The organism is Sphingobium jiangsuense, assembly GCF_014196495.1.
Taxonomy (GTDB): domain Bacteria; phylum Pseudomonadota; class Alphaproteobacteria; order Sphingomonadales; family Sphingomonadaceae; genus Sphingobium; species Sphingobium jiangsuense.
This window is the reverse complement of the sequence record NZ_JACIDT010000001.1, coordinates 334,937-388,772: the sequence shown is the minus strand read 5'-3', so window position 1 is coordinate 388,772 and position 53,836 is coordinate 334,937. Positions and strand designations below refer to the sequence as shown.

The 53,836-nt window shown below is 68.7% G+C and carries 55 protein-coding genes (1 of these 55 only partly in view); 24 read left to right on the top strand and 31 right to left on the bottom strand.

Features of this window, described 5'->3' with window-relative positions; all coding sequences use genetic code 11:
- From GGR43_RS01870 to GGR43_RS01845, 6 genes are all read right to left on the bottom strand, one after another.
- Window positions 1–302: the 5' portion of an ATP12 family chaperone protein gene (locus GGR43_RS01870; RefSeq protein WP_188070226.1), read on the bottom strand. 403 nt of this gene lie to the left of the window's left edge; 302 of the gene's 705 nt are visible here — the first part of the coding sequence; it begins with the start codon at window positions 300–302; its stop codon lies off the left edge, out of view.
- Window positions 299–622: a hypothetical protein gene (locus tag GGR43_RS23465; protein ID WP_246343289.1), complete on the bottom strand. Its 324-nt coding sequence runs from the start codon at window positions 620–622 to the stop codon at window positions 299–301. The genes GGR43_RS01870 and GGR43_RS23465 overlap by 4 nt, the downstream gene beginning before the upstream one ends.
- Entirely contained in the window at window positions 619–1,284 is a 666-nt protein-coding gene (locus tag GGR43_RS01860; RefSeq protein WP_188070225.1) for an HAD-IA family hydrolase, read from the bottom strand. The genes GGR43_RS23465 and GGR43_RS01860 overlap by 4 nt, the downstream gene beginning before the upstream one ends.
- Entirely contained in the window at window positions 1,281–2,636 is a 1,356-nt protein-coding gene (locus GGR43_RS01855; RefSeq protein ID WP_188070224.1) for an RluA family pseudouridine synthase, read from the bottom strand. Before GGR43_RS01855 ends, GGR43_RS01860 begins: the two co-directional genes overlap by 4 nt.
- Window positions 2,633–3,010, bottom strand: coding sequence for a fluoride efflux transporter CrcB (gene crcB, locus GGR43_RS01850; protein WP_188070223.1), 378 nt, complete (start codon window positions 3,008–3,010; stop codon window positions 2,633–2,635). The genes GGR43_RS01855 and crcB overlap by 4 nt, the downstream gene beginning before the upstream one ends.
- A 71-nt stretch (window positions 3,011–3,081) precedes the next feature.
- The gene (locus GGR43_RS01845; RefSeq protein WP_188070222.1) at window positions 3,082–3,840 is read right to left on the bottom strand and encodes a hypothetical protein; all 759 of its coding nucleotides are present in this window, start codon (window positions 3,838–3,840) and stop codon (window positions 3,082–3,084) included.
- A 338-nt stretch (window positions 3,841–4,178) separates the two neighbouring features.
- On the opposite strand from GGR43_RS01845, the gene rarD reads away from it, so the two are divergent.
- A complete protein-coding gene (gene rarD / locus GGR43_RS01840) occupies window positions 4,179–5,087 on the top strand; it encodes an EamA family transporter RarD (RefSeq protein ID WP_188070221.1) in 909 nt (302 codons plus the stop codon).
- Window positions 5,088–5,111: 24 nt separating this feature from the next.
- Here the strand turns inward: rarD and GGR43_RS01835 are convergent, their stop codons facing one another.
- Window positions 5,112–5,738: a TlpA family protein disulfide reductase gene (locus GGR43_RS01835; protein ID WP_246343267.1), complete on the bottom strand. Its 627-nt coding sequence runs from the start codon at window positions 5,736–5,738 to the stop codon at window positions 5,112–5,114.
- A gap of 19 nt (window positions 5,739–5,757) precedes the next feature.
- On the opposite strand from GGR43_RS01835, the gene argH reads away from it, so the two are divergent.
- The 5 genes from argH to GGR43_RS01810 are packed head-to-tail and all read left to right on the top strand — an operon-like array spanning window position 5,758 to window position 10,437.
- Window positions 5,758–7,152: an argininosuccinate lyase gene (gene argH, locus GGR43_RS01830; RefSeq protein WP_188070356.1), complete on the top strand. Its 1,395-nt coding sequence runs from the start codon at window positions 5,758–5,760 to the stop codon at window positions 7,150–7,152.
- Window positions 7,152–7,400, top strand: coding sequence for a hypothetical protein (locus tag GGR43_RS01825; RefSeq protein WP_188070355.1), 249 nt, complete (start codon window positions 7,152–7,154; stop codon window positions 7,398–7,400). The genes argH and GGR43_RS01825 overlap by 1 nt, the downstream gene beginning before the upstream one ends.
- 33 nt (window positions 7,401–7,433) lie before the next feature.
- Window positions 7,434–8,696: a diaminopimelate decarboxylase gene (lysA, locus tag GGR43_RS01820; RefSeq protein WP_188070219.1), complete on the top strand. Its 1,263-nt coding sequence runs from the start codon at window positions 7,434–7,436 to the stop codon at window positions 8,694–8,696.
- 5 nt (window positions 8,697–8,701) lie between these two features.
- Window positions 8,702–9,484 (top strand): precorrin-2 dehydrogenase/sirohydrochlorin ferrochelatase family protein, encoded by a 783-nt coding sequence (locus GGR43_RS01815; RefSeq protein WP_188070218.1) that lies wholly within the window; start codon window positions 8,702–8,704, stop codon window positions 9,482–9,484.
- A complete protein-coding gene (locus tag GGR43_RS01810; protein WP_188070217.1) occupies window positions 9,481–10,437 on the top strand; it encodes a zinc transporter ZntB in 957 nt (318 codons plus the stop codon). Before GGR43_RS01815 ends, GGR43_RS01810 begins: the two co-directional genes overlap by 4 nt.
- 126 nt (window positions 10,438–10,563) lie before the next feature.
- Here the strand turns inward: GGR43_RS01810 and GGR43_RS01805 are convergent, their stop codons facing one another.
- Complete coding sequence (locus tag GGR43_RS01805) at window positions 10,564–10,788, bottom strand: hypothetical protein (protein ID WP_188070367.1); 225 nt, start codon at window positions 10,786–10,788, stop codon at window positions 10,564–10,566.
- Between GGR43_RS01805 and GGR43_RS01800 the strand changes: the two genes are divergently transcribed.
- The gene (locus tag GGR43_RS01800) at window positions 10,730–11,494 is read left to right on the top strand and encodes a DUF1134 domain-containing protein (RefSeq protein ID WP_188070216.1); all 765 of its coding nucleotides are present in this window, start codon (window positions 10,730–10,732) and stop codon (window positions 11,492–11,494) included. The genes GGR43_RS01805 and GGR43_RS01800 overlap by 59 nt on opposite strands.
- Before the next feature lie 322 nt (window positions 11,495–11,816).
- Entirely contained in the window at window positions 11,817–12,539 is a 723-nt protein-coding gene (locus tag GGR43_RS01795) for a hypothetical protein (protein WP_188070215.1), read from the top strand.
- A 164-nt stretch (window positions 12,540–12,703) separates the two neighbouring features.
- Here the strand turns inward: GGR43_RS01795 and dinB are convergent, their stop codons facing one another.
- Genes dinB through GGR43_RS01780 form a run of 3 tightly spaced genes read right to left on the bottom strand, consistent with a single transcriptional unit; the run spans window position 12,704 to window position 14,965 of the window.
- Window positions 12,704–13,837 carry a DNA polymerase IV gene (gene dinB, locus GGR43_RS01790; protein ID WP_188070214.1) on the bottom strand — a complete coding sequence of 378 codons (1,134 nt, stop codon included), beginning with the start codon at window positions 13,835–13,837 and terminating at the stop codon, window positions 12,704–12,706.
- 55 nt (window positions 13,838–13,892) lie between these two features.
- Entirely contained in the window at window positions 13,893–14,450 is a 558-nt protein-coding gene (locus tag GGR43_RS01785; RefSeq protein WP_188070213.1) for a YceD family protein, read from the bottom strand.
- The gene (locus tag GGR43_RS01780) at window positions 14,447–14,965 is read right to left on the bottom strand and encodes a ubiquinol-cytochrome C chaperone family protein (RefSeq protein WP_188070212.1); all 519 of its coding nucleotides are present in this window, start codon (window positions 14,963–14,965) and stop codon (window positions 14,447–14,449) included. Before GGR43_RS01780 ends, GGR43_RS01785 begins: the two co-directional genes overlap by 4 nt.
- A gap of 195 nt (window positions 14,966–15,160) precedes the next feature.
- On the opposite strand from GGR43_RS01780, the gene GGR43_RS01775 reads away from it, so the two are divergent.
- Window positions 15,161–15,643: an outer membrane protein assembly factor BamE gene (locus GGR43_RS01775; protein ID WP_188070211.1), complete on the top strand. Its 483-nt coding sequence runs from the start codon at window positions 15,161–15,163 to the stop codon at window positions 15,641–15,643.
- 35 nt (window positions 15,644–15,678) lie between these two features.
- Here GGR43_RS01775 and GGR43_RS01770 read toward each other — a convergent pair whose 3' ends face one another.
- From GGR43_RS01770 to GGR43_RS01755, 4 genes are all read right to left on the bottom strand, one after another.
- Window positions 15,679–16,053, bottom strand: a complete 375-nt coding sequence (locus GGR43_RS01770; RefSeq protein WP_188070210.1) for a DUF4186 domain-containing protein — start codon at window positions 16,051–16,053, stop codon at window positions 15,679–15,681.
- 52 nt (window positions 16,054–16,105) lie between these two features.
- A complete protein-coding gene (locus GGR43_RS01765) occupies window positions 16,106–16,828 on the bottom strand; it encodes a DsbA family protein (protein WP_425502144.1) in 723 nt (240 codons plus the stop codon).
- Window positions 16,829–16,896: 68 nt separating this feature from the next.
- Window positions 16,897–18,246: a M48 family metalloprotease gene (locus tag GGR43_RS01760; RefSeq protein WP_188070354.1), complete on the bottom strand. Its 1,350-nt coding sequence runs from the start codon at window positions 18,244–18,246 to the stop codon at window positions 16,897–16,899.
- 163 nt (window positions 18,247–18,409) lie between these two features.
- Window positions 18,410–21,226, bottom strand: a complete 2,817-nt coding sequence (locus GGR43_RS01755; protein ID WP_246343265.1) for an Rne/Rng family ribonuclease — start codon at window positions 21,224–21,226, stop codon at window positions 18,410–18,412.
- 499 nt (window positions 21,227–21,725) lie between these two features.
- Between GGR43_RS01755 and GGR43_RS01750 the strand changes: the two genes are divergently transcribed.
- From GGR43_RS01750 to GGR43_RS01735, 4 genes are all read left to right on the top strand, one after another.
- Window positions 21,726–22,601, top strand: a complete 876-nt coding sequence (locus GGR43_RS01750) for an N-acetylmuramoyl-L-alanine amidase family protein (protein ID WP_188070208.1) — start codon at window positions 21,726–21,728, stop codon at window positions 22,599–22,601.
- Window positions 22,602–22,679: 78 nt separating this feature from the next.
- The gene (locus GGR43_RS01745) at window positions 22,680–25,244 is read left to right on the top strand and encodes a penicillin-binding protein 1A (RefSeq protein ID WP_188070352.1); all 2,565 of its coding nucleotides are present in this window, start codon (window positions 22,680–22,682) and stop codon (window positions 25,242–25,244) included.
- A gap of 73 nt (window positions 25,245–25,317) precedes the next feature.
- A complete protein-coding gene (prfB, locus tag GGR43_RS01740) occupies window positions 25,318–26,445 on the top strand; it encodes a peptide chain release factor 2 (protein ID WP_188070207.1) in 1,128 nt (375 codons plus the stop codon).
- Window positions 26,445–27,197 carry a class I SAM-dependent methyltransferase gene (locus tag GGR43_RS01735; protein WP_188070206.1) on the top strand — a complete coding sequence of 251 codons (753 nt, stop codon included), beginning with the start codon at window positions 26,445–26,447 and terminating at the stop codon, window positions 27,195–27,197. The genes prfB and GGR43_RS01735 overlap by 1 nt, the downstream gene beginning before the upstream one ends.
- Before the next feature lie 69 nt (window positions 27,198–27,266).
- Here GGR43_RS01735 and GGR43_RS01730 read toward each other — a convergent pair whose 3' ends face one another.
- The 7 genes from GGR43_RS01730 to GGR43_RS01700 are packed head-to-tail and all read right to left on the bottom strand — an operon-like array spanning window position 27,267 to window position 34,319.
- Entirely contained in the window at window positions 27,267–28,244 is a 978-nt protein-coding gene (locus GGR43_RS01730; RefSeq protein WP_188070205.1) for a type II secretion system F family protein, read from the bottom strand.
- 4 nt (window positions 28,245–28,248) lie between these two features.
- On the bottom strand, window positions 28,249–29,241 hold the full coding sequence (locus GGR43_RS01725) for a type II secretion system F family protein (protein WP_188070204.1): 993 nt from the start codon (window positions 29,239–29,241) through the stop codon (window positions 28,249–28,251).
- A gap of 24 nt (window positions 29,242–29,265) precedes the next feature.
- Window positions 29,266–30,552, bottom strand: a complete 1,287-nt coding sequence (locus tag GGR43_RS01720; protein ID WP_188070203.1) for a CpaE/TadZ family protein — start codon at window positions 30,550–30,552, stop codon at window positions 29,266–29,268.
- 2 nt (window positions 30,553–30,554) lie between these two features.
- Complete coding sequence (locus GGR43_RS01715; protein WP_188070202.1) at window positions 30,555–31,247, bottom strand: CpaD family pilus assembly lipoprotein; 693 nt, start codon at window positions 31,245–31,247, stop codon at window positions 30,555–30,557.
- A 17-nt stretch (window positions 31,248–31,264) separates the two neighbouring features.
- The gene (locus GGR43_RS01710; protein WP_188070201.1) at window positions 31,265–32,818 is read right to left on the bottom strand and encodes a type II and III secretion system protein family protein; all 1,554 of its coding nucleotides are present in this window, start codon (window positions 32,816–32,818) and stop codon (window positions 31,265–31,267) included.
- 1 nt (window position 32,819) lies between these two features.
- Window positions 32,820–33,794, bottom strand: a complete 975-nt coding sequence (cpaB, locus tag GGR43_RS01705; RefSeq protein WP_188070200.1) for a Flp pilus assembly protein CpaB — start codon at window positions 33,792–33,794, stop codon at window positions 32,820–32,822.
- A 51-nt stretch (window positions 33,795–33,845) separates the two neighbouring features.
- Window positions 33,846–34,319 carry an A24 family peptidase gene (locus tag GGR43_RS01700; protein ID WP_188070199.1) on the bottom strand — a complete coding sequence of 158 codons (474 nt, stop codon included), beginning with the start codon at window positions 34,317–34,319 and terminating at the stop codon, window positions 33,846–33,848.
- A gap of 52 nt (window positions 34,320–34,371) precedes the next feature.
- On the opposite strand from GGR43_RS01700, the gene GGR43_RS01695 reads away from it, so the two are divergent.
- From GGR43_RS01695 to mobA, 4 genes are all read left to right on the top strand, one after another.
- The gene (locus GGR43_RS01695; protein ID WP_188070198.1) at window positions 34,372–35,340 is read left to right on the top strand and encodes an alpha/beta fold hydrolase; all 969 of its coding nucleotides are present in this window, start codon (window positions 34,372–34,374) and stop codon (window positions 35,338–35,340) included.
- On the top strand, window positions 35,340–36,455 hold the full coding sequence (locus tag GGR43_RS01690; RefSeq protein WP_188070197.1) for an NAD(P)/FAD-dependent oxidoreductase: 1,116 nt from the start codon (window positions 35,340–35,342) through the stop codon (window positions 36,453–36,455). The genes GGR43_RS01695 and GGR43_RS01690 overlap by 1 nt, the downstream gene beginning before the upstream one ends.
- 69 nt (window positions 36,456–36,524) lie before the next feature.
- On the top strand, window positions 36,525–36,695 hold the full coding sequence (locus GGR43_RS01685; RefSeq protein WP_188070196.1) for a YegP family protein: 171 nt from the start codon (window positions 36,525–36,527) through the stop codon (window positions 36,693–36,695).
- Between the two features lie 36 nt (window positions 36,696–36,731).
- Window positions 36,732–37,268 (top strand): molybdenum cofactor guanylyltransferase, encoded by a 537-nt coding sequence (gene mobA, locus GGR43_RS01680; RefSeq protein ID WP_188070195.1) that lies wholly within the window; start codon window positions 36,732–36,734, stop codon window positions 37,266–37,268.
- A gap of 152 nt (window positions 37,269–37,420) precedes the next feature.
- On the opposite strand, the gene GGR43_RS01675 is transcribed toward mobA, so the two are convergent.
- The 6 genes from GGR43_RS01675 to GGR43_RS01650 form a co-directional block, all read right to left on the bottom strand.
- Window positions 37,421–37,663 (bottom strand): hypothetical protein, encoded by a 243-nt coding sequence (locus GGR43_RS01675; protein WP_188070194.1) that lies wholly within the window; start codon window positions 37,661–37,663, stop codon window positions 37,421–37,423.
- A 97-nt stretch (window positions 37,664–37,760) separates the two neighbouring features.
- Window positions 37,761–39,044: an N-succinylarginine dihydrolase gene (locus GGR43_RS01670; RefSeq protein ID WP_188070193.1), complete on the bottom strand. Its 1,284-nt coding sequence runs from the start codon at window positions 39,042–39,044 to the stop codon at window positions 37,761–37,763.
- Window positions 39,045–39,050: 6 nt separating this feature from the next.
- On the bottom strand, window positions 39,051–40,067 hold the full coding sequence (locus GGR43_RS01665; RefSeq protein ID WP_188070192.1) for an arginine N-succinyltransferase: 1,017 nt from the start codon (window positions 40,065–40,067) through the stop codon (window positions 39,051–39,053).
- The gene (locus GGR43_RS01660) at window positions 40,064–41,314 is read right to left on the bottom strand and encodes a hydrolase (RefSeq protein ID WP_246343264.1); all 1,251 of its coding nucleotides are present in this window, start codon (window positions 41,312–41,314) and stop codon (window positions 40,064–40,066) included. The genes GGR43_RS01665 and GGR43_RS01660 overlap by 4 nt, the downstream gene beginning before the upstream one ends.
- 51 nt (window positions 41,315–41,365) lie before the next feature.
- Complete coding sequence (locus tag GGR43_RS01655) at window positions 41,366–42,382, bottom strand: DUF481 domain-containing protein (protein ID WP_188070191.1); 1,017 nt, start codon at window positions 42,380–42,382, stop codon at window positions 41,366–41,368.
- A 55-nt stretch (window positions 42,383–42,437) separates the two neighbouring features.
- Entirely contained in the window at window positions 42,438–42,908 is a 471-nt protein-coding gene (locus GGR43_RS01650; protein ID WP_188070190.1) for an RNA pyrophosphohydrolase, read from the bottom strand.
- Window positions 42,909–43,141: 233 nt separating this feature from the next.
- Here GGR43_RS01650 and GGR43_RS01645 point away from each other — a divergent pair, with 233 nt between their 5' ends.
- On the top strand, window positions 43,142–44,119 hold the full coding sequence (locus GGR43_RS01645) for a 50S ribosomal protein L11 methyltransferase (protein WP_188070189.1): 978 nt from the start codon (window positions 43,142–43,144) through the stop codon (window positions 44,117–44,119).
- Between the two features lie 29 nt (window positions 44,120–44,148).
- Window positions 44,149–45,231: a DNA replication/repair protein RecF gene (gene recF / locus GGR43_RS01640; protein ID WP_188070188.1), complete on the top strand. Its 1,083-nt coding sequence runs from the start codon at window positions 44,149–44,151 to the stop codon at window positions 45,229–45,231.
- A gap of 177 nt (window positions 45,232–45,408) precedes the next feature.
- Here recF and GGR43_RS01635 read toward each other — a convergent pair whose 3' ends face one another.
- Window positions 45,409–45,699, bottom strand: coding sequence for a DUF3297 family protein (locus GGR43_RS01635; RefSeq protein ID WP_188070187.1), 291 nt, complete (start codon window positions 45,697–45,699; stop codon window positions 45,409–45,411).
- A 53-nt stretch (window positions 45,700–45,752) separates the two neighbouring features.
- Window positions 45,753–46,580, bottom strand: coding sequence for a diacylglycerol kinase family protein (locus GGR43_RS01630; RefSeq protein WP_188070186.1), 828 nt, complete (start codon window positions 46,578–46,580; stop codon window positions 45,753–45,755).
- A gap of 83 nt (window positions 46,581–46,663) precedes the next feature.
- Here GGR43_RS01630 and GGR43_RS01625 point away from each other — a divergent pair, with 83 nt between their 5' ends.
- From GGR43_RS01625 to GGR43_RS01610, 4 genes are all read left to right on the top strand, one after another.
- Complete coding sequence (locus GGR43_RS01625; RefSeq protein ID WP_188070185.1) at window positions 46,664–47,488, top strand: nucleotidyltransferase family protein; 825 nt, start codon at window positions 46,664–46,666, stop codon at window positions 47,486–47,488.
- A complete protein-coding gene (locus GGR43_RS01620) occupies window positions 47,485–48,381 on the top strand; it encodes a DMT family transporter (RefSeq protein ID WP_188070184.1) in 897 nt (298 codons plus the stop codon). The genes GGR43_RS01625 and GGR43_RS01620 overlap by 4 nt, the downstream gene beginning before the upstream one ends.
- 86 nt (window positions 48,382–48,467) lie before the next feature.
- On the top strand, window positions 48,468–50,852 hold the full coding sequence (locus GGR43_RS01615) for an FtsK/SpoIIIE family DNA translocase (RefSeq protein ID WP_188070183.1): 2,385 nt from the start codon (window positions 48,468–48,470) through the stop codon (window positions 50,850–50,852).
- Between the two features lie 232 nt (window positions 50,853–51,084).
- Window positions 51,085–52,182, top strand: a complete 1,098-nt coding sequence (locus tag GGR43_RS01610; RefSeq protein WP_188070182.1) for an FUSC family protein — start codon at window positions 51,085–51,087, stop codon at window positions 52,180–52,182.
- A 10-nt stretch (window positions 52,183–52,192) separates the two neighbouring features.
- Here the strand turns inward: GGR43_RS01610 and GGR43_RS01605 are convergent, their stop codons facing one another.
- On the bottom strand, window positions 52,193–52,852 hold the full coding sequence (locus GGR43_RS01605; protein ID WP_188070181.1) for a peptidylprolyl isomerase: 660 nt from the start codon (window positions 52,850–52,852) through the stop codon (window positions 52,193–52,195).
- A gap of 259 nt (window positions 52,853–53,111) precedes the next feature.
- On the opposite strand from GGR43_RS01605, the gene GGR43_RS01600 reads away from it, so the two are divergent.
- Window positions 53,112–53,312, top strand: coding sequence for a hypothetical protein (locus tag GGR43_RS01600; protein ID WP_188070180.1), 201 nt, complete (start codon window positions 53,112–53,114; stop codon window positions 53,310–53,312).
- Window positions 53,313–53,836 lie beyond the last annotated feature (524 nt).

The following is a 53,836-nucleotide window of genomic DNA, read 5'->3' as shown; positions in this document are numbered from 1 at the left end:
CCATCAGCGCGATAGCAGAGCAGATCGCTTTCGCTATAGACGGAGACGGTCGCCGCGAAGGCGGCGGGATCGGGCGCGATCTGGTCTATCGCCGCATTGGCGAGGCCGGTCAGCGCCATCGAGGCCGGGTCGATCTCCTCGCCCTGTTCCGCCCATTCGCGCGCGACCGCCTCGGCCAGCGCGGCATTGGGCAGTGCGAGGACGGCGCGCGCCGGGGTGCGCACCGGCCGTCCGTCGAGCAGGATGCCGAAGCCGCCCTCGTCCCGCTGCCCGACCGTGGCCTCGGCGTAAAAGCGCTTCACGGGCGCGGCGTCCGCCAGATGCTCGCCAGCAGGCGCGGCACGACGATCGTCTGGACAAGGCCGATGGCGGCGATGATCGCGCCCAGCGTCTTGGCCTTCTGCCCGCTGACGAAATCGAACTGGCCGAGGATGATCAGATAGGCGACGGCCAATATCGCGATGCCCGACAGGCGAAAGAGCGACAGGGCGAAGAAGCGCTGCTTCGCGGCCTTGGCGCGGGCGGCCTTTTCGGCCTCCGGGTCCATCGGCGCGAGGGTTTCGGCGCCTGTTTCGGGGCCTGCTTCGGGGCCTGTTTCGGGGGGAGTATGCGGTTCGGTCATGATGCCGCGATATGGCGCGCCAGATCGTCCATGTCCATCGCGACCGCATGGGCGCCCGCCGCAATCAGCTCTTCGGGCCGGTGATAGCCCCAGGGCACGCCGATGCCGCGCAGGCCCGCATTGACCGCCATTTCCATGTCGTAGCTGGTGTCGCCTATCATCACCGTGGTTTCCGGCGCCGCGCCCGCATCGGCCATCGCCTGCAACGCCATCGACGGATGGGGCTTGCTCGGATGGCGGTCGGCGGTCTGGAGCGTGACGAAGCGGCCGGTCAGCCCATGGGTGGCGAGGCAGAGCTGAAGCCCGCGATCCGACTTGCCGGTGGCGACGCCCAGCATCCAGCCGTCGGCGTCCAGCGCGGCGATGAGGTCCGCTATCCCTTCATAAAGCGGTTCGGCGACGCATGCCTCCTGCCGCATCGCACGGAAGGCGGCCTTGTACCGCTCGGCCATATGCTCGTGATAATCGGCATCCGTGCCGGGGAGCAGCCGCGCCATCGCATGGGGCAGCGACAGGCCGACGATCGCGAGGATGGCGGCGCGATCCGGCGGGGCGAGCTTCGCGCCCTCGAACGCGCGGCGCATCGCCTCGACGATCGAATGCTGGCTGTCGACCAGCGTGCCGTCGCAATCGAACAGCGCGAGGCGGTTCCACCCGCTCATTTGCGGCCGGGCTTCCCCTTGCCGCCCCCACCGCCGGAGCGCGGCTTCCTTGCGGGTCCGGCATCGCCGCGGCCCCGGCTGCGCCGCTCGCCGCGCCGTTCCTTGCGCAGCGTCTTGGCGTGCTGGCGCGCGGCCTTCTTCTCATCCTCGCGGGTGGGGCCGGTGTCGATCTCCTCGTCGAGCGGCAGGTCGCCCGCATGGAGGTCGAAGCCCAGATCGGCGAGGCTCTCGGCGAAATGGCGGGGCAGGTCGGCGCGCACGTCCACCCGCCCGCCATCGGGATGGTCGATGCGGATGCGGCGGGCGTGCAGGTGCATCTTGCGGCTGATCGTGCCGGAAAGGAACGCGTCCTTGCCACCATATTTGCCGTCGCCGACGATCGGATGGCCGATGGCGGCCAGATGCACGCGGATCTGGTGGGTGCGCCCGGTATGGGGTTGCAGCTCCAGCCAGCAGGCGCGGTTGCCCGCCCGCTCGATCACGCGATAGCGGGTGCGGGAGGGCAGGCCCTCTTCCTCGTCGACATGCATCTTCTCGCCGCCGGTGCCCGGCTGCTTGGCGAGCGGCAGGTCGATCACTCCGTCCTCGATGCTCGGCACGCCCATCACCAGCGCCCAATAGACCTTGCGCGCGGTGCGGCTGGAAAAGCTCTTGGCGAAGAACGCCGCCGCGCGCGCGGTGCGGGCGAGCAGCAACGCGCCGGACGTGTCCTTGTCGAGCCGGTGGACCAGCTTCGGGCGGTCGTCGCGCTCGAACATCAGCGCGTCGAGCAGGCCGTCGACATGATTGTCGGTCTTGGTGCCGCCCTGGGTCGCGAGGCCGGGCGGCTTGTTGATGACGATCGCCTGATCGTCCTTGTGGAGGACGAGGCTCTGCGCGAACTCCATCTCCTCGTCGGACAGCTCGCGCCGGGCCGGGCGGGCGGCGCGGGCGGGCGCGGCCTCGTCGGGCTGGTTCGGGGGCACGCGGATCGACTGGCCTTCCGCGATCCGGTCGCCCGGCGTCGCCCGCGCACCGTCGACGCGCAACTGGCCGGTGCGCGCCCAGCGCGACACGGTGGCGAAGCTGACGTCCGGCATGTGCCGCTTGAACCAGCGGTCGAGGCGGATGCCGTCATCGTCGGCGCGCACGGTGACGGTAAGCGCGGCGGTGGCGGGCGGCGTGACCTTCGTTTTGGCTGGCGTTTTGGCTGGCGTTTTGGCGGGCGGCGCTTTCGCCGCCGGACCGGTCGAAGGCGCGCTGGCGGCCTTCTTCGCCCGGTCCTGGCGAGGGGCGGCGCGCTTGCGGTCCACCGGCGCGCCGGGCGCGCGCTTGCGCTGGCCGGAGGCCGGGCGGGGCGGACGGCGGTTCATGCGGCGACGCTCCGCATCAGCATCAGCCCGGCCAGCAGTGCCGCGACCGCCGCCGCCACCGAAAGCACGGCATAGAAGGCGGCCAGCAGCGCCTGCCCTCGCTCCATCATCAGCACGATCTCAAGGCTGTAGGCGGAAAAGGTGGTGAACCCGCCCAGCACGCCGACGCCGATCAGCAGGCGAAGCTGCTCCCCGCCGCCGCCGAAGCGCGCCAGCCATCCGGCGAGCGCGCCCATCAGGAAGCCGCCGATGATGTTGACGCCCAGCGTGCCATAGGGAAAGGCGGTGCCGAACATATGGCCGCAGAGCCGCCCGAACTGGTACCGGGCCAGCGTGCCGATCGCTCCACCGAGCATGACGAGAAGGCTGTTCATGGGCAAGCCCTAGGCCGCAATACGGGCAAGGGCAAGCCCGGCGCTGCGGAAGCGCGCCGTTTTGCTGCCCGTCAGCCGTCCCGGCCGGTCGCGATCAGGTCCACCAAGCTGCCGCCGCCCGGCGCGTCCTGCACGCGCAGCTGATAGGCGGCGCCGTTCCTGCCCTTCGCGCCGTCCAGCACCTGCGCGCCATTATGCTCGACATGCTCGACCGAATAGCCGCCGCGCTTCGCCATGGTGGCGTAGAAATCCATCACCTCGCCCACCGGTGCGCCGGTGGTGAAGCTGGCCGCGCGGAAGGCGCAGGGGGCGGGGTCGTCGGCGCCCGCCGCCTCCGTCACATGCGCGCCGGGGTAGACGGGCAGCACCGGGGGCAGGCGCCCGGCCCAGTCCATGTCGTGGCTTTCCCGCCCGCTGTCGCAGCGCTCCCCCCGGCTAGCCAGCGTCTGCCGCGCCAGACCGGCGAGCGTCGCGGGCACGGTGCCGGTCGAAGCGATGCTCTTCGTGGCCGCCGGGGCGGATATCAGCCTGCCGCCCGCGAGGCGCAGCGCTTCCTCCTTCGCCTGCGCGGGGGAAAGCAGGGGCAGCGCGCCGTTGAGCGGCCGGTCGGGCGGGCGCACCGCATCGCGATTCATCTCGCCGGTCAAATCGGGGTCGGATGCCAGCGGCGTCTCCAGCGCCTCGCGCAGCGCCGGGTCGGCGGCGTTGCGGGTGAGCGGGGCATCGAGCGTGGCGAGCGGAGCATCCTTGTCCGCATCCCCGCCGCAGGACGCCAGCATCATGGCGAGCAGGCCGGGCAGGAGAGAGCGGTGGAAGGAGGCTGTGGGCATGGCGTTTCCCGGCAGGCGTTGGCGGATGCGATACTGCTATCAATGCCAGCATTGCTATCAGAGCCGTCCCTGACAGGGGAGCGTAAATTTGGCGTTTATATCGGTAGCGGACCTGTGGCTTGCTGAATGGGGTAGGACTTCTACCTGACCTGAGATCCGCCCTGACCCAACGGAGATCAGGAGAAGGTCCGCGCTCCCCAATATCGTCATGCCAGCCTGCGTTGGGGGACAGGCTTGGGGCCCGTGCCGGCATGACGCCGCTCTGTTCATCGCATCGCGGGGTACGCGGCGGGCATTAGGGGTTGCATCGGCCTCTCCCTTTCCCCAAGGGCGCGGATATGAGCGACCATGACGCCGAGAGCCACCGGGGCTATGTGCTGGCCATCTTCTGCTATTTCATCTGGGGCATATTGCCGGTCTATTTCAAGGCGATCCCCGATATCTCCCCGGTGGAGATCGTCGCGCAGCGCGTCTGCTGGTCGCTGTTGTTCCTGCTGCTCCTCGCGCTCGCGCGGCGGGAACTGGCCGATATAGCGGGGCAGATGGGCAACCGGCTGCTGCTCCTCGCGCTCGCCGGATCCTCGCTGCTGATCGGTATCAACTGGCTGGTCTATGTCGCGGCCATCGCCCATGGCCATATCCTCGCCGCCAGCCTCGGCTATTTCCTCAACCCGCTGGTCAATGTCGCGCTGGGCGTGGTCGTGCTCAAGGAAAGGCTGCGGCCCCGGCAGATGGCGGCGATCGGCTTTGCGCTGGCGGGCGTCGTCATCCTCGCCTTTTCCGCGCTCGATACGCTGTGGATCAGCGTGATGCTGGCGGTGTCCTTCGGCTTCTACGGGCTGATCCGCAAGATGGCGCCGGTCGCCTCGCTGCCGGGGCTGACGATCGAGACGGTGCTGCTGCTGCCGTTCGCGCTGGCCTATCTGCTGTGGCTGGCCGCGCATGGGGGGATGGATTTCGGCCGCGCCACCCAGTCGACCGTGCTGGTGATGCTGGTGGGCGTGGTGTCCTCGGTGCCGCTGCTGCTGTTCGCGCAGGCGGCGCGGCGGCTGTCGATGGCGACGCTGGGGGTGCTGCAATATCTGGCGCCCTCGATCCAGTTCCTCATCGGCTGGCTGATCTATGACGAGCCGCTGGGCATGGCGAAGCTGCTCAGCTTCCTGCTGATCTGGATCGGCCTTGCGATCTTCACCCACGACGCGCTGAAGCATCTGCGCGGACAGGCCGCCGCGCGCGCGATCGAATAGGGAAGCCGCGCCCCGGCCCGCGCCTCAGCCCGCTATCGCCTCCTCGATCAGCGCGCGCGCCTCTTCCCCCTCCCAGTCGAGCGCGCCGGTCACCCGCGCCACTTCCCTGCCCTGCGCGTCATAGAGCACGCTGGTGGGCAGCAGGCCGGTCGCATAATGGAAGGCGAAGCGGTTTTCCGGGTCCAGCCACGGGCGGATATGCCGGAACCCCTTGGCCGCGAAGAAGGGCAGCACCTTGTCCGCGCCGGTCATGTCCTGCGAGATGGTGAGCACCTGCAACCCGGCCTTCGCATGGGCGCCCGCGATCCTGTCGAGCTGCGGCATCTCCGCGACGCAGGGCGCGCACCAGGTCGCCCAGAGGTTGACGAGGATCGGCTTGCCCTCGAACGCCTCCAGCGTCACGTCCTTGCCCTTGTCGTCGCGGAATGTGAAATCCGGCAGCGCCGTCCCCGCCTTGCCACGGTCGATGACATAGGCCGGAGTGGGGGCGGGCGCCTTGCCGCCGGGCGCGGACGGGGCGACCTCGCCGGGTGTAACTTCGCCCGATGTTGCCGCATTATCTTGCCCGGACGGCGCGGATTGCTTATCGCAGGCGGCCAGAGCGACCCCCAGCAGGAGCAGAGAGATTAGCGACCGGGACGAACAGGACATGACGGCAGGCTCCAACAGCATGTGGGGCGGGCGCTTCGCGGAAGGCCCGGCCTCTGTGATGCGGGAGATAAACGCGTCCATCCCCTTCGACAAGCGGCTGTGGAAGCAGGATATCGCCGGGTCGAAGGCGCATGTCGCGATGCTCGCCGCGCGGGGGATCGTCAGCGGCGAGGACGCGCAGGCGATCACCGAGGGGCTCAATCGCGTCGCCGCCGAATATGAGGCGAACGGCGTTCCGGTGAACATGGACCTTGAGGATATCCACATGGTCACCGAGTCGCGGCTGGCTGAGCTGATCGGACCGGCGGCGGGCCGCCTGCACACCGCGCGCAGCCGCAACGATCAGGTCGCGACCGATTTCAAGCTCTGGGTGCGCGACGCGATCGACGAGGTGCAGGCGGGCCTCGCCGCATTGCAGGCGGCGCTGGTCGCCCGCGCCGAGAGCCACGCCGACAGCGTGATGCCGGGCTTCACCCATCTCCAGAGCGCGCAGCCGGTGACGCTCGGTCATCATCTGATGGCCTATTATGAGATGCTGAAACGCGACCGTTCGCGCTTCGCCGATGCACGGGCGCGGCTCAACAGGTCGCCGCTGGGCGCGGCGGCGCTCGCCGGGACGGGCTTCCCGACCGATCGCTTCATGACGGCGGCGGCGCTCGGTTTCGACGGGCCGACCGACAACAGCCTCGATTCGGTGTCCGACCGCGACTTCGCGCTCGATTATCTGATGGCGGCGACGCAATGCTCGCTCCACCTCTCGCGCCTCGCGGAGGAATTCATCATCTGGGCGAGCCAGCCTTTCGGTTTCGTCAAGCTGCCCGACGCCTATTCGACCGGCAGCTCGATCATGCCGCAGAAGCGCAACCCCGACGCCGCCGAGCTGGTGCGCGGCCATGCCGGGCGCATCATGGGCTGCATGACGGCGCTCTGCGTCACGATGAAGGGCTTGCCGCTCGCCTATTCCAAGGACATGCAGGACGACAAGCCGCCGGTGTTCGAGGCGCACGACCTGCTCGGCCTTTCCATCGCGGCGATGACCGGCATGGTGGAGACGGTGACCTTCCGCACCGACCGGATGCGCGCGCTCGCCGAAAGCGGCTTCGCCACCGCGACCGACCTCGCCGACTGGCTGGTGCGGGAGGCCGACGTGCCGTTCCGCGAGGCGCATCATATCACCGGTCGCGCGGTGAAGCTGGCCGAGGACAGGGGCGTTCAGCTGGCCGATCTGCCGCTGGAGGAACTTCAGGGCATCGACGCGCGTATCCATCAGGGCATTTATGATGTGCTGACGGTCGATGCGTCGGTGGCGAGCCGGATGAGCCATGGCGGCACCGCGCCCGCGCAGGTGCGCGCGCGCATCGCCCAGGCCCGGACGGAGCTTTCGAAGGCGGAACTGGCGGGAGAGCGGACGTGATGAGGAAGCCCGGCCATGCGCTGCTGCTGGCCTGCGCGGTGCTGGCGCTGTCGGCCTGCGGGTCGCGCAAGGCGCTGAAGGCGAAGCCGGGCATGGATCCGGCGCCGGTCGCCTATGGCGCGGACCGGGCCGCCACCCCGGCGGAGATGATGGAGCACGACATGCAGGCCCGTCCCGACCGCAGCGCCGAGCCGCTCAAACAGTCGCAGGAACGCCCGGACGATCCGTTCGACCTGCCGCCTTCCTGAATTTTGCCTGATTATCGGATATACGACCCGCCCATGGACCATTTCACCTATCGCGACGGCGTGCTGCACGCCGAGAATGTGCCGCTGACGGCGATCGCCGAGGCGGTCGGCACGCCCGTCTACATCTATTCCCGCGCGACGCTGGAGCGTCATGCGCAGGTGTTCCGCGAGGCGTTGTCCGGCCTGCCGCGCAAGCATATCGCCTTCGCGATCAAGGCGAACCCCAATCTCGCGGTGCTGAAGGTGCTGGCCCGCCAGGGCTTCGGCGCGGACGTGGTGTCGGGCGGAGAGATCGCCCGTGCGCTGGCGGCGGGGATGAAGGCGGAGGACATCGTCTTTTCCGGCGTCGGCAAGACGCGGGCCGAACTGCAATATGGCCTCGACATGGGCATCGGCCAGTTCAATCTGGAGCTGGAGGAGGAAGGTGCGGTGCTGGCCGACCTCGCCCATGCGGCAGGCAAGACCGCCTCGGCGGTGCTGCGCGTCAACCCGAATGTCGATGCGGGCACCCATGCGAAGATTTCGACCGGCAAGTCGGAGAACAAGTTCGGCGTGCCGATCAGCGAGGCGAAGGCGATCTTCGCGCGGCTGTCGGGCCGCCCCGGCCTCAACCTGCGCGGCGTCGCGCTGCACATCGGCAGCCAGCTGTTCGACCTCGGCCCGCTGGAGGCGGCCTATGCCCGCATCGGCGAGCTGGTGCGCGAGCTGCGCGGCGAGGGCCATGGCATCGACCGGGTGGACCTCGGCGGCGGGCTCGGCGTGCCCTATGAGCGCGACAAGGTGCCGCCGTCCCCCGCCGACTATGGCAGGATGGTCGAGCGCGTCACGCAGGGCTGGGACGTGACGCTGATGTTCGAGCCGGGCCGGGTGATCGTCGGTAATGCGGGCGTGCTGCTGACCCGCGTGATCTGGGTGAAGCCGGGCGTGACCCATCCTTATGTCATCGTCGATGCGGCGATGAACGACCTCGCCCGCCCGGCCATGTACGACGCCTGGCACGATTTCGAGGCGGTGCGGCCCAGCGGCGAGAAGATCGTCGCCCATATCGCCGGGCCGGTGTGCGAGACCGGGGATACCTTCGCGATGAACCGCACCATCGACGTGGTGCGTTCCGGCGATCTCGGCATCTTCCGCACCGCGGGCGCCTATGGCGCGACGATGGCGAGCACCTATAACAGCCGTCCGCTGGTGCCGGAGGTGATGGTCGACGGCGACCGCTTCGCCGTGGTGGCGGACCGCATCGAGCCGGCCTCGATCATCGCCGCCGAGCGCGTGCCGGATTTTCTTCAGGACTGACCGCGATGCACAGCCTGCCGCTTTTCGTGAACCTCATGGGGCGGCCGGTCATCCTGCTCGGCGATGGCGAGGCCGCGCGCGCCAAGCGCCGCCTGCTCGACCGCGCGGGCGCCGATGTGCGCGGCGAGGAGGGCGCGGATGCCGTGCTCGCCATCGTCGCGCTGGAGGATGAAGACGAGGCGCGGGCCGCCATCGCCCGGTTGAAGGCGCGCGGTGTGCTGGTCAATGCGGTGGACCGCCCGGCGCTGTGCGATTTCACCTTGCCTGCGATAGTGGACCGCGATCCGGTGCTGATCGCCATCGGCACCGGCGGCGCGTCGGCGGGCCTCGCCAAGGCGCTGCGGCAGCGGCTGGAGGCGCTGCTGCCCGCGGTGCTGGGCGGGCTGGCGGCGTCGCTGGGCAAGGCGCGCGGAGCCATGCGCGAACGCTGGCCCGATGCGGCGGCGCGGCGGCGCGCGATCGACGCGGCGCTGGCCGAAGGGGGCGTGCTCGATCCGCTCGGCCGCGGCGATGCGGCCGGAGTGGAGCGCTGGCTGGCCGGGCAGGCAGGCGAGGATGCGCCGGCGCGGCTGGAGGAGGTCGCGCTGCTCTGCGACGACCCCGACGAGCTGACGCTGCGCGCCGCGCGGCTGCTGGGGCAGGCCGACCATATATTCCATGCCGCCGATGTCGCGCCCGCGATCCTCGACCGCGCCCGCGCCGACGCAGCGCGGGAGGTGCGCGACGGCGCGCCGGACTGGGCGGGGCCGGGGCTGGCGCTGTGGCTGCACAAGGGCCGCCGCGCATGAGCCGCCTCTTCGTCCGCGTCGGCGATGTGGTGCGGGAGCGGGACGCGCGCGACTTCGCCGATGTCGCGCAGATCGCCAATTTCGTCTGGCTGCACCTCGATGGCGCGGCCGACGATGTGGATGGCCTGCTCGCGCAGGTCGCGCATATTCCCGCGCCGGTGCTGGCGGCGCTGAAGGCGCAGGAAACCCGCCCGCGCTGCGCCTCCTTCGGCCATGGCGCGCTGGTCAACATGCGCGGCCTCGGCGATCCGTCCGCGATCGACGGCGATCCGCTGGTGTCGATCCGCATCTGGGCGCAGAGCCGGCTGGCGATCAGCCTGTCTTACCGCGGCCTCGGCATTTTCGACCGGCTGGTCGAGCAGATGCTGTCCGGCCGGTTCGCCGACCCCGGCGACCTGATTTCCGCCACCGCGATCGAGATCACCGAGGCGCTGGACCCGGAAATCGCCGATCTGGGCGACGCGCTCGACAGCATCGAATGCAGCGTGCTGGACGAGGGCAAGACCGGCGAGCGCTATCGCGTCGCCGAACTGCGCACCACCGCCATCGCCTATCGCCGCTTCCTCGCGCCGCAGCGGCAGGCGCTCGAACGGCTGATGACCTTGCAGGAAAGCTGGGTGGAGCCGGACGATCGCATGCATTTGCAGGAAGCGGCGGACCGCTGCGCCCGCATGGTCGAGGAACTGGAGGCGGTGCGGGAACGCGCTGCGCTGGTGCACGAGGCGCTGACCGACCTGCGCGCCGAGCATATGAACCGGCAGGCGCTGGTCCTCGCCGTGGTCGCGCTGATCTTCCTGCCGCTGACCTTCGTCACCGGCCTGCTTGGCATGAACGTCGACGGCATCCCCTTCGCGCATCGCCCCTGGGCCTTCTGGGGCGTGGTGCTGTTCTGCCTTGCGACCGGCGGCGCGGTGGCGGTCTGGTTCAAGGCGACGCGCTGGTTGCAGAAATAGCGCGTGCGGTGGGGTGGGTCGGTTGCGGCAATCCTCCCCCAAGGGGAGGAACGTCTGCTCCAATCCCCTCTCCCGTCAGCGTCGTCCCCGCGCCCCGCCGCAAAAAGGATTCGCGCCGCCGTTCGTTCATTGCTGTTTCATCCTGGCACGGGAATAGCTAGGCTGGAGCATTCCGAAGTCGGCCGGAACGGCCGACGGCTCGCGGAATGCGGGAAACAGGGATTTACGGAGCGGTGGACGATTCAATCCAATCGTCCACCGCTCTGTCGGCAAAGTGACTGAGGACAGGTGGATGATCGCGATTTTCGGCAGATGGATCGGCAGGACGGGCGGCATGGCGATCATGGCCATGGCCGCCCTTTCCATGGGCGCGGCGCCGGCGGGCGCGCAGATCAGGACGGTGGACCCGGACACGGCGATCGACGCCGATCTCGCGCCGCAGGGCGGGACGACGAGCGTGCCGGTCGATCCGGTGCCTGCCCCTTCCACCCCCGATCCCTACAGCACGCCCTCGACCGCCTATCCGGCCGCCCCCACCGCGACGACGGCCGCGCCTGCGGCGCCCAATCCCAACACCTCCTACCAGCAGGACGACGTGCTGAGCGCGGCCGAAGGGGTGTTCGGCAAGGGCGCCGAAGGGCTGGCCGGCATCATCGAGAAGATATTGAAGGATCAGGGCGAGCCCAATGCCTATATCGCCGGGCGCGAGGCATCCGGCGCGTTCATCGTCGGCCTGCGCTACGGATCGGGCACGCTCAACCACAAGATCGAGGGGCCGCGCGACGTCTACTGGACCGGCCCGTCGGTCGGCTTCGATGTCGGCGGCAATGCGTCCAAGGTGTTCGTGCTGGTCTATAATCTTTATGACTCGCAGGACCTGTTCAAGCGCTATCCCGCCGTCGAGGGCACGGCCTATATCGTCGGCGGCTTCACCGCGACCTATTTGCGGCGCGGCAATGTGGTGCTGATCCCGATCCGGCTGGGCGTCGGCTGGCGGCTTGGCATCAATGCGGGCTATATGAAATTCACCGAGAAATCGCGGATATTGCCATTCTGATGCAGCCGGGCGTGGGCGGAAAGAGCCTGCGCCCGGCTCATCCGGACCGAGTTTAGGCACGGCGTATCCCGTCTTGGGCAGCGGGCAGGCGCTGCGATTGCGCGCCGGGAAGGCGCGATGATCCGCCTTTTTCCGGGGCGTCCCGCGCCGTCGCCCCGGCCCGTGGCGGGCGCGGAGGCCGCTCCGGCGCGCGGGTTGACAGGCAGGGGCAGGGAATTAGGCTTGCCCGATGGCGCTTTTCCGCCATTTCCCCAACCCAGCGGTCGTGTGTCCACCCTTTTACCGGCGCGCGTCCGCATTGCCGGAGAAGGAACAGGACCTTATGTACCGAGCCTTGCTGACAGCCTTTCTTGTATCCATCAGCGCGCCCGCGCTCGCGCAGGCCTCCGCGCAGGCTGACGCCGCCCCCGCGCTGACGCAGGAGCAGATCGCCGCCTTCAACCAGGCCGTCACCGATTTCAACGCCGCGCAACAGGCGCAGCAGGCCAATGACAACGCCACCGCCGCCACCCGCTATGCCGCCGCCCTTCCGGCGATCCGCGATGTGGTGAAGGCCCAGCCGGGCAATATCGACAATGTGAATTTCCTCGCCAACGCCCTCTACGCCAATGCGGCGGCGAACCTCGCGCTGCAAAAGACGGACGAGGGCGTCGCGCTGCTGGAGGAGAGCATCCCCCATTGGCGCACCGTGGTGCAGGCGAAGCCCGCCGAAAGCGCGAACAAGAAGATATTGGCCAGCGTTGCCACGCAGGTCGCCAATGTGAAGCTGTCGAAGCAGGACAAGGCCGGGGCGGCCTCGCTCTATGCCGAAGCGCTGACGGTCGCGCGCGCGCTCGTCGCGGCGCAGCCCGATGCGGCCAACCGCAACCTCCTCCTTTCCGCGCTGATCGGCGCGAGCCAGACCAGCGAGGATGCGGCGGTGAAGGCGGAAGCCGTCTCGCTGTCGAAGACGATGCTCGCCGACGGCAGCGTCGACGCGGTCAACAAGCCCGCCGCCGAAGTGCTGGGCGGCGCGTCCGCTGCGGCCCAGGCGCCTGCGCGGTAAGGGCTGTCAGGTAGCCCTGCTGACGAAATGGCTGATCGGGGGCGGGAGCAGACGCCTCTCCCCATCCGTCGCCCCGGCGCAGGCTGAAGCCGCTGGCCATGTTGCACAGATGCCAGTCTCCGTTGGCATGACGAGACAGCAACGCGGCCGCCACCGCCAGCCTTCTATAATGCGAGGCTGAGTTGCCGCGCGGCGGCCTCGTTCTTCGCCGGGCGCGCGGGGCGGTCGCTGTCCTCCGCAGCCAGATTGTGGACGCCCAGTCCCAGCAGCCGCACGCCCCTGGGCACCGGGCATTGGCGGGCGAGCAGCGCGCGCCCGTTCGTTTCCAGCACCTCCCGCGCGGCGATGGGGCCGGGCAGGCTGAGCGAGCGGGTGATGATCGCGAAGTCATTATATTTGATCTTGAGCGTGATGGTGCGGCCGGAACTCCCCGCCTTTTCCATCCGCTTCCACAGCCGGTCGATGATCGGGGTCAGCGCGGCGTCCAGCTCCGACGGGTCGCGCAGGTCCGTCTCGAACGTATCCTCGACGCTGATCGACTTGCGGATGCGGTTCTCGTCCACCGGCCGCTCGTCGATGCCGCGCGCCGCGCCATGATAGAAGCGCGCCGCCTTGCCGAAATGGTGCTGGAGAAAGGCGAGGTCGCGTGCGCGCAGATCCGCGCCCGTCTCTATCCCCATTTCCTTCATCCGCCGCGCGGTGACGGGGCCGATGCCGTGAATGCGCGACACCGGCATCTTCGCGATGAACGCCGGGCCTTCCTCCGGTGGGACGACGCACAGGCCGTCGGGCTTGTTCTGGTCCGAAGCCAGCTTCGCCAGCAGCTTGTTGTACGATACCCCGGCCGAGGCGGTGAGGCCGGTTTCCTCGCGGATCATCCGGCGGATTTCCTCGGCGATATAGGTGGCCGACACGATCCCCGGCCGGTTGCGCGTCACGTCGAGATAGGCCTCGTCCAGCGACAGCGGCTGGATGATGTCGGTGAAGCGGCGGAAGATGCCGTGAATCTGTTCCGACACCGCGCGATAGGCGTCGAAGCGCGGCGGCACGAAGATCAGGTCGGGGCAGAGCCGCCGCGCCCTGCTGCCCGGCATGGCCGAGCGCACGCCGAAGGTCCGCGCCTCGTAGCTGGCCGCCGCCACCACCCCGCGCACGCCCGCGCCGCCCACGGCGAGCGGCTTGCCGCGCAGTTCGGGATTGTCGCGCTGCTCGACCGACGCATAGAAGGCATCCATGTCGATATGGATGATCTTGCGCGGGGCGGCGGGCGCGTCGGAATCCAGCGTGTCAGAGTCCATGCGTCCTCTATAGCGCCTGCCCTTCTTGAACAAAAGGGGAACAATTGCCCGGTCGTCAGGACCCCAATTTGCCCTTGAGCGCGGCCAGCGCCGCGAACGGCCCGGCCTGATCCTCGCTCAGCACGCCCGCCTCGCGCAGAAAGCGGTCGGCGTCCGGGCTGCGGGGATAGGGGTTGACCGCCAGCGCCAGCGTCTCGGCGATCGCCTCGCCCATGTCGATGCGCTCGCCGCTATAGCTCAGCGTGTCGCATTCGTCGGCGTCCAGCTCTATCTCCGCATGCGGGTCGGCCTCCGCGCCGCCGCCGCTTTCCTCGGGCAGGAAGCGAATCGTAAATTCCTCGCGCACCTCCTCGGCCACCGGCTCGCCGGTCGCGATGCAGGGCTGGGCGAGGCGGGCGCGGATCGATCCGGTCGCCATCACCGTAGCGCCGTTGCGGTCCATGCTGAAATCCGCCTCCAGCAGGTCGAGCGAGGCGAAGCCGAAGCGGGCGGCCAGCGCCGCGCGCTGCGTCTCGTCGGCCTCGACATGCGCGGGCCAGTCGAGTCGCCCGATCGCGTCCAGCCGGACGATGTGGGAAAATTCGGGGTGGGAAAATTCGCGCGCGGCGGTCATGACGGCAGATGTCCCTCGATCAGCGTTTCGGGCGCGACGGTCCCAAGCGCCCGGTGGAAGGCGCGCAACCGGCTTTCCACATCGGCCAGCGCCGCATCGTCCACCGGCTCGCCGCGATAGAGGTTGCGGGCGAGCGCGCCGCGCAGGTCGCCGTCCTCCCCGGCCAGCGCCTCGCGATAGGCGCACAGACGCCCGCCCAGCGCGCTGACCATGCGGCCGACATGCTTGCCGACCACCACGTCGCCGACGCCGATCTGGCGCAGCTGCCCTTCCATGTCGTCGATGAACAATTCGGTCAGCCAGACGCTTTCCTGTCGCCTGTCCGCCTCCTCCAGCCGCATCAGCACCAGGCTGAGGATGGCGGCGATCATGTCGAACCGCCCGTCGAGCGTATCCGGCACCGCGCCCTCGACATACCAGTGCACCGCCCGTCCGCGCGCGACCACCGCATGATAGAGCGGGGCCATCATGCCCTTGGGATCGGGACGGCGAAACAGGCGATCGAGCAGGGACATTGACGAAATGATGACCTTTCCTTGGGCGCGACCTGGTTGTCGGGCGGCCGCCTGTCTATGCTTGTGCGGGGCCGCACAATCCCATATTGATGGACCCGCGTTCGCAATGCAATGACTTTGGGCAGCGATGATGGCCGCAGGCCGTGGCCCGTCATCGGCGCGCGGCGCGATGAAGATGGTCCGTTGGAGAATAGAATGGGTTTCCCGAACAAGCGCCTTTCCGTCCTTCTTGCGCTGTCGGTGGCAGCGATGGCGATGTCGGGATGTACGCGTATCCGTACCCATCAGGGCTATCTGGTCGACAATCTGCTGGTCGATTCGATCCAGCCGGGCACAGACAACCGCGCCTCGGTCGAAGGCACGCTGGGCCGCCCGACCTTCGTCAGCGAATTCGGCCAGCAGGACTGGTATTATGTCGCGCGCGACATGAAGCAGCTCGCCTTTTCCAACCCGAAGGTCGCCAAGCAGGAAATCGTGCGCGTGCAGTTCGACGGCGCGGGCAATGTGATCTCCATCGACAAGCGCGACGCGAGCGCCATCGCCAGGATATCGCCCAAGGACGGCTCGACGCCGACGCTGGGCCGCCAGCGCACGCTGTTGCAGGAAATCTTCGGCAATATCGGCGCGGTGGGCGCGGCCGGGGCCGGTGGCGCGCCGGGCAGCGGCACGGCGAACTGAGAGCGCGAACCGATCCGGTCGGACCCGCGCGGGTTTCAGCCGCGCGGGTCGGGCGCCCCCTGTTGGCGATCCAGCCACTCCATGATGATGGCGACGATCCGCTCCTGCTCCTCCGGGCCGAGCGGGCGTCCTTCCGCGATGCCGTGCCATTTGCGCAGGCAGGTGCGGCAGCAGGTGGCGGTGGCGTGCTGGGCGATGAACACCGGATGGCCGCGCATCGGCGTCTGCCGCCCGTCCTTTGCCGGATGGGCCGGGGCGAGCCGTTTGGCGATGAAATCGGCGGCGTGGCTGCTGATCCTCTCCGCGCCCTTGTCGCGATAACAGGCGCGCTCCTTCGGCCCCAGCCGGAAACGGCTGCGGAACGGGGAACGGGCGAGGCTCGCCCACAGATCGTCCGGCGGGGAAGCCATGGCGGGGATATAGGATCGCGCCGGCGGCGGTGAAAGGCCGATCGTCGTGCGTTTATGTCGCCGGTTTCGCCTTCGCGCGTTCCTCGGCCACTGCCTTCTTCAGCCCGTCATAGCCGACCGCGCCCCCCAGCACCTGTCCGCCGACGACGAAAGTGGGGGTGCCGCTCGCGCCCAGCGCCTGGGCGAGGCGGACATTCTTCTCGATCTCGGCGGCATAGCGCTTGTCGGCGATCGCGGCCTCGGCGGCCTTGCGGTCGATGCCGACGCTGGCGGCCGCCTTCAGGATCGTCTCGCGCGTCACCTGCCCGGCGGCGTAGAGCGCCTTGTGGAACGGCATATACAGGTTGCGCTCGGCGGCGAGCAGCGAGACATGGGCCGCCGCGTTGCTTTCCTCCGACAGGATCGGCAACTCGCGATAGACGACCTTCACCTTCTTGTCCTCGCCCACCAGCCTGGTGATGTCGGGCAGCGAGGCGCGGCAATAGCCGCAGGCATAGTCGAAGAATTCGACCAGCACGATGTCGCCGTTCTGCGCGCCTTCCCACGCCCCGGCAAAGGGCGTTTCGATCTCGCCGCGCTTGCTGTCGATGACGGCGCCGACGCGTTTGGCCTGCAGCCGCTCCATCGCCTGCGGCAGGATTTCGGGATGCTCCAATATATAGTCGCGCACGATCTCCTCGATCTGGGCGCGGCTGGTGATCGCCGGTTCCGCCGCCTGCGTGGCGAGGGCGGCGCCGGCCGCGACGGTGGTGGCGACGAATAGGCCGAGAAGCATCTGGATTTTCCTGTTCCTGATCGCGGCGCCGAACGGGGCCGCGTCTGTCGTGGGGGAGGGGCGCCTGGTCATCTTTTCTTCTTCTTGCTCAACATGCCGCGCGCGGCCATCGCGATATCCTGCGCGCGCAGATAGTCGCTGGTGCCTTCGGGGATGCCCGCCATCGCGGCCTCGGCGCTGCGCAGCGCCAGTTCCTGCTGTCCTTGCAGCGAATAGCGCTCCGCCGTGGCGAGCGCGGCGCGCGCCTGATCGCCACGCCGTTCATAGACGACGCCGAGCTGATACCAGGCGAAGGGATTGTTCCTGTCCTTGGCGACCGCCGCGCGCAGCACCTGCTCCGCCTCGGCGAAATGGGCGCTGTCCTCGGTCGCGATCAGCGCATGGCCCAGCAGCACCGCGATCAGCGGCTGATTGTTGGTCAGCCGCACCGCCTCGCGCAGCGGCGCGATCGCTTCGGCCGGGCGGCCGTTTTCCAGCAATATCTGTCCGTCCAGTTCCAGGAAATAGGGGTCGTGCGGCTTCATTTGCAGCAGCGCCTGGGCTTCCGCCGTCGCCTTGTCGGGATAGGCGGCCTTGTGCCAGGCATAGGCGCGCGCATAATGGGCCGGGATCGACCGGTCGCTGTCCGGGTAGGTGCGCATCGTCTGCTGCGGGTCGGACACGAAGCCGAACAGCTTCGCCTTGATGCGCTGGAAGCGTTCCTCCAGTTCCGGCGGCGTCTTCGCGTTCCACGCCGGGTCGGGCTCGTAGACATCGCGCAGCACGGCGATGCGCTCGCCCGACAGCGGGTGGGTGCGGCCGTAGCTGTCGTCCTGCGGGATGGCGAGGCGATATTCCTGATTTTGCAGCTTCTTGAAGAATTCGAGGCTGCCCTTGCCGCTGATCCCCGCCTTGCTGAGGTAGCGCGCGCCCGCAAGGTCGGCGCTCGATTCCTGCGTGCGCGAAAAGGCGAGAAACTTGCCCATCGCCGCCTGCTGCCCGGCGGCCATGATGCCCATGCCCGCCTCGCCGCCGCCCGCCGCCATCGCCGCCGCGCCCAGCAGCAGCGAGACGAGGGTGATGCCGGTCGCGGTCTTTATCCCCTCCGACGAGCGGATGATGTGGCCGCCCTCGATATGGCCGAGTTCATGGGCGATCACGCCCTGCATCTGGTTGAGATTGTCGGCGGCGATGAACAGGCCGGAATGGATCCAGACGATCTGCCCGCCCGCGACGAAGGCGTTGATTTCCGGGTCGTTGATCAGCAGCACCTGCGCGTTGCGCGGGTCCAGCCCCGCCGCCTTGATGAGCGGGGCGGAAATGTCGTTGAGGAACGCCTCGGTCTCGGCGTCGCGCAATATCTGCTGGGCCATGGCGGGCCGGGCCAGCAGCGCGGCGGCGAGCACCAGCAGCGTCAGCGCGCGGCGCAGTGCAGCCATGGCCGCGCCCGCGCGCAAGCGGGAGGAGGGAAACGCCCTGCGCATCAGCCCTCCTTGCCCGATCGCGGCTGAACGGCCGATGACGGGCGGAAGCTGTCCTCCGCCTCCCGCGCCGGGCGCGGAAGGCGGGTGAAAGGACGGGACGCGCGACAGGGCGCCCGCGTCACGCTCCGAACGTGCGCTGCCACCATCCCCGGCGCGGCGGCTGGCCGTCGCTTTCCTCGGTTTCGCCTTCGCCGGGGGCATCGGTTTCCACCACCTCGGCGGGGGGCACGACATCCGCATTGGCGGCGGGAAGCGCTTCCCCTTCCGCGTCCACATCTTCCGCAGGGGTGGATGGGGCGGGAGCGGGAGCCGCTTCGACCGGCGCGGCTTCGGCTTCGGCTTCGGTCGCGACTTCGGGCGCGGCCTCGGCTTCGACCTCGGCCTTCTTGCGGCGGGTACGCTTCGGCTTGGCCGGCGCGGCTTCGGCCGGAGCTTCCGCTGCCGCTTCCGCCGGGGTGGCGGCTGCGGCGGCCTCGGCCTCCACATCGGCCTTTTTGCGGCGCGTGCGCTTGGGCTTCGGCTTGGCCGCTTCCTCGGCGGGCGCGGCTTCGGCTTCCGCCGGGGTTTCCACCGGCTCGGCGGTCACCGCTTCCGCTTCGACGGAAGGCGCGGCCTCTTCGGCGGCAGGGGCAGCCGCCGCCTTGCGGGCGCGGGGGCGTCGGCGCGCCTTGGGCGCCGCTTCCTCGGCGGCTTCCTCCATGGCCGGGGCCGCTTCGGCTTCGGCAGCCTCGGCGCTTTCCACGGCCGGAACGGCTTCGGAGACTTCCTCGTCGTCAGCCGGGGCGGCCTCGCCTTCCGTGGCCTCAATGGCCTCGGCAGTCTCGGCCTCTTCGCCATTCTCACCGCGACGGCGACGGCCACCGCGACGGCCGCGACGGCTGCGGCGCTTGCCTTCGCCCGCGCCTTCTTCGCCGGCCTCGCCTACAACGTCACCCGCTTCGGCCTCGCCCTCGGCTTCGGCATCTGCGGCAATGGCCTCGGCGTCCTCGTCCTCGCCATGATCCTCATCCGCCCGGTGCGCGTGGCCCGCGTCCTCGCCATCCTCGCGGCGCCCGCCACGACGGCGACGGCGACGGCGACGGCGACGTCCGCCCTCGCGGTCTTCGCGATCCTCGCCATTGCGGTCCTCGGCGAAGGCTTCGCCTTCCTCCTCGTCGATTTCTTCGGCGGGAAGGGCGGCGTCATCCTCGTCCTCGTCGACGATCGGCGCATATTCGACCACGCGGGTCGGGCGTGGGCCGCTGGCCTCGACCGACATGCGCGCGCCCTCGATCTCGCCGTCGGGCAGGATGGAGATGGTGACGCCGTAGCGCTGCTCGATCTCGTCGATTTCGCGGCGCTTGTTGTTGAGGACGTAGAAGGCCGCTTCCTGGCTGGCGCGCAGCGTGATGACGCTGCCCTTGCCGCGCGCGGCTTCCTCTTCCAGCATGCGCAGCGCGGAAAGGCCCGCCGACGACGCGGTGCGGACGAGGCCGGTGCCCTCGCAATGCGGGCAGACCTTGGTGGAGGCTTCCAGCACGCCGGTGCGCAGGCGCTGGCGGCTCATCTCCATCAGGCCGAAGCCGGAGATGCGACCGACCTGGATGCGCGCGCGGTCGTCCTTCAGCGCTTCCTTCATCGCCTTCTCGACCTTGCGGATGTTGGAGTTGTTCTCCATGTCGATGAAGTCGATGACGACGAGGCCCGCCATGTCGCGCAGGCGCAGCTGGCGTGCGATTTCCCGCGCGGCTTCCAGATTGGTTGCCACCGCCGTCTGCTCGATCCCGTGCTCGCGGGTGGAGCGGCCGGAGTTGATGTCGATCGACACCAAAGCCTCGGTCGGGTTGATGACCAGATAGCCGCCCGATTTCAGCTGCACGACCGGATGATACATGGCCGCGAGCTGATCCTCGACGCCGAAGCGCTGGAACAGCGATACCGCGTCGGAATATTGCTTCACCCGCCGCGCATGGCTGGGCATCAGCAGCTTCATGAAATCCTTGGCGGCGCGATAGCCGTCCTCGCCCTCGACCAGCACCTCCTCGATCTCGCGATTATAGATGTCGCGGATCGCGCGCTTGATGAGGTCGCTGTCGTTATGGATCAGCGCGGGGGCGGAGCTGCTCAGCGTCTTTTCGCGAATCTCGTCCCACAGCCGGGCGAGATAGTCGAAGTCGCGCTTGATCTCGGTGCGGGTGCGCTGAAGGCCCGCGGTGCGGACGATGCAGCCCATGGTCGCGGGCAGCTTCATGTCGGCGATGATCGACTTCAGCCGCTTGCGGTCCGCCGCGTTGGAAATCTTGCGCGAAATGCCGCCGCCATGGCTGGTGTTGGGCATCAGCACGCAATAGCGGCCCGCGAGGCTGAGATAGGTGGTCAGCGCCGCGCCCTTGTTGCCGCGCTCTTCCTTCACGACCTGGATCAGCAGCACCTGGCGGCGCTTGATGACGTCCTGAATCTTGTAGCGGCGGCGCAGCGACATGCGCTTGCGGCGCAGCTCGTCGGCCTGATCGTCATTGGCGCTGGCGCGGCGGCGGCCCTGCTGGGGCTGCTCCTCCTCGCCCTCCGCGCCGATCGCGGGCACGTCCTCGACATTGTCGTCGGACGAAGGCTCGTCGCTCGCATGCTCCTCGGCCGCTTCCTCGCGCAGCGCGGCTTCCTCGGCGGCGTGCTCCGCCTCTTCGCGCAGCAGGGCCTCGCGATCCTCGCGCGGGATCTGGTAATAATCCGGGTGGATTTCGGAAAAGGCGAGGAAGCCGTGGCGGTTGCCGCCATAATCGACGAACGCCGCCTGCAACGAGGGTTCGACCCGCGTCACCTTGGCCAGATAGATATTCCCCTTGAGCTGCTTGTGCTCTTCGGATTCGAAATCAAATTCCTCGATTCGGTTTCCCTTGACGACGGCGACACGGGTTTCCTCCCGGTGGCGCGCATCGATCAGCATACGCATGGTCATTCATTATACTCCGGGCGCGGAAGGGCCGGACACAGGGTCGGCTGTCCGCGCGATTGTCAGGGGGCGCTGTGTTCCGCTGCGCGTGGCGCGCGGGCGGGGGACAGGCCCGGTTAAGACGGATGGGGTCGAAAATGTTGGAAAAGTTCGTGTCTGCTGCAGGGGCATGGCCGGCCATCATGCCGGAACCGCTATGCGCCGACCACGCGACAAGGCCGCCTTCGGGGCCTTGGAGTGATCGGGGAAAATGCCTCATGCAACGTCAACCTGTTGAAACAAGCGAGTTTCCGGCGGGCCGGACCCCTCGCGACGGGGATGCGCCTATCGTGCCTTACCTGTGGGGGGACAAAGAAGCGCCCTTCATGGCTAGCACCTGTGACACGGGGGGGCAACAGGCCGCGCCATTTTTTGTTCGCCCGTTCCGATCACAAGTTCTTCTCTTTACGGAAAATCCGGTTATTCCGGTTGAGGGACTGGGGAGATCGGGGCGGAAAACCGGGATATGCTGTTTTTCATCGCGCTTGCGCCGGCCCTGCTTGCGGCGGGGTTCGTATCGGGGACCGCCGCAGGAGGTGACAGCGCGGCCTATGCGCGGCCGCCGCGCCACACGCACAGCATCACCGTGCCGATTCCGCCCGCCTCCGGCGGCGGGAAGCTGCCGCCGATCGCCGGTCCCGCCGACCGCTCGCGGCCGCTGGTGGTGATCGACCCCGGCCATGGCGGCCATGATCCCGGCGCGATCAACGAGGATCGCAAGCTGCGCGAAAAGGACGTGACGCTCGCGCTGGCGAAGGCGGTGCGCGACAGGGTGGCCGCGCAGGGGCGCGTGCGCGTCGCGCTGACGCGGGAGGACGACAGTTATCTGAGCCTTCAGGAACGCTATGAGCTGGCGCGGCGCATGGGGGCGGACCTGTTCATCTCGCTCCACGCCGACGCCGCCGACAGCGCCGACGCGCAGGGGGCGACCATCTACACCCTGTCGGAAACCGCCTCCGACCGCGAGGCCGCCCGGCTCGCCGCGCGGGAAAACCGGTCCGACATCATCAACGGCATCGCGATCGGCGACCAGAGCGGCTCCGTCTCCTCGATCCTGATCGACCTGTCGCAGCGGCAGGCGATGACGCTTTCCAGCAATTTCGCCGAGCTGCTCTATCGCGAGGCCTCGCCCTATATCCGCTTTCGCGGCCGCTATCACCGCTTCGCCTCGCTGATCGTGCTGAAGGCGCCGGACATCCCCTCGGTGCTGTTCGAGGCGGGCTACATCACCAGCGCCGCCGACGCCGCGCAACTGGCGACGCCCGAAGGCCGCGACAAGGTGGCGCAGGGCATCGCGCAGGCGGTGGGCGTCTATTTCGCGCGGCGCTCCGCCCAGCCCTGAAGGCGGGGCCGGGAGCGGGAGCGGCCCGTCGCGGAAACACTGGCCAAGGGCCTCATATTCTCCTAGAGCGATGCCGTGATGGAGCAGAACGACAACGGATCGCCCCGGCAGGAGCAGTTCACCTATCGCGCAACGCGGCAAGCCGGGGAAGCCGGCAGGCGCTTCGCGCATCTGTGGCGCACTTCGTGGCAGAAGCCATGGGTGCGGCGCGGCGTGCTGGCGCTGGGCGCCCTCGTCGTCGCACTGGGCGCGTTCTGGATCATCTTCGCGCGCGACCTGCCCGACGGGGCGGCGCTCGCCGACTATGAACCGGCGCTGCCCAGCGTCGTGCGCGACGTCAACGGCGAGCCCATATACAGCTATGCCCGCGAGCGGCGCGTGCAGCTGCAATATGACGATTATCCGCCGCTGCTCATCCGCGCCTATCTGGCGGCCGAGGACAAGACCTTCTTCTCGCACCATGGCGTCGACATCACCGGCCTGGCGGGCGCGGTGTTCGATTATGTCAGCAAGATCGGCTCCGGCGCGCGGGCCAAGGGCGGGTCCACCATCACCCAGCAGGTCGCGAAGAACCTGCTGACCGGCGACGCCTATTCGCCCACCCGCAAGATCCGCGAGATGATCGTCGCCTATCGCATGGAAAGTGCGATGACGAAGCAGCAGATACTGGAGCTGTACCTCAACCAGATCTTCCTCGGCCGCAACGCCTATGGCGTGCAGGCGGCGTCCCGCGCCTATTTCGGCAAGGATGTCGGCGAGTTGAAGCTGCACGAGATCGCCTATCTGGCGATCCTGCCCAAGGGGCCGTCCAATTACCGCCCCGAAAGCAAGTCCGGCTATGCCCGCGCGATCGAGCGGCGCAACTGGGCGCTGGGCGCGATGCTGGAAAATGGCTGGATCACGAAGGCGCAGCATGCGCAGGCGGTCGCGCAGCCGCTCGGCACGATCAGCCAGCGCGGCGCGCTGTTCGACCGGGGCGACGTGGCGTCGGGCGGCTATTATATGGAAGAGGTGCGCCGCCGCCTGATCGACATTTTCGGCGAGGAAGAGAAGGACGGGCCGAACAGCGTCTATGCGGGCGGCCTGTGGATCCGCAGCCCCTATGACCCGCGCATCCAGAAATCGGCGGCAGACGCGCTGCGCGCCGGGCTGTTGCGCTATGATGCGGGGCATGGCTGGTCCGGTCCGGTCGGCACGATCGAGATGGACGACAAATGGGCGCAGCGCCTCGCCGGGTCCTCGATCAGCGTGGAATATGAGGACTGGAAGGTCGCGATCGTGCTGTCCCGTTCCGGCGGCGCGGCGCAGATCGGCTTCGCCAACGGCAGCACCGGCACCTTGCCCGCCTCGGCGGCGCAGATGCCCTATCGCAAGATCGGCGGCCCCGCGTTCAACGGCATGAAGCCGGGCGACCTCATCCTCGTCAAGCCGATGGGCGGCGACAATTATGCGCTGCGCAACGTGCCCGCCATTTCCGGCGGCATGGTGGTGGAGGCGGTGCGCACCGCGCGCATCCATGCGATGCAGGGCGGCTTCGACGCGCGCCTTTCCTCTTACAACCGCGCGACACAGGCGCAGCGCCAGCCCGGCTCCACGATCAAGCCTTTCGTCTATGCGGCCGCACTCGACAGCGGGATGACGCCCGCGACGATCATCGTCGACGGGCCGTTCTGCGTGTGGCAGTCGGCGCGGCTGGGGCAGAAATGCTTCCGCAATTTCGGCGGCGGCGGCGCTGGTGCGCAGACGATGCGCTGGGGCGTCGAGCAGTCGCGCAACCTGATGACGGTGCGCGCGGCCTCGCAGACCGGCATGGATCGCGTCGTGCGCACCATCAAGGCGATGGGCATCGGCGATTACCAGCCCTATCTCTCCTTCGCGCTCGGCGCGGGCGAGACCACCGTGGAGAAGATGGTGAACGCCTATGCGGCGCTCGCCAACCATGGCCGCCTGATGGACCCCAAGGTGATGGATTTCGTGCAGGACCGGCACGGCAAGGTGATCTGGCCGAAGAACTGGCGCCCCTGCGACGGCTGCAACGCGGCCGACTGGGACGGCAAGGCGATGCCGCGCTTCGGCGCCGAGGGGCGGCAGGCGATGGACGCGATGACCGCCTATCAGGTCGTCCACATCACCGAGGGCGTGATCCAGCGCGGCACCGCGACGGTGCTGGCGGATTTGAAGCGGCCCCTGTTCGGCAAGACCGGCACCACCAACGGCCCGACCAACGTCTGGTTCGTCGGCGGCTCGCCCGATCTGGTCGCGGGCGTCTATCTCGGTTTCGACACGCCGCGCTCGATGGGCGGCTATGCGCAGGGCGGGCGGATCGCCGCGCCGATCTGGAAGGCGGCGATGGCGCCGATTCTGGAGGACATGCCCAAGACGCCGTTCGTCGCGCCGCCGGGCATCCGCATGGTGCGGGTGGATCGCCGCTCCGGCAAGCGCGTCTATGGCGCCTGGCCAACGACCAACGACGCCAAGCCCGCGATCATCTGGGAAGCGTTCAAGCCGGAGACGGAGCCGCGCCGCACCATCCGCAAGGAAGAGGTCGAGGCGCAGGAAAAGGCCGCCGCCTCGCGCGATCGCAGCGGCCCGGCGACCAGCCGTGACAGCGACTTCTTGCAGCGCGAGGGCGGTATATATTAGGGGCCCTGGGCTTTTGCTTTAACGCCTTTCCGGCAGGGCTAGCCGGGCCGGCGCAGTTTTTTGGAGAATGACCATGCGCGCAGAAGCGCAAGCCTATGTTGATCGTATCGATGCGGCGCTCGGTCTGCTGCGGCGCTTTCTCGACTGGGACCGCGCGCTGCGCCGCCTCGACGAGCTGAATGCCCGCGTCGAGGACCCGACGCTGTGGGACGACCAGAAGAAGGCGCAGGAGGTGATGCGGGAGCGCACGCGCCTCGACGCCGCCATTTCCGCGACCCGCGCGATCGAGAATGAGAAGAACGACACCGTCGAACTGATCGAGATGGCCGACGCAGAGGGCGACAATGCGATGGCCGACGAGGCGTTGGCCTCGCTCGCCGAACTGGCCGACAAGGCGGACGACGCCAAGATCAAGGCGCTGCTCGCGGGTGAGGCGGACGCCTCCGACACCTATCTCGAAATCCATGCGGGCGCGGGCGGCACCGAAAGCCAGGACTGGGCGGAGATGCTCCAGCGCATGTACCAGCGCTGGGCCGAAAAGCGCGGCTACAAGGTGGAGCTAGTCGATTATCAGGCGGGCGAGCAGGCGGGCATCAAGTCCGCGACGCTGCTGATCAAGGGCGAGAACGCCTATGGCTATGCCAAGACCGAGAGCGGCGTGCACCGCCTCGTGCGCATCTCGCCCTATGACAGCTCGGCGCGGCGGCACACCAGCTTTTCCTCGGTCTGGGTCTATCCGGTGATCGACGACAATATCGATATCGAGATCAACCCGGCCGACCTCAAGGTCGATACCTATCGCGCGTCGGGCGCGGGCGGGCAGCACGTCAACACCACCGATTCGGCGGTGCGCATCACCCACGTGCCGACCGGCATCATCGTCGCCTGCCAGAACGACCGCTCGCAGCACAAGAACCGCGCCACCGCGATGAACATGCTGAAGGCGCGCCTCTACGAGAAGGAACTGGCCGAGCGCGAGGCGGCGGCCAGCGGCGAATATCAGGCCAAGACCGAGATCGGCTGGGGCCACCAGATCCGTTCCTATGTGCTGCAACCCTATCAGATGGTGAAGGACCTGCGCACCGGCGTGGTTTCGACCTCGCCCGACGATGTGCTCGACGGGGCGCTCGACCCCTATATGGCCGCCGCGCTCTCGCAGCGCGTGACCGGCGAGAAGGTCGAAGTGGAGGACGTCGACTGATGCCATCGGGGTCGCGTGCCGGGGCGGCGCTCGCGCTGGCCGGGGCGCCCCTGCTGGTGCTGCTCGCCGCCTGCGACATGCTGGGCGGCGGCGAGGAGAAAGGCGGCAGGCGGGACAGCGCCGCCGATTTCCCCAAGGCCGACCGCCCGGTCGCGCCGGTGGTGTCCACCCGCTATGCCAGCGAGGAGGTGCGCGACCGCCTTAATGAAGCCAACGACATCATGGACCGGGCGGGCATAAGGCCGGGCATGACGGTGGCCGATATCGGCGCGGGCGAGGGCTATTACACCGTCCGCCTCGCCGCCCGCGTCGGCGCGGACGGGCGCGTGCTGGCGCAGGACATCATGCCGGAGGTGATCGAGGCGCTGGGGCGGCGCATCAACCGCGAGCATTGGGACAATGTCAGCGTGAAGCTGGGCACGCCCGACAATCCCGGCCTGCCCGCCGCCAGTTTCGACCGCATCCTGATGGTGCACATGTATCATGAGATAGAGGAGCCCTATGCGTTCCTCTGGAACATGCGCCCGGCGCTGAAGGCCGACGGCGAGGTGATCGTCGTCGATTCGATGCGCTCGACCGACCAGCACGGCACCCCGCCCAAATTGCTGATCTGCGAATTCGCGGCGGTGGGCTATCAGCTCATCGATCTGGTGCCGCGCCCGTCGGCGGGCGGCTATCTCGCCCGCTTCCGGGTAAACGGCGCGCGCCCCGCCCCGGCGGATATCCGCCCCTGCGCGGTGGCGCGGGATTAGTGGATGGCGGGCTTACCGTCATGTCAGCCTGCGCTGGCATGAGGGCATAATATCAGGTCATTTCCCCGCTCAGAGCGATTCCTTGATCGAGCAGGCCGCCGGGCCGAGGATCACGATGAACAGCGTCGGCAGGATGAAGAGGATCAGCGGCACCGTCATGATCGCGGGCAGGCGGGCGGCTTTCTCCTCGGCCTTCATCATCCGTTCGTGCCGGAATTCGGCGGAGAGCACCCGCAGCGCCGAGGCCAGCGGCGTGCCGTATTTCTCGGTCTGGATCATCGTGGTGACGACGCCCTTCAACGCCTCCACATCGACACGCCAGGCGAGGTTCTCGAACGCCTGCCGCCGCTCGGTGAGGAAGGACAGCTCGATCGAGGTGAGCTGGAATTCGTCGCCCAGTTCCGGATAGGCGCGGCCCAGTTCCTTCGCGACGCGGGCGAAGGCGGCATCGACGGTCAGGCCCGCCTCGGCGCAGATCACCAGCAGGTCGAGCGCGTCGGGTATGCCCTTGCGGATCGCCGCCGAGCGTTTCGATATCTTGTTCGACAGATAGATGTCGGGCGCCTTGTAGCTGGCGAGCAGCGCCACTGCGAAGGCGCCGAAGCGCTTCACGTCGGTCCAGTCGGGGAAAATGTCGACGACATAGATCAGCAGCGCCGCCGTCAGCCCGCCGACGATCGGCAGGATCAGCCGGCCGAAGATCACCGCGACGGCCAGGTCCTTCGACCGGATGCCCGCCTGCGCCAGCTTCTTCTGCGCGACCTTGACCTGATCGTCCTGCAACACCTTCAGCTTTTGCAGCAGCGACCGCATGAAATCGGTGCTCTCGCGCTGGTGGACCAGACGGGCGCGCCGCTTCGTGTTGGAGACGGTGATGCCGGCCTTCAGCTGCTCGCGCCGTTCGTTGAGCGCCTTGACGCGCCGGCTCATCGGGTTGCGCACGGTCGCCGCGGCATAGATGGCGACGAGCACGGCGAAGGTGGCCAGCGCGGCCATCAGCGTGGCGAGATCGGCGGCGCTCAGGCCGAACAGGGTTGCACCGTTCATCGCGTCAAACCTCGAAATTGATCATCTGGGACATGATGAACACGCCGATGCCCATCCAGCACATGCCGCCCAACCCCACGATCTGCATCAGGCTGAAGCCGAAAAGGCCGTTGGGATCCGGCGTGAAGAAGGACGCCATGTAGGAAAAGTTCAGCCAGCTGATCAGCGCGAACACGATGAAGGGCAGGCAGCCCAAAATCCATGCCGACGCCTTGGCTTCGGACGACATCGCCTTGATCTTCAGCTTCATCTGCGCGCGCTGGCGCAGCACATTGGCGAGATTGGCGAGCGTTTCGGCCAAATTGCCGCCGGTTTCCCGCTGGATCGCGAGGGTGATGCAGAAGAACTGGATTTCCGCCGTGCCCAGCCGCTCGGCGGTTTCGGCGAGCGCCTGGTCCATCGTCCGGCCGATCTTGATCCGCTCGGTCACGAGGCGGAATTCCTCGCCGACCGGGCCGGGAATCTCGGTGGAGACGACCGACAGGGTTTCTGCGATCGGCAGGCCGGAGCGCAGGCCGCGCACCATCAGTTCCAGCGCGTCGGGGAAATTGACGGTGAATTTCTGGATGCGCCGGGCGATCAGAAAGCCGACATATTTATGCGGCCCGCCCAGCCCCACGGCGGTGCCGACGAGGATGGCGGTGAGCGGCGACCAGCCCCGGATCAGACCGAAGGCGACGGCCCCCAGCGTGATGCCGGCGCAGGCCAGCATGAACTGGTTGAGCGTCCATTTCTTGCCGGTCATGCGCAGGCGCTTGACCAGATTGTCGGGGTTGGGAACCAGCGACGCCAGCGCGCCGGTGGTCGGCCGCGCGGTGGCGATCGCCTTGCGCATGCGCGCCTCGATCTGGTTCTCGCTCGACAGATTGTGCCGCGCCACGGCGGCGGCGAGGCGGCGCGACTGCGCCTTGCCGGTGGAAGGACCCGCAAAGGCCAGCGCCAGCAGCACCATCGCGCTGCCGGACATGAGAAGAAGAAGGATCAGCTTCGGGTCCATGGGGTCAGTCGCCTCTTCGCGTCCTTATTGCTTTTCCCTGGCGGGCTTCTTTTCGTCCTTCTTCGCGCGCTTGGGCAGCAGGCCCTTGAAGTCGCCGATCTTGTCGAGCAGCGACCCGCCCTTCTTCGCGGCGCCTTCGTCGCTGCTGAGATCGAGTATCTGCCCCGGTATCGCGGCGAACGCCTGGCCGAGCTTGCCGTTGCGGGCGACCTCGGCCAGCGGCTTGCCCAGCTTCGCAGCCTGCGCGGCCATGCGCAGGTCGCAGGGCAGCACGATGTCGACGGCATGCTCGATCGACTGCTCGAAATCCTTGCGGGAAATTTCCAGCATGTTCGCCTGCACCTTGTTGCCGACGACCAGTATCTTCACGTGCGGCGCGTTGGACCGCAGCCAGGACAGGGTACGGATGGTGTCGCGCGCGCCCGCCAGCGTCAGCTCGGTGACGACCGTCGCCACCTGTATGTCCGCCATCAGCTGTGGGAACTGGATCAGCATGTGGCGCGGCATGTCGACCACGCAGCATTCGAACGCGGTACGGAATTCCTCCAGCAGATGGTGGAACGCGCCGCCGTCGGTCAGCATCGGCTGGCTGATCGGCGCCTCGGCCGACAGGATGGCGAGCTTGTCCGACGCGCGCACCATCGCGCGCTCGATGAACAGGCCGTCGATGCGGCTGGGGTTCTCGATCGCGTCGATCAGGCCCCGGCCCGGCTCCAGGTCGAGCGTCAGCGCGTTGGTGCCGAAATGCAGGTCGAGGTCGAGCAGCGCGGTGGAGCGCTGCGCCTTTTCGCTCATCAGCCAGGCGAGCGAGGTCGCGAAGGTCGAGGCGCCCACGCCGCCGCGCGTGCCGATGACGGCGGTGGCGATGTGCGGGCGCGCCTCATGCCCGTCCGCGCGCGGGGCCATGAAGGCGGCCTGCGCGGTGATGAGCGCATCGCGCACATGGTCGATGTTGAGGGGCTTGAGCAGATAATCCTGTATGCCGCTGGCCACGAGGTCGCGATAGAGGCGCACGTCGTTGATCTGGCCCGCCGCGATCACGATCGTGCCCGGCTCGCACACTTCGGCGAGGCTGTTGATGTCGCCCAGCGGATCGATCGATTCGGCCATGTCCACGAACAGGATCTGCGGGCTGGCGCTGACGGAAAGCGACTGGATCGCGTTGCGCAGCCCGCCCTTGTAGACGCGCTCCGGCGCCCATCCCAGTTCGGTCGCGACCGACTGGAGGATGCTGACGCTCGCATCTTCGCAGGCATAGGCCTGGAACATGTCACGTCCGCCGCCCATGCCGGGTTTCCAGGGAACATTCATGCTCAATTGCCTCCTGCGCTCAGGGTTTTCAGGCCGCCCGCACCGGTCGGGGTCTGCTTGCGATAGGTTTCGATCGCGCGGTTCGAGGTGTCGGTGCGCAGCGCGCTGTTGCTGCTTTCGCCGCGCACGAGATCGTCGGGATTGGCGACCATCGCGGCGAGGTTGCCGTTGACCCCGCAGCCATAGTTGGACGAGGTGCCGCCCACCATGTCGCTTTCCTGCCGGGTGCTCCAGTCCGGGCAGCCGGGGACGGAGGCGATGGCGCGGCGCAGGATCAGGCGGACCGCGCCCGCCGGCGGGACGCCCGCGGCGGCGGAGCCGTCCGTGCCGATCATCAGGCCGCGATGGCCCAGCAGGTCTGCGATGTCCTTCTGCATGGCGAGGGGGACGAGGGCCCCGTCGGACGCGATCGCCACCTTGTCGCCATAGCTGACGTCGAGCGAATCGAGCCAGCCGGACAGGCGCGCCGCCTCGGTGGGCGACAGGCCGTCCCCGCCATCGAACCGCACGTCATAGACATAGGTGGCATGGCTGACGACCGGCTGGTGCACCGATTCGACGCTGGTGTTGTAGCGGCTTTCCCCGCCGCACGCGGCCAGTGGCAGCACCGCCGCCAGCAGGCCGAGGCGCAGCGCGCGGCGCAAGGCCGGGAGAGGGGCGGGGCGGGACGCGCTGATGGAAAAATCGTGGATCATGGCTGCTGTCCTTCCCTTCAGAATGTGAAGCCGGGGCCGACGCTGCCCGCGTCGGCCGATTGGGACGCGCGTGCCTTGCCGTCGCCGCGCCGGTCGGGCGTGACGGCGCGCGGCTGGAGCGCGGCTTCGCCCCCGGCCGGGTTCTGCGCCGGCGCGGACGGCGCCACGGACGGCATATAGCCCTTCTGCCCGCTGACGCCGTTGGCGCCCTGTTGCAGCAGCAGGCCCTGAAGCGGGGTGGCGTTGCGATAGCCGTCGGTCGGCAGGCGCACGTCCCCGGCGTTCATCGGCTTCACCAGATAGGGGGTGACGACGATCACCAGTTCCGTCTCGTCCCGCTGATATTTGCGCGACTTGAACAGGCTGCCCAGGATCGGCAGGTCGCCGAGGCCGGGCACCTTGTCGATCACGTTCGACGTGCCGTTGTTGAGCAGCCCCGCGATCATGAACGCCTGGCCGGAGCCCAGCTCCACCGTGGTTTCGGCGCTGCGGCTCTTGAGCGCGGGCACTTCCGAGTTGATCGAGAAGTCGAGCGAGGACACGGTCGGCCGCACGCGCAGGGAAATGCGCCCGTCGGCCAGCACGATCGGAGTGAAGGCCAGCTGCACGCCATATTGCTTGAACTGGATGCTGTTGCCCTGCGTGCCGTTCGACACCGTATAGGGATATTCGCCGCCCGCGAGGAAGCTGGCGGTCTCGCCCGACAGAGAGGTCAGGTTCGGCTGGGCCAGCGTGCTGGCAAGGCCGCTGGTTTCGGCAAGGTCGAGCGCGCCCGCGACATCCATGCCGAACATCTTGGCGATGAAGCCCAGCGTCGTGCTGCCGTCGGCGGGCTGGTTGAATTCCCAGCTGCGGGTGATGTTGCCCGCAGCCCCGCCGACAAAGCCGTTGTCGGTGATCGCATTGCGCGTCGAGCGGCCGATATAGCCGGAAAAGCTGCCCGATCCGGTGCCGAGGCCCGTGATGTTGGTGCCGATCTGGTGAATGAGGTTGCGGCTGACCTCGGCGAACTTCACCTGAAGGTTTACCTGCAACGGCGTCGCCGTGCGCAGGCGGCTCACCACCGTGACCTCCTTGCCGGGGCCGTCGGCGAACGCCTTGACCAGCCGCTCGGCCTCGGCTGCGTCCTCCGGCGCCTTGACGGTGCCGGTCAGCAGGTAGAGGCCGTTCATCTTCGATATGGTGACATCGGCGTCGGGCATGGCGAGCTTGAGCATCTGGTCGATGCTGGTCAGGTTGTTGCCCACGCGCACGGTCGCGGAATAGAGCGCCTTGCCGCCCGCCGAGGTGACGGTGATCGCGGTTTCGCCCGGCCCCTTGCCCAATATGTAGAGCTGGTTCTGCGAACGGACATAGACGTCCGCCACGCTGGGATCGGCGATCACCACGTCGCTCATCTGGCCGGGCAGGTTGACGACCCGGCTGGCGCCGACCGACATCAGGATGACGTTGCCGTCCTGCGCGGGGGCGGCGACGGCCGCCTTTTCGGGCAGGAGCAGCGATCCGGCCGTGAGCGCGGTCGCGCCCAGGGCAAAGACCGCCTGACGAAGCAGGGACGAAGCATTCTTCATCTTATTTCCCTTTCAGCTCGACCGCTTCGACCGAGGTGCCGCGGGCGACCTTCACGATCGGTCCCTGGGGCACGCCTTCGGGCTGCTTGCGCTGGGGCATGGTGCGGCGTTCGAAACGCGATACGTCCGCGCCGGTGGAGTAGGTCATGCGGCCTTCTTCCGGGCGCTGCGAAATGCGGGCGAGCGCCAGCTTTTCCGCCGCCGGATCGTTGCCGTTGGGCAGGTTGACGTCGCCGCCCGCGATCGCGGCGTCCAGTTCCTGCGCGGTGTCGGCGAGCGACCGCAGCGCCAGCGACAGCGAGCCGACGGTCTGGGCGACGGCGATCTTCTCCGCGATCTTCGGCGTCACTTCCAGCGTGACGTTGGAATAGGTGCGCACTTCGGGCTTGCCCTCCGCGTCCATCGCGTTGGTGCGCTGGTCGGTGGCGAGCACGCGCAGGTTGCGCACGACCGTTTCGGCGACCTTCAGCGAATTGTCATCCTGCTCGCCGCTGATCGTCTGGGTGACCAGCACGTCGACGCGGTCGCCGGGGAAGATGAAGCCCGCGACCGAATTCTGCACCGACACCGGCACGGTGACCGCGCGCATGCCCGGCCCCAGCGCCGCCGCCAGGAAGCCGCGCTCGCCCGGCTGGATCAGCGCGCCGAGCGTGATCGGCTGGCCGGCGGTGATCGCGGCGCGCACGACGGCGCCCTGCAATGTCCGGGGATCGGCCTTGTCCTTCAGATAATAGGCTTCCTCGACCAGCTCCCTGGGCCAGGGCTGGAAGCGGAAGGCATCCTCGGTGATGATAGTGCCGACCGGCAGCGCCTTGGTCGCCACCAGCACCTGCGGGCCGTCCTGCTGGGCGGGTACGGCCGAAGCCGTGGCCTGCGGTGCGCCGTTGTTGGCGCTGAACATCGATCGCGCCATCAGCGCAGTAGCGATCGCGATGACGAGAGCCCCCGCCAGCAATACTGCTTTTCTCACATCCATGACGAATCTCGTTCTCCAAAACGCGAAAACCGGGCTTTATGGGCCCGACTATTATCCAAATTGGTAAATAATCCGTTCACCTATCAACCACATCCCGGCGAGGGAGATGGCGACCCCGTAAGGAACCTCGGCTTGCCCCGTCCTTTTGCTGAGGCGATGGTGGACGACCGTCACCAGCGTGACGAGGCCCCCCAATATCGCCATCAGCACCAGCAGCAGGCTGAGCGCCTGCCAGGGAAACCACAGCGCCACCGCCGCCAGCAGCTTCACGTCGCCGCCGCCCATCATGCCGAGCGCGAAGAGCAGCGCGAAGACGCCGAACACCCCGATGCCCAGCGCCAGCTGCAACGCCATGTCGGGCCATGCGGGCAGGCCGCAGGCCAGCCAGTAGAGCGGCGCGGCAAGAGCGATGACGAGGTTCAGCCGGTTCGAGATGATCCGCGAGCGGATATCGGTGATGGCGGCCGCGGCCAGCAGCGCGGCCAGCAGGCACAGCAAGGCGATTCGGATAATTTCCCCACTCATGACCGGCGGGTCTAGACGGAAGGCTTTACCATTCCGTAAACCGGTCATTAATATGACGACGCCGCCTTTCCCCACAGTGCCGGACGATGCCGTGACCTTCTGGCGCGCGAAGGACGGCTGGCCGATCCGCGCCGCGCGCCTCTTTCCGCCGGAAAGCGCGCCCCGCCGGGGGTCGATCCTGTTCCTCAACGGGCGCGCCGACCATATCGAGAAATATGCCGAGGCGATACGGGGATGGGCGGACGAGGGCTGGGTCGTCGACGGCTTCGACTGGCGCGGGCAGGGCGGATCGGGCCGAGTCGCGCCCGCGCCGATGCTCGGTCATATCCCCGATTTCGAACTCTGGCTGGACGATCTGCGGGGCTATGCCGCCGACTGGAGGGCCGCCACACCGGGGCCGCATGTCGTCATCGGCCATTCCATGGGCGGGCACCTGCTGCTCCGCGCGTTGGCCGAGGGGCGGGTCGAATGCGACGCGGCGGTGTTGATCGCGCCGATGCTGGGCCTCGTCGCGGGCGGCGTGCCCCATGCGGTCGCGCGGCGGCTGTGCGAGGCGGTGTGCGCGCTGGGGCTGTCCGAGCGCCCGCTCTGGCCCGAACGCAGCCGCACGCCGGAGCGCGAGGCCGCGCTGCGCGAGCGGCTGACCCACAGCGTGGAACGCTTCGCGCAGGAACAGGCGATACGGCAGGCGCGGCCCGATCTGGCGATGGACGCGCCGAGCTGGGGCTGGCTGCGCGCGGCCTATCATTCGATCGAGCGGCTGGAGGCGCCCGGCCTGTTGGAGCGCGTGGCGACGCCGGTGCTGATCCTCGCCAGCCGGGCGGACCGGCTGGTGGCCGCCCCGGCGATCGAGCAGGTGGCGCGGCGCTTGCCCAGCGCGCAGGTTCATTTCTATGGGGCGGAGGCCGCGCATGAGATATTGCGCGAGGCCGACCCGGTGCGTGATGACGCGCTCGCGCGGATCGGCGCGTTTCTGGAGGATCATGCCCCGCCCGTCGCGGCGGCGGCGGAAGGGCGGTAATGGACGGATTGCGGGGCAGCTATGACGCGGTGATCGTCGGCGCGGGCATGGCGGGGGCCAGCCTGGGCGCGGAACTGGCAGGGCATATGTCGGTGCTGCTGGTGGAGATGGAGGACCAGCCCGGCTATCATGCGACGGGGCGCTCGGTCGCCTTCTGGTCGGAAAGCTATGGCGGCCCGGCTATCCGTCCGCTGACTCGCGCGTCCGGGCCCGTGCTGGCGGAGCGGGGCTTCCTCTCGCCGCGCGGCGGCCTTCATGTCGGCCGGGCGGAGGATGCGGCGCTGCGCCGGGCGATGGTGGCCGATTATGGCGACGACGGCCTGTTCGTCCCGCTGGAGGCGGCGCAGTTGCGCGCGCGCATCGCGGGCCTGCGCGGCGACTGGACCATCGGGCTGGAAGAGGCGGGCCTGCGCGATATCGACGTCGCCGGGCTGCACGGCGCCTGCCTCGCCCGGCTGCGCAGGCTCGGCGGCACGGTGGCGCAGGGCTGCCGGTTCGAGGGGGCCGCGCCGTTTGGCGCGGGGGAAGGGGCCGGATGGGAGGTGCGCCTTTCCACGGGTTCCGTCCGCGCGGGCCTGCTGGTCAATGCCGCCGGGGCCTGGGCCGATCCGGTGGCGCGGGCGGCGGGCGTAAGGCCGATCGGCATCACGCCGCTGCGGCGGACGGTGGTGCAGCTGCGCGTGGACCCCCCGGCGGCGGACGATCTGCCGCTGGTGATCGACCTCGCGCAGCGTTTCTATTTCAAGCCGGTCGGGGCCGGGCGCATCTGGCTGACCCCGCATGACGAGCATGTCTCGCCCCCGGTCGACGCCGCGCCGGAGGAACTGGACGTCGCCACCGCGATCGACCGGCTGCAACAGGTGGTGGACTGGCGCGTCGCGGCGGTGGAGCGGCGCTGGGCGGGCCTGCGCAGCTTCGCGCCCGACCGCAGGCCGGTCTATGGGCGCGACCCCGACCGGCCGGGCTTCTTCTGGTTCGCGGGACAGGGCGGCTTCGGCATCCAGACCGCGCCCGCCGCCGCGCGCCTCGCCCGTGGCCTGCTGATGGGCGAGCGCGACGATCCGATGCTGGCGGGGGTGGACGCGGCGCTCTATGCGCCCGGACGGCTGCGCTGATCGCTCTTCCCAATTCCGACGGTGCGGGATAGGCTGGCCTCCGGTTCAACTTTCCGTGGGGGAATGGCCATGGCCCATAAATTCGTGATCGAGCAGAACAAGGCGGGCGAATATGTCGCCAAGTTCAAGTATAATGCGGAGATTATCTTCTGGACCGAAGGCTATAAAAGCAGGGCTTCGGCGTTGAACGCCATCGAATCGATCAGGAAAAATGGACCGGACGCCCCTGTCGAGGAATAATTCCGCTTCCTTGCCCCATCGGGCGGGGAAGGCGTCATGACCCTGCTGGGGGCGATCATCGCCGGGGGCGCGGCGCGGCGTTTCGGCGCGGACAAGGGTGCGGCGCTGCTGGGCGGGGTCGCGCTGATCGATCATGTCGCGGCCGCCCTGCGCGGATCATGCGCGGAGCTGGTGATCGTCGGCCGGGAATGGCCCGGCCTGCCGACGCTGACGGATCGCCCGCACGCCGGGGAGGGGCCGCTGGGCGGGCTCAACGCGGCGCTCCATCATGCGCGGGCGCGCGGGCATGAGGCGGTGCTGTGCGCCGGATGCGACAGCCTGCCGCTGCCCGACGATCTGGCCGAGCGGCTCTCGCCCGGCCCGGCGGTGATCGACGGGCACTGGCTGATGGGCCTGTGGCCGACGGCGCTGGCCGGCGATCTCGACCGCTGGCTTACCGATCAGCCGGACCGCTCGATCCGCGCCTGGATGCGCCAGACCCACGCCCGCGCGGCGCCATTGGGTACGCCGATCTTCAACATCAACACGCCCGAGGCGCTGGTGGAGGCGGAAGCGGCGCTGGCCGGACGGTGAGGGGGCGACGCAGCCTCGACGGGCTCAGCCCGAACGGAGCGGCGAGGGTTTGTCGAGATTTCGTTCAGGTGAAGCCGGGAAGCGTGCTATTCGAGCACCGAACGCAGGATAGCGCGGTTCGCAGGCCCGCATGGGCGGAATGTCGATATACCCTAATCGTCATATCCCAGCTGCGCGCGCAGATCGATCGCGTCGATGATCTTCGCGCCGCCCATGAACACCGCGCCGGTGCAGCACAGCGCCAGCAGCTTGCCCGGCCAGCCCGGATAATGCTGGAGATAGACCATCGCCCGTTCGGTCGCGCCCAGCGCCAGCGCGTAGATGATCGCAAATGCCTCGAACTTCGTCTTGATGACGAACAGGCGGCCGATCTTGCGGGCAAATCTGGTTAGCATTTCCTTAACGTAGCAGCCGCTGCCGCCTCCCCGCAAACTGGTTAACCATCAATATTGTCCAGCTATTATAAAGCGGTATCGGGCATTCGGTTCCCGCTCAGATAGCGGCGGGCAGGCCCATGTGCTCGACCAGCAGCGCCCGCGCCCGCTCTATGTCGGCGATCAGCGCCGGGCTGGCGAGATCGGCCGGGGCGATGCTCTCCGGCCAGTGGCGCTCGACCAGTGCGGCCAGCCGGTCGAGCTTCGCCTCGTCGGCGAGGAAGCGCGGGTCGATGGCAGCCGGGTCGGCGACGACGCGCAGGCGCAGGCAGGCGGGGCCGCCGCCATTGGCCATCGATTCGCGCACATCGACCGGGATCACCCGGCGGATCGGGCCGTTGCCCGCCGCCAGCCGGTCGAGCCAGGCCGCCGTGCTGGCGACGGCGAGGCATTCGGTCGGCACGATCAGCGCCATGCCGTCAGCCGTATCGGGCCCGGAATACGGCTCCGCGCCGGACAGCGTGACGAGCTGGGCGTTGAACAAATAGCTGGCGATGGCATCGGCCAGGGGCACCTCGCTGTCGGGCACCTCGATCAGGATCGCCTCGGGCAGGCGCGCCAGCAGCGCGTCGTGGAAGGAGTCGCGGTCGGCGAAGGCCAGCTCATGCGCGAACAGCACCCGTTCATTGGCGACCGCGACCACGTCATTGTGGAACGCGCCCGCCGCGATCGCGGCTTCGGATTGCTCGACGAACATCACGCGTTCGGGCGAGAGGCGGTGAGCGCGGGCGATCGCCTTGCCCGCCTCGATATGCTGGCGCGCGGGAAAGCGACCGCCGGACCGGCCATGGACGAAAATCTCGACGCCCGGCTCGGCATGGGACGGGGCGAGGCGCATATGGTTGGCCGCGCCCTCGTCGCCGAACGGGGCGGGCACCGGCCCGTGCACGGCGAAGGCGCGGTCGTCGGCGAAGGCGAGCCGCAACTGGCGCAGCATATGCGGCCATTCATGGCTGCGATGCGGCATCGTCATCAGATTGGCGACGCTGAGGTGGCAGCGCCCGTCCGCCGTGTCGGGCGCGGGCGAGACGGTCGCCGCATTGGCCGCCCACATCGACGAGGCCGACATCGCCGCCGCGCGGATATGCGGCTCCGCGTCCGCCATGCTGGTGTAGAGGCTTTCCAGCCAGCCATGGTCCGGGCGCGGCTGGGGCAGGAACAGCCCCTGCGCAAGACCGAGCGCCAGATTGGCGCGCATCTTGGCGATGCCCTGAAGCGCCGCCGCGCGCGGGTGCGACACCGCGCCCGCATGGGCGGCGGAGGCGAGATTGCCGGGGCTGAGGCCCGCATAATTATGGCTGGGGCCGACCAGTCCGTCGAAATTGATTTCCCGCAGGGTCATGACCGTTCAGCGCTCCGCCACCAGCAGCCGGTCCTCGCTCAGCAGGCCGAGCAGATCCGCCGCCTCGCCGTCCAGCCGCACGCCGTCCTCGCCATCGGGCAGCGCCCGCGCATAGGCGCAGCGGAAATCGGCGAGCCGTCCCGCCGCGACGAGCATCTTCGCGCCGCCTTCGCCGTGCGTGCCGGCGAAGCGCAGCTCGCGCGCCTGCGCGACGGTCCGCAGATTGTCGATCTTGCCCAGCATCGTCGGGCCGCCGTCGAATATGTCGATATAGCCGTTATATTTGAACCCCTCGGTTTCCAGCATCCGCATCGCGGCGCGGCCATTGGGGTGGGGCATGCCGATCACCGCGCGGGCATGGTCGGACAGCATGTCGACATAGATCGGCGTCTTGGGCATCAGGTCGGCGATGAACTGGTTGCCGTGGATCGCGTTGAACGCGTCGGCCTCCTGAAAGCCCATGCCGAAGAAACGCCCGGCAAGCCCGTCCCAGAAAGGCGATCCGCCCGCCTCGTCGATCACCCCGCGCAGCTCGGCCAGGATGCGCTCGCCGAAGCGGGCGCGGTGCTGGCGGATGTAGAGATAGCGGCTGCGCGCGAGCAGCAGGCCCAGCCCCTCGGCGCGCTCGCGCGGGTGGAGGAACAGGCCGCCGACCTCGGCCGCGCCTTCGAGATCGGTGGTGAGCGAGAGCATCTGCGCGCGGAAGGTGCGATCGAGTTCGCGGCTGTGCTGGGTCAGCGTGCCGAGGCGGTAGGAATAGAAGGGCGCGGTCGCGCCGACCTGGCTGAAGATCTGGCAGGTGCCGCGTATCTGGCCGGTTGTGCGATTTTCCAGCACGAACAGGATCAGGTCGTCGGCGATTCCCTCCTCCGCGCGGGCCAGGGCGGCGGCGGTGCGCTCCAGCTTGGCGGCGAGGGCGGGCCGGTCGGCAGGCAGGTTGGTGAAGCCGCCGCCGGTCAGCTTCGCCATCTCGTACAGCGCCTGAAGATCGTCCGGCCGGGCCGGGCGGATGATGAAGCTCATGGCCGTGCCTCCCCTGCGTCGCCGCCCCGCGCCAGCCGGGCGAGCACCAGCGCGGAAAGGCGCGCCCGCTCGGCCAGGCTGTCGGTGAGCAGGAACTCGTCGCTGCTGTGGATCGCGCCGCCGCGCGCGCCCATCGTATCCACCACCGGCACGCCGCAGGCGGCGATGTTGTTGCCGTCGCACACCCCGCCGGTGTCGCGCCAGCCGATGCTGAGGCCAAGATCGGCGCCCGCCCGTTCGACCAGCGCGGAGAGGCGCCGCGCCCTGTCGTCCATCGGTTTGGGCGGGCGGTTGAAGCCGCCATGGATATGGACGCCGACTTCGCGCGCCGCCGACACCCCGGCGCTTACCTGTTCGACCAGCGCCTGCGCGGCGGCCTGCATCGCCGCGTCGCGCGGGCGGAAGTTGACACGCAATATCGCCTTGTCCGGCACCATATTGTTGGGGCCGCCGCCGTCGATCCGCGCCGGGTTGCACGGCAGGCCGAGCGCCTTCGCCCCGTCCGCGAGGCGCAGCGCGAGATCGGCGGCGGCGAGCAGCGCGTTGCGCCCGTCCTCCGGATTGCGCCCGGCATGGGCGGCGATGCCGGCGACGACCAGCGAGAAATTGCCGCTGCCCGCCCGCGCGCCGGCCATGGTGCCGTCGGCGAGCGCCGGTTCGTAGGTGAGCGCGGCGGCCTTGCCCCGCGTCGCCCGCGCGATGAGGGCGGCGGAGGAGAGGCTGCCCACCTCCTCGTCGCTGTTGATGAGCACGTCATAGCCGAGCAGCGGCGCGAACGGGCTGGCCTCGAACGCGCGCAGCGCGGCGAGCAGGATCGCGAGCCCGCCCTTCATGTCGGCGACGCCGGGGCCGTTCAGCCTGCCTTCCCCCAGCCATCGCAGCGTCTGGAACGGATGGTCGGCGGCGAACACCGTGTCCATATGGCCGGTCAGCAGCACCCGTCGGGGCGCGTCGGGCCGCACGGCGAGTAGCATATGCCGCCCCGTCGCGCGCGTCTCCACCCGGCCGGAGGCATCGATGCTCTCCACCGGTTCGCCATCGACGAGGCGGAGGTCGCCGGGCAGCGCGGCAAAGGCATCGGCCAGCGCCGCCGCCATCCGGGCCAGCCCGTCCAGATTATGGGATCCGCTGTTGATCGCCGCCCAGCGCTGCACCTGGTCGAGCATCGGTGCGGCGCCCGCGGCGTCGAGCAGCATGATTTCGTCCGGCGACAGGCGTTCGTTCAGGCGTTCGTTTGGCGCGGCCATGCCCCATCATGAACCAGCCCGGCGTCGCTGCCAAGCCCGCGTCGCGTCCCTTCAGAAATCGTAGATCAGCGTCATCTTGCTGGTGGTGTCGAACGCCCGGTCGGTCAGCTTCGACCCCGATTCATAGCGCATATTGTAGGAGAGGCGCGCCGACAATTTGGAGACGATCCGCGCGTCGAGCGCGGTCAGCGCGGTGACGCTGGCGGTGTCGCTTTCCGCATAGGCCGAGGCCGTCTGTTGCAGCGACAGCGTCGGCGCGAACGCCCAGCGGAAATTGAGCGAGGAGCGCGCGCCGAATTTCGCCTCCCGCCCATCGTCGGTATAGGCGGTTTCGCGCAGCGACGGCCCCAGCGTGGTGGACAGCTTCACCTTGTCGTTCGATATCAGCGTGTAGCCGATGCCGAGCGAGCCGGTGTAGCGGTAATCGAAGCCGACGATCGGGTCCCGCTCATACTGGATCAGCGCATAGGCGAAATTGCGCGGGTCGAAATTATAGGTCGGGCTGTAGGAGGCGAGGATGCGCTCCACCGAGGTTTCGCCGTTGGCCTCGCGATAATCGGCGTTGGCGGTCAGCGCATGCGTCCATTTCAGGCCCTTGCGGGTCGCCCCCATCGACGTGCTGATGCCGAATTCGCTGGTCGAGCCGGTGGAGCGGAAGCCGCCCAACTCGATCTTGCCGTCCCACAGGTCGAACATGCCCGCATGCTTTATCTCTTCGCGCCGCTCTTCCTCCGCATGCGCCTGATGGCGGTTGACCATCGCCTGGATTTCCTCGGCGGCGTCGGGATTGGCGCGGATCGCATAGCGGGCGATGGTGGCGATGTCGGCGCTGTTGCCGCTTTCCAGCGCCTCGATCACCATCCTGCGCACCGCTTCGGGCAGCGGCAGGGCTTTGTCCCGCTCCCGCTCCCGCTCCGGCTCGGCGGGCGGGATCGTCGGGACGATCGCGGGGGGCGTGCTGGCGGGGGGGTAGATCGGCTCTTGCAGGCTGGCGGCGGCGGGGAGCGCCGATGCGGCCATCGCGAGGCCGAGAGCAAGGCCAACGGGGGGCAGGAACCGTCCGGTCATGGGGCGCACGTCTAGCGACTCGACGGCGGCGGCGAAAGGGGCCGCCGCCCGAAAATCAGATGAGATGTTGGAATTCCTGCACCAGATCGCGGTACAGCTTCTTCTTGAAGGGGACGATCAGCTCCGGCAATTCCTCCGGCACGACCCAGCGCCAGTCGCGGAATTCCTGATGGGCGGTGCGGATGTTCACGTCGGCGTCGGTGCCGAGGAAGCGCATCAGGAACCAGGTTTGCCGCTGGCCGCGATATTTGCCGCCCCAGATCTTGCCGACCAGTTCGTCGGGCAGGTCGTAGAACAGCTCCTCGCGCGCGCGGGCGATGATGTTGACGAGATCGGGCGCGATGCCGGTTTCCTCGCCCAGTTCCCGCAACGCCGTGTCGCGCGGCTCCTCGCCCGGATCGATGCCGCCCTGCGGCATCTGCCAGGCCTCGACCTCGCTGTCGAGCCGCTGGCCGACGAAAACCTTCCCGTCCATATTGACCAGCATCATGCCGACACAGGGGCGATAGGGGAGGGTGGAACTCATTGTCTCGCGATCCGGTTTCTGTCTCACTGAAAGGAAGGCATGGGCGGAATCGCCCGCCTGCCGGCCAGCCCCTTAGCCCACAGACTATCCATAGGCCATAGGGCGCGTCCATGATTCTTCGCGCGGCATCATGACAGTATCGCGTCGTCCGCCGCACCGCCGGACCGTCTCGCCGGGCGCCCCGGCCCACCTGCCGCTTGACGGGGCGGCATCGGCGTGGAAAGCGACGAGGCATGACCCAAAGCTGGAAACTCACCCTGCCTTGCACCCGCGCCGAAGCCGAGGCCCTGGGCGAGGACATGGGTTTGCTTGCCGATCTCGATCCGCCGCCCGCGCTGATGACAAGCGAGATGGAGGAGGACAATCCCGACAAATGGCAGGTCGACGCCTATTTCGAGGGCAGGCCGACGGTGCAGGCGATCGCGCTGTTGCAGGCGATGATCCCCAGCAGCGCCGGGACGGAGCCGGTGCTGGAGCGCCTGCCCGACGAGGATTGGGTGACGCTGAGCCAGCAGGGACTGGAGCCGATCGTCGCCGGGCGCTTCCATGTGCGCAACCATGCCGACGATCCGGTGCCCGCAGGTCTGGTGCCGCTGCTGATCCCCGCCGGGCGCGCGTTCGGCACCGGGCAGCATGAGACCACGGCGGGCTGCCTGATGATGCTCGACCGCTGCCGCAGGCTGGGCGAGCGGTTCGGCAATATCGCCGATATCGGCACCGGCACCGGGCTGCTCGCTTTCGCCGCGCTGCACCTGTGGCCCCGCGCCTATGCCACCGCGTCGGATATCGACCCGGCGGCGGTGGAGGTATCGGCGCAGAACGCCGCGCTCAACGGCGTGGCGCCGGGCGGCGGGCGGGGCGAAGTGTCGCTCTATGTCGCGGCCGGGGTGGACCATCCCGCGCTGCATGTCCGCGCGCCCTATGACCTGCTGGTCGCCAATATCCTCGCCGGGCCGCTGATCGAGCTGGCGCCCTCGCTGACCGCCGTCATCGACGAGGGCGGCACGCTGATCCTCGCCGGGCTGCTCGCCGATCAGGCCGACCGGGTGGTCGCCGCCTATCGCGCGCAGGGGATGCGGCTGGTCGACCGGATCGACAACGGCCACTGGCCGACGCTGCGCCTGCGCAAGCGGCCGGTGATCGGCTGGCGCAGGCCCCGCCGCTGGACGCCGGGCGCCAATGGCGAGGCGCCGGGCTATGGCAGCTGGTGAGGGGCGCGGGCGTCCTTCCGGCCTGACCGATGCTCAGCCGCCTGACCTTGAGCGATTTTCGCAATCATGAAGACGCGCTGATCGTGCCGCGTCATCCCTTCGTCGTGCTGACGGGGGAGAATGGCGCGGGCAAGACCAACATCCTGGAGGCGGTGTCGCTGCTGACGCCGGGGCGGGGGCTGCGCGGCGCGGCGCTGTCGCAGATGGCGCGGCAGGGCGGGCGCGGCGGCTTCGGCGTGGCGGCGCAGGTGGACGGGGTGACGATCGGCACCGGCACCGGCGCGGACGCGCCCGACCGGCGGCAGGTGCGCATCGGCGGCGTCGCCCATGCAGCGAGCGCGCTGGCGGACTATCTCTCGATCCTGTGGCTGACCCCGGCGATGGACCGGCTGTTCACCGAAAGCGCGGGCGGGCGGCGGCGCTTCCTCGACCGGCTGACGCTGGCGCTGCACCCGGCCCATGCGACGCACAGCACCCGTTATGAGGCGGCGATGCGGGCGCGCAACAAGCTGTTGTCCGATCCTGCGCGCGGCTGGGACGCGCATTGGCTCGCGGCGCTGGAAGCCCAGCTGGCCGAGCATGGCGCGGAAATCGCGCAGGCGCGGGCCGATATGGTGGCGCGGCTCAATGCAGTGCTGGAACGGGCGCCTGAGGGGCCGTTCGCGCGGCCGCTGCTGGCGCTCGGCCAGCCGGAGGGCGAGGCGGACGGACTGGATGCCGACGCGCTGATCGGCGCGCTGCGCGAGGGACGGCGGCGCGATGCGGCGGCGGGGCGCACGCTGTCGGGGCCGCACCGGGCCGATCTGGTGGTGCGCCATGCGGCGAAGGATCAGGCGGCGGCGCTCTGTTCGACCGGCGAGCAGAAGGCGCTGCTGCTCTCGATCATCCTCGGCCATGCGGCGCTGGTCGGACAGGCGCGGGGGGGTGCGCCGGTGCTGCTGCTGGACGAGGTCGCCGCGCATCTCGACCCCGCCCGCCGCCTCGCGCTGTTCGAGCGGCTGGCCGCGACCGGCAGTCAGATCTGGATGACCGGCACCGAGGCGGCGCTGTTCGACGGCATCGGGGAGGCGATCCGGCTGCATGTCGCGGATGGGCAGGTGCTGCCGGGATAGGGGATTTTTTGGTTCACGCGGAGGCGCGGAGAGGACCATCGGGCCGAAGGCCCTTTTCCTCTCCCACCTCTTGTCCAGACGAGAAGGTTCGGGGCGCTGGACGGCTTCGCCATCGGCACCCTCTCTCCGCGCCTCCGCGTGCTGATAACAGAGCGGGCGCTCCCGGCCCGCCCCGCGTCAGTCCTTCGGCTGATCCTCGAACCAGGCCTCGACCGGGCCGGAAAGCTTGATCGTCAGCGGCTGGCCGTGGCGGTCGCGGGTCTTGCCCGCCGCGACGCGGATCCAGCCTTCGGAAATGCAATATTCCTCGACATCGGTGCGCACCCGGTCCTTGAACCGGATGCCGACGCCGCGCTGCAATATGTCCACGTCGAAATGCGGGCTGCGCGGGTTGGTCGAAAGGCGGTCGGGCGGGGTGGCGCCGCCGGCCGGGGCGGTGGTCTGTTCGGGCGTTTCGCTATCGGTCATGGCGCATCCGCCTAGAGCATTTTCGCGCCGGAGGGAAGCCCGCCGCAACAGCGTCAGGCGTCGGCGGTCGCGAGGAAGCGGGCGGGGCATTCGGCCCATTCCAGCCGCAATGGGCCGTCGGCCTCCTTCCGCTCGCCGTCGACCAGCAGGCCGATGCGCCGGCGCGCGCTTTCCAGCGTCAGCACCCGGTCCTGCGTCAGCTTTTCGGTCGGTCCGCCCAGGAAATCGCGGTTGAGCCAGGCCCAGCCGTGGGCGGCGAGATCGCCCAGCCCCTCGGTCTGCACCGACCAGGCGTGAAGCTGCCCGTCCGCCTGCGGCTCTATGAAGATCGCGCTATGGTCGCCCGCCATGCCCGCGATCCGAATCGGCGCGCCCTCGAAGGTCTCGCTGATCGCGTCGCGCATCTTTTCGAGCACGGCGCCGATGCCGCCCTCGCGCATATTCTCCCGCACATCGCCCCATGCGGTGGCGGGACCGGCGATCACCCCGACCAGCGAGGCGAAGCCCGGCCCGGTGAGCAGCGGCATCCGCCGCTCCACGGGCGCGCCGCGCAGCAGCCTTTCGAGCACCGCGTCGACATCGGCATCCCTGCCGTGCAGCTTGCCGGACAGCAGGTTCATCGTCCCGCCCGGCAGGATCATCAGCGGCAGGCGAGCGTCCGGACCATAGCGGGCGATCACCGCATGGGCGGTGCCGTCGCCGCCCAGCGAGGCGATCGCGTCGGGCGGCGTATCGCCGGGGTCGGGCAAATCCTCTTCGGCCAGGTCGATGAAGCGCGTGACCGATGCGCCCAGCCCCTCCATCTTCTCCCGCGCGGCGCGGATGGCGTCCTCGCCGGTGGAGCCGCTTCTGCCGTTCGCGATCAGCCAGATGCTCGTCATGCCGGATGCTCCATCATCAGGCCCAACCCGCAGCGGCGAAAAAAGTGCCGTGCGCCCCGGCTTTTTCCCGGTTATGGAGCGCCATGCCCAAGGATAATCGCGCCCCCGCCGCCTGCCAGCCCCTCCTGCCCGCGATCGTCCTTGCGGGCAGCCGTCCGGGCGTCGATCCGCTGGCGCAGGCGGCGGGGGTCGCGACCAAGGCGCTGGTTCCCGTCGCCGGGCGGCCGATGATCGACCATGTCGCCCGCGCCCTGCTCGCCCATCCGGCGATCGGCGAAGTCGTCGTCATGGCGCAGCGGGCGGAGAGCCTCGCCGACCATCCGCAGACCGCCTGGCTGCGCGCGGAGCCGCGCATCCGCTTCGTCGACAGCGGCAGCGGAATCAGCCAGTCGCTGCTCGACTGGATGGCGGGCGAGGACGCGCGCCTGCCCGCGCTCGTCACCACGGCGGACAATGTGCTGCTCGACGGCGCGATCCTCGATGCGTTCCTCGCGGGCGCGCAGGGCGCAGATGTCGCCGCCGCGATGGTCGAGCGGGCGGTGCTGGTGCGGGCGTATCCGCAATCGCGGCGGACCTGGCTCAAATTCCGGGGCGGCGCGTGGTCGGGCGCGAACCTCTTCTGGCTGGGCAGCGAACGGGCGGCCAATGCGCTGCGCAAATGGCGGGAGATAGAGCAGGACCGCAAGAAGGGGTGGAAGATCGTCTCCGCCTTCGGTCCGCTGCTGCTGCTGGGCGCGGGGCTGCGGCTGCTGAGCGTGCATCGGGCGATCGCGGCGGCGGGGCGCAGGCTGGGCGCGGGCGAGGCGCGGATCGTGCCGCTGCCCGTCGCGGAAGCCTGCATCGACGCCGACAAGCCCGACGATATCGCACTGATCGAACGCATCATCGCCGCGCGCGGGACGGCATGACGGACCGTCCCTCGCTGCTCCCGCCGCTGGTCTGCCTGATCGGCGTGGGCACTTTCTCGATCATGGACGCGGCGATGAAGGAACTGGCGCTGGGCATCGGCGCCTATAGCGCGCTGCTGTTCCGCAGCCTGATCGGCGCGCTGCTGGGCGGCGGCGCGATGGCCGCGACGCGCTCGCGCCTGCCCGCCCGCCCCGTGCTGCTGCTGCATGTCCGGCGCGGGGCGGTCATCACCGCGATGAGCTGGACCTTCTTCTGGTCGCTGACGAAATTGCCGCTGGCCGAGGCGATCGCGCTGTCCTTCGTCGCGCCGATCATCGCGCTCTACCTCGCCGCGCTGCTGCTCAAGGAGCCGGTCGGACGCGCCGCCATCGTCTCGGCGCTGCTGGGGCTGGCGGGCGTGGGCCTCGTGCTTTCCGACCGGCTGGCCGGGCAGTATGAGGCCGGTGCGCTGCAGGGCGCGGCCGGCATCCTGATATCGGCGGTGCTCTTCGCCTATAATCTGGTGCTGCAACGGCAATTGGCGCAGCGGGCGGGCGCGGTGGAGATGAGCTTCTGCCAGAACGGGGTGATGCTGGTGCTGTTCGCCCCGCTCGCGCCGTTTCTGGCGGTGTGGCCCTCGGCGGAGGAATGGCTGCTGGTGCTGCTGGCGACCGCGCTGGTGGTCGCCTCGCAGCTCAGCCTCGCCTGGGCCTATGCCCGCGCGCCCGCCGCCCGGCTGATCCCGCTGGAATATAGCGCCTTCCTGTGGGCGGCCGGGCTGGGCTGGCTGGTGTTCGGCGAAAGGCTCTCGCCCATGGTGGTGGCCGGCGCGGCGGTGATCGTCCTCGCCTGCCTCATCGCGACGCGGCGAAGGCCGGATCTGGGCGCGCATGTGGAAGGCGATACCGCCTGAAAAGGCGACCGGCCCTTGACGGCGAGTCCCCCCGCGGGGCATTGTCGCGCCGCGGAACAAATCAGGAAATATCGGGAAAGACACTCATGGCCAGCCGGGCATCGGCCAAGCGCAATTCGGACTGGCGCATCACGCTGAAACGCAGCCTCATGCGCGCGGGCAAGCTGTTGGGCGGGATCGCGCTCGGCATCCTCGTCGTGTTTCTGGCGCTCGCGCTGCTCAGCTATCATGCCAGCGATCCGTCGATGAACACCGTCGCGGGCGGGCCGCCGCGCAACATGATGGGCGTTGCGGGCAGCTACGCCGCCGATTTCCTGCTCTGGCTGCTGGGGCTGGGCGTGGTGATGCTGTTGCCGCTGATCGCCACCTTCGCGCGGCGGCTGTGGATCGACGACCGCATGCACGGCTGGCCCGGCCAGATCATGCTGGCGGTGGTCGGCATCATATTGATCGGCCTCGGTCTCGCGCTGCTGGCGCCGGGCGCGCCTGTGGGCCTGCCCGCCGGGCGCGGCGGCATCGTCGCGCTGCTGCTGTCCTCGCCGGTGCTGGCGCTGACCGAGCTGGCCGGGGTGGGCTGGCACCGCTGGGTCGAATGGGCGCTGGTCGCGCTGTTCATCTTCGTCGGCGCGACGACCTGCTATCGCAGCTGGCAGCTGGAGCGGCCGCTGCTCTCGCTCAAGCGCCCCGGCTTCCGCCTGCCGCGCTTCTCCGTCTCCTCGCTGTTCGTTCGGCGCGAGCGGGGGCGGGACAGGGACGACGACCGGGGCGCGGGGCCGCACTTCGACCTCGACGACGACGAGCCGGGCGAGAGCCGCCGTTCGCCCACCCGCCGCCCGCAGGTGTCGGCCGATCCCAAGCCGCCGATCCGCATCCAGTCGCCCGAACAGGCCGCCGCCCCGCAAAGGACGGCGGGCGCCCCCGCGCCCAGGCAGGAGGATCTGTTCGCCCATGGCGCCAGGGCCGCGCTGCTGCCCTCGCCCGAGCTGCTGGGCGAGGCGCCGCCCAGCTCGGTGCAGAAGATCGACAAGGCCGCGCTGGAGCGCAATGCCCGGCTGCTCGAAAGCGTGCTCGACGATTTCCATGTGAAGGGCAATGTGACCGAGGTGCGCCCCGGCCCGGTCGTCACCATGTACGAGCTGGAACCCGCCCCCGGCATCAAGGCGAGCCGCGTCATTCAGCTGGCGGACGACATCGCCCGCAACATGTCGGCCCTGTCCGCGCGCGTGGCGACCATTCCCGGCCGCACGGTGATGGGCATCGAACTGCCCAACGCCAAGCGGGAATCGGTGGTGCTGCGCGAGCTGATCGCCAGCGAGGCGTTCGCCGACCAGACCGCGCAGCTGCCGATCATCCTCGGCAAGAACATCAGCGGCGAGCCGATCGTCGCCGACCTCGCGCCGATGCCGCATCTGCTGATCGCGGGCACCACCGGGTCGGGCAAGTCGGTCGGCCTCAACTGCATGATATTGTCGCTGCTCTACCGGATGACGCCGGATGATCTGCGCCTCATCATGATCGACCCGAAGATGCTGGAACTCAGCATCTATGACGACATCCCGCATCTGCTCTCGCCGGTGGTGACGGAGCCGGCCAAGGCGATCCGCGCGCTCAAGTGGGCGGTGGAGCAGATGGAGGACCGCTATCGCATGATGGCGTCGATCTCGGTGCGCAACCTAGCGAATTTCAATGAGAAGGTGCGCGCGGCCAAGGCCAAGGGCAAGCCGCTGGGGCGCAAGGTGCAGACCGGCTACGACCCCGACACGCATCAGCCCATCTATGAGGAGGAACAGCTCGATTTCCAGCCGCTGCCGCAGATTGTGGTGGTGGTGGACGAGCTGGCCGACCTGATGATGACGGCGGGCAAGGAGGTCGAGTTCCTGATCCAGCGGCTCGCGCAGAAGGCGCGCGCGGCGGGCATCCACCTGATCCTCGCGACGCAGCGCCCCTCGGTCGACGTCATCACCGGCGTCATCAAGGCCAACCTGCCGACCCGCATCAGCTTCTTCGTGACGAGCAAGATCGACAGCCGCACCATTCTCGGCGAGCAGGGCGCGGAGCAGCTGCTGGGCAAGGGCGATATGCTCTATATGGCGGGCGGCAAGGGTCTGATGCGCGTGCACGGCCCGTTCGTGTCCGACGACGAGGTGCGCGCGGTCGCCGACCACTGGCGCGCGCAGGGCTCGCCCGACTATATCTCCGCCGTCACCGAGGAGCCGGAGGATGGCGGCTTCGCGCTCGAAGGCGCGGAGCTGGGCGACGACAGCCCGGACGCCCGCCTCTATCGCAAGGCGTGCCAGCTGGTGTTCGAGAACCAGAAGGCCTCGACCAGCTGGCTCCAGCGGCAATTGCGCATCGGCTACAACAGCGCCGCCCGCCTGATCGAGCGGATGGAGGAGGAAGGGCTGGTCGGCGCGCCCAACCATGTCGGCCGCCGCGAGGTGCTGCGCGACGAGACGGGGAATCCGGTCTAGGAGCGCTGCACCGGCCACCGCCCCGGACTAGGCTCCCGCATGGGACGCCCGATTGAGATGGGCCTGCAACTTGCATGCCCGCTTGCGGGACGCCCGGTTCCGAGTGGCCGGCGAACCTCCACCTTAATCGTCACCCCAGCGCAGGCTGGGGTCGTAGGCCATGATGCGCGCCGCCCACGGCATAAGCACCTTTGATATTGCCTCCTCCTCCAACTCATGCGACCAGCGGCGCATGACCGGGTTGGATTGGAAGGCGCTGCGATCGCGGATCGGCAAGGAACTGGCGCTGCTGGTCACGTTGCAGCGGAGCGACCGGTCGTGGCAGCTGCCCTTCGCCGCCGCGCTGGCGAGCGGCGGGCCGATGCTGTTCGGCGCGGCGACCGGGCAGGCCGCGCTGGGGGCGCTGGGCGCGATCGCCGGGCTGGCCTTCCTCTACCTGCCCCCGGTGGGGCTGTTCCAGCGGATTCCGGTGATGATGGCCTGCGCCTTCGCGATGCTGTCGGGCTATGCGGTGGGGCTGATGGCGGCGATGGTGCCGGGCGCGGCGATCCCGCTGATCTGGATCGTCGCGGTGCTCGCCATGCTGTTCTGCAAGGCCTATTCGCTCGCGCCGCCCGGCCCGCTGTTCATCGTGCTGTCGGCGGCCGTCGCGGCCTTCACCCCGCTGGATATGGCGCATGCGTTCCGCAATATCGGCTATTTCGCGTTCGGCGCGCTATGGGCGTGCGGCGTCGCCATCGTCTACAGCGCGCTGACGGTCCGGCGGCAGGATGTGCGGCCGGTGCTGCGCCCGGCGGCGGACCGGGACGATGGGGTGACGGATGCGCTGATAGCCGGGTTCTTCGTCGCCCTGTCGCTGCTGATCGCGCTGCTGCTCGACCTGCCGAGGCCCTATTGGGTGCCGGTCAGCTGCCTTGCGATCATGCAGGGCGTGACGCTGCGCGCGTCGTGGACCCGTAACGTCCACCGCATTGTCGGCACCTTCATAGGACTGGGCGTCACCTGGCTGCTGCTGCCGTTCATCCATGATCTCTGGACCATCGCGGCGGCGATCATATTGCTGACCTTCATCATCGAGACCGTGGTGGTGCGCCATTATGCCTTTGCCGCCATCTTCTTCACGCCGCTGACGCTGATCCTCGCCGAGACCAGCCATCCGGCGACGGACGGAGCAGGCGCGCTGATGGCGGCGCGGCTGATCGACACCATCGTCGGCGCGATGATCGGCCTGTCGGGCGCGCTGTGCCTGCACACGCCCGGCTGGCGGCTCATGATACGGCGCGGGCTGTTCCGCCTCGGCCTGCTGCACGACCGGCCGGGCGGGGATTAGCCGCCTCTTTCTATTTCTCCCACAGCAGCCAGGCCTTTGGCCTGCCGCTGGGGCGCGGCGTTCCGTCCAGCCGTTTGGCGCGGATCAGCGTGACCGGCTTCAGGATCATCTGCCCCTTCATCTGTCCTTCGCCGCCGCCGCTCGGCAGGGCGAGGATGCGCTTCACCACGTCCATGCCCGCGACCACCCGCCCGAACGCGGCATAGCCCCGATAATCGCCGGAGGCATCCATATAGGGCGTCGGCCCCACGGTCAGGATGAAGTTGCCGGTCGCCGAATCGGGTCGGTCCTGCCGCGCCATCGATATGGTGGCGTCGAGATGGCGGATGCCGGTCGCGTCGGTCGGCTCCAGCGGGATGGGCGGCAGCGCGCGGCGCAGATTGGTGCGGATGCCGCCCTGGATATAGCCCAGCTTCGGATCGGCCTTGCGCCGCGCCGCGCGATAGAAGCTGGTGCCGTCGAGCCGCCCGTCATCGACATAGGCGAGGAAATTGGCGCTGGTCCGGGGCGCGCGCCGCGTGTCGAGCGCGACGGTGATGCTGCCCATCGACGTCACCAGTTCCACGCGGACATGACCCGGCACTGGCCTGTTCGCGGGCTGCGCCGGGGCGGAAAGGGGGCGGAACAGCAGCAGGGCGAGCAGCAGGAAAGCAGGGAAACGGGCGGCCATGCGGCCTCCCTTAGAGCATTCTGGAGCCGGCTGGAACAGCTGGCGGCTCGCGGAATGCGGGCGCAAGGACATTTGGAAGGGGCGGGTTCACTCCAGTCTGCCGCTGCTCTGGAGCAACGCGGGGAAGGGGGTGCTATTCGCCCGATGGAGCCGCGATGGCGCTCTGCGCCGCCATTACCGCTGATCCGGCAAGGGGCGTTTACCATTTATTGACCCTGTTGCGGCAGAATCGGCCCCTGTCGTCAGCACGGAGCGCGCTATGTTCTGGAAACCCATTTCTTTTGAAGAAACCGCCCGGCTGAAGCGTCGTTACGAAGAGCTGGGCTCGCTGGAGGCGGTGGCCGACGAAATGCATATGTCGACCGGCAAGCTCGGCCGTCTGCTGGTGCGGCACGATCGCCGGGTCGCCGGATCGGACGCCAACTACACCGGCCCGGAACGCCGCCGCAAGCGGTCCTGAGGGGCGGCCGGCGCTGTTTCGGGCCATTTCCCCGATCTAGGTAAAAGCCGTTCGGGCTGAGCCTGTCGAAGCCTTGCCTTATCTTTTCCATTCGAAAAATGGCGATGCGGCCGATGGTGGACGCAGGAGACCCGTCCGGGCCGCGCGCACTGGATTTCGCGCGGAGACGCGGAGGTTCTGGCGCGAAGCTGTTGCGCTGCTTTCCTCTTTCACTCAGGTCCATGCGACGCGCGAGCAAGCCGGCGGCTCAGCCTTTCCGCTCCGCGCCTCCGCGTGAATTTCAATCATCGACAGGGGCAAGTCATGCGAGCGCCCGCTCGCCGCCGCCAGCAGAGTGCAAGCTGCATGCTGGCCAATAGAGTACAGACCTTCGACAGGCTCAGCCCGAACGGGGATGGGGCACTTTCAACTTTCCCTTCCCCGTCATGCCAGCGCAGGCTGGCATCTCAGGAGGCGGCGGCCATGGCCTGCGACCCAACGCCGGAGTGACGGTAGACACCCCAAATCCAACTTTGCCGCATCCC

Bases quoted from the DNA above. Each gene is read 5' to 3' on its own strand.
- GGR43_RS01665 (WP_188070192.1), bottom strand. From the start codon at position 40,067: ATGAGCTTCATCATCCGCCCGGCCCGGCCGGACGATCTTCAGGCGCTG.
- GGR43_RS01610 (WP_188070182.1), top strand. From the start codon at position 51,085: ATGACCGGGTTGGATTGGAAGGCGCTGCGATCGCGGATCGGCAAGGAA.
- GGR43_RS01725 (WP_188070204.1), bottom strand. From the start codon at position 29,241: ATGGACCCGAAGCTGATCCTTCTTCTTCTCATGTCCGGCAGCGCGATG.
- GGR43_RS01760 (WP_188070354.1), bottom strand. From the start codon at position 18,246: ATGGCTGCACTGCGCCGCGCGCTGACGCTGCTGGTGCTCGCCGCCGCG.
- recF (WP_188070188.1), top strand. From the start codon at position 44,149: ATGCTCAGCCGCCTGACCTTGAGCGATTTTCGCAATCATGAAGACGCG.
- GGR43_RS01845 (WP_188070222.1), bottom strand. From the start codon at position 3,840: ATGCCCACAGCCTCCTTCCACCGCTCTCTCCTGCCCGGCCTGCTCGCC.
- GGR43_RS01810 (WP_188070217.1), top strand. From the start codon at position 9,481: ATGAGCCGCCTCTTCGTCCGCGTCGGCGATGTGGTGCGGGAGCGGGAC.
- GGR43_RS01730 (WP_188070205.1), bottom strand. From the start codon at position 28,244: ATGAACGGTGCAACCCTGTTCGGCCTGAGCGCCGCCGATCTCGCCACG.
- GGR43_RS01800 (WP_188070216.1), top strand. From the start codon at position 10,730: ATGATCGCGATTTTCGGCAGATGGATCGGCAGGACGGGCGGCATGGCG.
- GGR43_RS01750 (WP_188070208.1), top strand. From the start codon at position 21,726: ATGCTGTTTTTCATCGCGCTTGCGCCGGCCCTGCTTGCGGCGGGGTTC.
- GGR43_RS01645 (WP_188070189.1), top strand. From the start codon at position 43,142: ATGACCCAAAGCTGGAAACTCACCCTGCCTTGCACCCGCGCCGAAGCC.
- cpaB (WP_188070200.1), bottom strand. From the start codon at position 33,794: ATGGATGTGAGAAAAGCAGTATTGCTGGCGGGGGCTCTCGTCATCGCG.
- GGR43_RS01745 (WP_188070352.1), top strand. From the start codon at position 22,680: ATGGAGCAGAACGACAACGGATCGCCCCGGCAGGAGCAGTTCACCTAT.
- GGR43_RS01780 (WP_188070212.1), bottom strand. From the start codon at position 14,965: ATGTCCCTGCTCGATCGCCTGTTTCGCCGTCCCGATCCCAAGGGCATG.
- GGR43_RS01715 (WP_188070202.1), bottom strand. From the start codon at position 31,247: ATGATCCACGATTTTTCCATCAGCGCGTCCCGCCCCGCCCCTCTCCCG.
- GGR43_RS01710 (WP_188070201.1), bottom strand. From the start codon at position 32,818: ATGAAGAATGCTTCGTCCCTGCTTCGTCAGGCGGTCTTTGCCCTGGGC.
- GGR43_RS01860 (WP_188070225.1), bottom strand. From the start codon at position 1,284: ATGAGCGGGTGGAACCGCCTCGCGCTGTTCGATTGCGACGGCACGCTG.
- GGR43_RS01690 (WP_188070197.1), top strand. From the start codon at position 35,340: ATGGACGGATTGCGGGGCAGCTATGACGCGGTGATCGTCGGCGCGGGC.
- argH (WP_188070356.1), top strand. From the start codon at position 5,758: ATGTGGGGCGGGCGCTTCGCGGAAGGCCCGGCCTCTGTGATGCGGGAG.
- GGR43_RS01770 (WP_188070210.1), bottom strand. From the start codon at position 16,053: ATGGCTTCCCCGCCGGACGATCTGTGGGCGAGCCTCGCCCGTTCCCCG.
- GGR43_RS23465 (WP_246343289.1), bottom strand. From the start codon at position 622: ATGACCGAACCGCATACTCCCCCCGAAACAGGCCCCGAAGCAGGCCCC.
- GGR43_RS01600 (WP_188070180.1), top strand. From the start codon at position 53,112: ATGTTCTGGAAACCCATTTCTTTTGAAGAAACCGCCCGGCTGAAGCGT.
- GGR43_RS01735 (WP_188070206.1), top strand. From the start codon at position 26,445: ATGCCATCGGGGTCGCGTGCCGGGGCGGCGCTCGCGCTGGCCGGGGCG.
- GGR43_RS01615 (WP_188070183.1), top strand. From the start codon at position 48,468: ATGGCCAGCCGGGCATCGGCCAAGCGCAATTCGGACTGGCGCATCACG.
- crcB (WP_188070223.1), bottom strand. From the start codon at position 3,010: ATGAACAGCCTTCTCGTCATGCTCGGTGGAGCGATCGGCACGCTGGCC.
- GGR43_RS01695 (WP_188070198.1), top strand. From the start codon at position 34,372: ATGACGACGCCGCCTTTCCCCACAGTGCCGGACGATGCCGTGACCTTC.
- GGR43_RS01630 (WP_188070186.1), bottom strand. From the start codon at position 46,580: ATGACGAGCATCTGGCTGATCGCGAACGGCAGAAGCGGCTCCACCGGC.
- GGR43_RS01775 (WP_188070211.1), top strand. From the start codon at position 15,161: ATGGGTTTCCCGAACAAGCGCCTTTCCGTCCTTCTTGCGCTGTCGGTG.
- GGR43_RS01625 (WP_188070185.1), top strand. From the start codon at position 46,664: ATGCCCAAGGATAATCGCGCCCCCGCCGCCTGCCAGCCCCTCCTGCCC.
- GGR43_RS01815 (WP_188070218.1), top strand. From the start codon at position 8,702: ATGCACAGCCTGCCGCTTTTCGTGAACCTCATGGGGCGGCCGGTCATC.
- GGR43_RS01755 (WP_246343265.1), bottom strand. From the start codon at position 21,226: ATGACCATGCGTATGCTGATCGATGCGCGCCACCGGGAGGAAACCCGT.
- GGR43_RS01660 (WP_246343264.1), bottom strand. From the start codon at position 41,314: ATGGCCGCGCCAAACGAACGCCTGAACGAACGCCTGTCGCCGGACGAA.
- GGR43_RS01670 (WP_188070193.1), bottom strand. From the start codon at position 39,044: ATGACCCTGCGGGAAATCAATTTCGACGGACTGGTCGGCCCCAGCCAT.
- GGR43_RS01825 (WP_188070355.1), top strand. From the start codon at position 7,152: ATGAGGAAGCCCGGCCATGCGCTGCTGCTGGCCTGCGCGGTGCTGGCG.
- GGR43_RS01765 (WP_425502144.1), bottom strand. From the start codon at position 16,828: ATGCTTCTCGGCCTATTCGTCGCCACCACCGTCGCGGCCGGCGCCGCC.
- GGR43_RS01605 (WP_188070181.1), bottom strand. From the start codon at position 52,852: ATGGCCGCCCGTTTCCCTGCTTTCCTGCTGCTCGCCCTGCTGCTGTTC.
- lysA (WP_188070219.1), top strand. From the start codon at position 7,434: ATGGACCATTTCACCTATCGCGACGGCGTGCTGCACGCCGAGAATGTG.
- GGR43_RS01650 (WP_188070190.1), bottom strand. From the start codon at position 42,908: ATGAGTTCCACCCTCCCCTATCGCCCCTGTGTCGGCATGATGCTGGTC.
- GGR43_RS01855 (WP_188070224.1), bottom strand. From the start codon at position 2,636: ATGAACCGCCGTCCGCCCCGCCCGGCCTCCGGCCAGCGCAAGCGCGCG.
- GGR43_RS01795 (WP_188070215.1), top strand. From the start codon at position 11,817: ATGTACCGAGCCTTGCTGACAGCCTTTCTTGTATCCATCAGCGCGCCC.
- GGR43_RS01805 (WP_188070367.1), bottom strand. From the start codon at position 10,788: ATGGCCATGATCGCCATGCCGCCCGTCCTGCCGATCCATCTGCCGAAA.
- prfB (WP_188070207.1), top strand. From the start codon at position 25,318: ATGCGCGCAGAAGCGCAAGCCTATGTTGATCGTATCGATGCGGCGCTC.
- GGR43_RS01720 (WP_188070203.1), bottom strand. From the start codon at position 30,552: ATGAATGTTCCCTGGAAACCCGGCATGGGCGGCGGACGTGACATGTTC.
- dinB (WP_188070214.1), bottom strand. From the start codon at position 13,837: ATGGACTCTGACACGCTGGATTCCGACGCGCCCGCCGCCCCGCGCAAG.
- mobA (WP_188070195.1), top strand. From the start codon at position 36,732: ATGACCCTGCTGGGGGCGATCATCGCCGGGGGCGCGGCGCGGCGTTTC.
- rarD (WP_188070221.1), top strand. From the start codon at position 4,179: ATGAGCGACCATGACGCCGAGAGCCACCGGGGCTATGTGCTGGCCATC.
- GGR43_RS01785 (WP_188070213.1), bottom strand. From the start codon at position 14,450: ATGACCGCCGCGCGCGAATTTTCCCACCCCGAATTTTCCCACATCGTC.
- GGR43_RS01675 (WP_188070194.1), bottom strand. From the start codon at position 37,663: ATGCTAACCAGATTTGCCCGCAAGATCGGCCGCCTGTTCGTCATCAAG.
- GGR43_RS01635 (WP_188070187.1), bottom strand. From the start codon at position 45,699: ATGACCGATAGCGAAACGCCCGAACAGACCACCGCCCCGGCCGGCGGC.
- GGR43_RS01655 (WP_188070191.1), bottom strand. From the start codon at position 42,382: ATGACCGGACGGTTCCTGCCCCCCGTTGGCCTTGCTCTCGGCCTCGCG.
- GGR43_RS01685 (WP_188070196.1), top strand. From the start codon at position 36,525: ATGGCCCATAAATTCGTGATCGAGCAGAACAAGGCGGGCGAATATGTC.
- GGR43_RS01700 (WP_188070199.1), bottom strand. From the start codon at position 34,319: ATGAGTGGGGAAATTATCCGAATCGCCTTGCTGTGCCTGCTGGCCGCG.
- GGR43_RS01620 (WP_188070184.1), top strand. From the start codon at position 47,485: ATGACGGACCGTCCCTCGCTGCTCCCGCCGCTGGTCTGCCTGATCGGC.
- GGR43_RS01835 (WP_246343267.1), bottom strand. From the start codon at position 5,738: ATGTCCTGTTCGTCCCGGTCGCTAATCTCTCTGCTCCTGCTGGGGGTC.